53 protein-coding genes (2 of these 53 only partly in view) are annotated in these 57,671 nt (G+C 55.0%); 21 read left to right on the plus strand and 32 right to left on the minus strand.

Annotated features, from left to right (window positions below; genetic code table 11):
* Positions 1–417 carry the 3' portion of a hercynine metabolism protein gene (locus tag DXY29_RS09895; protein WP_115024838.1) on the plus strand. Its footprint begins 63 nt before the window's first position, so only the last 417 of its 480 coding nucleotides appear in the window; its start codon lies off the left edge, out of view; the stop codon is at positions 415–417.
* 1 nt (position 418) lies between these two features.
* Here DXY29_RS09895 and DXY29_RS09900 read toward each other — a convergent pair whose 3' ends face one another.
* The 7 genes from DXY29_RS09900 to DXY29_RS09930 all read right to left on the minus strand — a co-directional run bounded on the left by DXY29_RS09900 (position 419) and on the right by DXY29_RS09930 (position 6,748).
* The gene (locus tag DXY29_RS09900; protein ID WP_006851112.1) at positions 419–682 is read right to left on the minus strand and encodes a hypothetical protein; all 264 of its coding nucleotides are present in this window, start codon (positions 680–682) and stop codon (positions 419–421) included.
* Positions 683–709: 27 nt separating this feature from the next.
* A complete protein-coding gene (gene lysS / locus DXY29_RS09905) occupies positions 710–2,218 on the minus strand; it encodes a lysine--tRNA ligase (protein WP_115024839.1) in 1,509 nt (502 codons plus the stop codon).
* A 44-nt stretch (positions 2,219–2,262) separates the two neighbouring features.
* Complete coding sequence (gene rpaB / locus DXY29_RS09910) at positions 2,263–3,024, minus strand: response regulator transcription factor RpaB (RefSeq protein WP_115024840.1); 762 nt, start codon at positions 3,022–3,024, stop codon at positions 2,263–2,265.
* 92 nt (positions 3,025–3,116) lie between these two features.
* On the minus strand, positions 3,117–4,424 hold the full coding sequence (locus DXY29_RS09915; RefSeq protein ID WP_115024841.1) for a sugar ABC transporter substrate-binding protein: 1,308 nt from the start codon (positions 4,422–4,424) through the stop codon (positions 3,117–3,119).
* On the minus strand, positions 4,421–4,930 hold the full coding sequence (locus DXY29_RS09920) for a rod shape-determining protein MreD (protein ID WP_115024842.1): 510 nt from the start codon (positions 4,928–4,930) through the stop codon (positions 4,421–4,423). Before DXY29_RS09920 ends, DXY29_RS09915 begins: the two co-directional genes overlap by 4 nt.
* A 14-nt stretch (positions 4,931–4,944) precedes the next feature.
* A complete protein-coding gene (mreC, locus tag DXY29_RS09925; RefSeq protein ID WP_115024843.1) occupies positions 4,945–5,691 on the minus strand; it encodes a rod shape-determining protein MreC in 747 nt (248 codons plus the stop codon).
* Between the two features lie 4 nt (positions 5,692–5,695).
* On the minus strand, positions 5,696–6,748 hold the full coding sequence (locus DXY29_RS09930; RefSeq protein ID WP_115024844.1) for a rod shape-determining protein: 1,053 nt from the start codon (positions 6,746–6,748) through the stop codon (positions 5,696–5,698).
* 142 nt (positions 6,749–6,890) lie between these two features.
* Here DXY29_RS09930 and DXY29_RS09935 point away from each other — a divergent pair, with 142 nt between their 5' ends.
* Entirely contained in the window at positions 6,891–7,268 is a 378-nt protein-coding gene (locus DXY29_RS09935) for a single-stranded DNA-binding protein (protein ID WP_115024845.1), read from the plus strand.
* A 30-nt stretch (positions 7,269–7,298) separates the two neighbouring features.
* Here the strand turns inward: DXY29_RS09935 and DXY29_RS09940 are convergent, their stop codons facing one another.
* Together DXY29_RS09940 and ahcY are read right to left on the minus strand one after the other, a co-directional pair.
* Positions 7,299–7,958: a DedA family protein gene (locus DXY29_RS09940; protein WP_115024846.1), complete on the minus strand. Its 660-nt coding sequence runs from the start codon at positions 7,956–7,958 to the stop codon at positions 7,299–7,301.
* 60 nt (positions 7,959–8,018) lie between these two features.
* Positions 8,019–9,449 (minus strand): adenosylhomocysteinase, encoded by a 1,431-nt coding sequence (ahcY, locus tag DXY29_RS09945; protein WP_115024847.1) that lies wholly within the window; start codon positions 9,447–9,449, stop codon positions 8,019–8,021.
* A 7-nt stretch (positions 9,450–9,456) separates the two neighbouring features.
* Between ahcY and tsaE the strand changes: the two genes are divergently transcribed.
* Positions 9,457–9,972, plus strand: coding sequence for a tRNA (adenosine(37)-N6)-threonylcarbamoyltransferase complex ATPase subunit type 1 TsaE (gene tsaE, locus DXY29_RS09950; protein WP_115025045.1), 516 nt, complete (start codon positions 9,457–9,459; stop codon positions 9,970–9,972).
* Here the strand turns inward: tsaE and DXY29_RS09955 are convergent.
* Genes DXY29_RS09955 through mutT form a run of 3 tightly spaced genes read right to left on the minus strand, consistent with a single transcriptional unit; the run spans position 9,939 to position 12,893 of the window.
* Complete coding sequence (locus DXY29_RS09955; protein ID WP_170952183.1) at positions 9,939–10,898, minus strand: carbohydrate kinase; 960 nt, start codon at positions 10,896–10,898, stop codon at positions 9,939–9,941. The two genes, tsaE and DXY29_RS09955, sit on opposite strands and share 34 nt — an antisense overlap.
* A gap of 7 nt (positions 10,899–10,905) precedes the next feature.
* Positions 10,906–11,772 carry a hypothetical protein gene (locus tag DXY29_RS13080; RefSeq protein WP_136987750.1) on the minus strand — a complete coding sequence of 289 codons (867 nt, stop codon included), beginning with the start codon at positions 11,770–11,772 and terminating at the stop codon, positions 10,906–10,908.
* Entirely contained in the window at positions 11,772–12,893 is a 1,122-nt protein-coding gene (gene mutT / locus DXY29_RS09960; RefSeq protein ID WP_115025047.1) for an 8-oxo-dGTP diphosphatase MutT, read from the minus strand. The genes DXY29_RS13080 and mutT overlap by 1 nt, the downstream gene beginning before the upstream one ends.
* A gap of 88 nt (positions 12,894–12,981) precedes the next feature.
* Here mutT and DXY29_RS09965 point away from each other — a divergent pair, with 88 nt between their 5' ends.
* The 3 genes from DXY29_RS09965 to DXY29_RS09975 are packed head-to-tail and all read left to right on the plus strand — an operon-like array spanning position 12,982 to position 18,291.
* Positions 12,982–14,115 carry an efflux RND transporter periplasmic adaptor subunit gene (locus DXY29_RS09965; protein ID WP_115025048.1) on the plus strand — a complete coding sequence of 378 codons (1,134 nt, stop codon included), beginning with the start codon at positions 12,982–12,984 and terminating at the stop codon, positions 14,113–14,115.
* 4 nt (positions 14,116–14,119) lie between these two features.
* A complete protein-coding gene (locus tag DXY29_RS09970; protein ID WP_115024848.1) occupies positions 14,120–17,398 on the plus strand; it encodes an efflux RND transporter permease subunit in 3,279 nt (1,092 codons plus the stop codon).
* Positions 17,399–17,451: 53 nt separating this feature from the next.
* On the plus strand, positions 17,452–18,291 hold the full coding sequence (locus tag DXY29_RS09975; protein WP_115025049.1) for an alpha/beta fold hydrolase: 840 nt from the start codon (positions 17,452–17,454) through the stop codon (positions 18,289–18,291).
* A gap of 126 nt (positions 18,292–18,417) precedes the next feature.
* On the opposite strand, the gene DXY29_RS09980 is transcribed toward DXY29_RS09975, so the two are convergent.
* The 3 genes from DXY29_RS09980 to mgtE form a co-directional block, all read right to left on the minus strand.
* Complete coding sequence (locus DXY29_RS09980; RefSeq protein WP_170952184.1) at positions 18,418–20,169, minus strand: methyltransferase domain-containing protein; 1,752 nt, start codon at positions 20,167–20,169, stop codon at positions 18,418–18,420.
* A 405-nt stretch (positions 20,170–20,574) separates the two neighbouring features.
* Positions 20,575–21,573, minus strand: a complete 999-nt coding sequence (locus DXY29_RS09985; RefSeq protein WP_115024850.1) for an RpoD/SigA family RNA polymerase sigma factor — start codon at positions 21,571–21,573, stop codon at positions 20,575–20,577.
* Positions 21,574–21,625: 52 nt separating this feature from the next.
* Positions 21,626–23,083, minus strand: coding sequence for a magnesium transporter (mgtE, locus tag DXY29_RS09990; protein WP_115024851.1), 1,458 nt, complete (start codon positions 23,081–23,083; stop codon positions 21,626–21,628).
* 72 nt (positions 23,084–23,155) lie between these two features.
* Here mgtE and DXY29_RS09995 point away from each other — a divergent pair, with 72 nt between their 5' ends.
* Complete coding sequence (locus DXY29_RS09995) at positions 23,156–23,629, plus strand: glutathione peroxidase (RefSeq protein ID WP_115024852.1); 474 nt, start codon at positions 23,156–23,158, stop codon at positions 23,627–23,629.
* Here DXY29_RS09995 and DXY29_RS10000 read toward each other — a convergent pair.
* The 5 genes from DXY29_RS10000 to gyrB form a co-directional block, all read right to left on the minus strand.
* Entirely contained in the window at positions 23,595–24,413 is an 819-nt protein-coding gene (locus DXY29_RS10000) for a glycosyltransferase (protein ID WP_170952185.1), read from the minus strand. The genes DXY29_RS09995 and DXY29_RS10000 overlap by 35 nt on opposite strands.
* Before the next feature lie 62 nt (positions 24,414–24,475).
* Positions 24,476–24,850: a CrcB family protein gene (locus tag DXY29_RS10005; protein WP_115024854.1), complete on the minus strand. Its 375-nt coding sequence runs from the start codon at positions 24,848–24,850 to the stop codon at positions 24,476–24,478.
* Positions 24,843–25,223 carry a CrcB family protein gene (locus DXY29_RS10010; protein WP_115024855.1) on the minus strand — a complete coding sequence of 127 codons (381 nt, stop codon included), beginning with the start codon at positions 25,221–25,223 and terminating at the stop codon, positions 24,843–24,845. The genes DXY29_RS10005 and DXY29_RS10010 overlap by 8 nt, the downstream gene beginning before the upstream one ends.
* On the minus strand, positions 25,204–25,509 hold the full coding sequence (locus tag DXY29_RS10015) for an SH3 domain-containing protein (protein ID WP_115025050.1): 306 nt from the start codon (positions 25,507–25,509) through the stop codon (positions 25,204–25,206). Before DXY29_RS10015 ends, DXY29_RS10010 begins: the two co-directional genes overlap by 20 nt.
* 14 nt (positions 25,510–25,523) lie before the next feature.
* Complete coding sequence (gene gyrB / locus DXY29_RS10020) at positions 25,524–27,491, minus strand: DNA topoisomerase (ATP-hydrolyzing) subunit B (RefSeq protein ID WP_115024856.1); 1,968 nt, start codon at positions 27,489–27,491, stop codon at positions 25,524–25,526.
* Between the two features lie 152 nt (positions 27,492–27,643).
* Between gyrB and miaA the strand changes: the two genes are divergently transcribed.
* Both miaA and infC read left to right on the plus strand, forming a co-directional pair.
* The gene (miaA, locus tag DXY29_RS10025; RefSeq protein WP_115024857.1) at positions 27,644–28,543 is read left to right on the plus strand and encodes a tRNA (adenosine(37)-N6)-dimethylallyltransferase MiaA; all 900 of its coding nucleotides are present in this window, start codon (positions 27,644–27,646) and stop codon (positions 28,541–28,543) included.
* A gap of 57 nt (positions 28,544–28,600) precedes the next feature.
* The gene (infC, locus tag DXY29_RS10030) at positions 28,601–29,254 is read left to right on the plus strand and encodes a translation initiation factor IF-3 (RefSeq protein WP_011363124.1); all 654 of its coding nucleotides are present in this window, start codon (positions 28,601–28,603) and stop codon (positions 29,252–29,254) included.
* On the opposite strand, the gene DXY29_RS10035 is transcribed toward infC, so the two are convergent.
* On the minus strand, positions 29,251–29,880 hold the full coding sequence (locus DXY29_RS10035) for a dienelactone hydrolase family protein (protein ID WP_371411080.1): 630 nt from the start codon (positions 29,878–29,880) through the stop codon (positions 29,251–29,253). The genes infC and DXY29_RS10035 overlap by 4 nt on opposite strands.
* A gap of 217 nt (positions 29,881–30,097) precedes the next feature.
* Between DXY29_RS10035 and DXY29_RS10040 the strand changes: the two genes are divergently transcribed.
* The 4 genes from DXY29_RS10040 to DXY29_RS10055 are packed head-to-tail and all read left to right on the plus strand — an operon-like array spanning position 30,098 to position 34,237.
* Positions 30,098–31,099, plus strand: a complete 1,002-nt coding sequence (locus DXY29_RS10040) for a GntR family transcriptional regulator (protein WP_115024859.1) — start codon at positions 30,098–30,100, stop codon at positions 31,097–31,099.
* 9 nt (positions 31,100–31,108) lie between these two features.
* Positions 31,109–31,861 (plus strand): serine O-acetyltransferase, encoded by a 753-nt coding sequence (gene cysE, locus DXY29_RS10045; protein WP_115024860.1) that lies wholly within the window; start codon positions 31,109–31,111, stop codon positions 31,859–31,861.
* On the plus strand, positions 31,851–32,705 hold the full coding sequence (locus tag DXY29_RS10050; protein ID WP_170952186.1) for a sulfotransferase family 2 domain-containing protein: 855 nt from the start codon (positions 31,851–31,853) through the stop codon (positions 32,703–32,705). Before cysE ends, DXY29_RS10050 begins: the two co-directional genes overlap by 11 nt.
* Positions 32,702–34,237 (plus strand): glycosyltransferase, encoded by a 1,536-nt coding sequence (locus DXY29_RS10055; RefSeq protein WP_115024862.1) that lies wholly within the window; start codon positions 32,702–32,704, stop codon positions 34,235–34,237. Before DXY29_RS10050 ends, DXY29_RS10055 begins: the two co-directional genes overlap by 4 nt.
* Here DXY29_RS10055 and DXY29_RS10060 read toward each other — a convergent pair.
* From DXY29_RS10060 to secA, 4 genes are read right to left on the minus strand one after another with little or no spacing between them, the layout of a single operon-like run.
* Positions 34,219–34,872 (minus strand): glycosyltransferase family 32 protein, encoded by a 654-nt coding sequence (locus DXY29_RS10060; protein WP_115024863.1) that lies wholly within the window; start codon positions 34,870–34,872, stop codon positions 34,219–34,221. The genes DXY29_RS10055 and DXY29_RS10060 overlap by 19 nt on opposite strands.
* Positions 34,869–35,540, minus strand: a complete 672-nt coding sequence (locus tag DXY29_RS10065) for a sulfotransferase family 2 domain-containing protein (RefSeq protein ID WP_115024864.1) — start codon at positions 35,538–35,540, stop codon at positions 34,869–34,871. Before DXY29_RS10065 ends, DXY29_RS10060 begins: the two co-directional genes overlap by 4 nt.
* On the minus strand, positions 35,537–36,295 hold the full coding sequence (locus tag DXY29_RS10070; protein ID WP_170952187.1) for a Stf0 family sulfotransferase: 759 nt from the start codon (positions 36,293–36,295) through the stop codon (positions 35,537–35,539). Before DXY29_RS10070 ends, DXY29_RS10065 begins: the two co-directional genes overlap by 4 nt.
* A gap of 5 nt (positions 36,296–36,300) precedes the next feature.
* Positions 36,301–39,114, minus strand: a complete 2,814-nt coding sequence (gene secA, locus DXY29_RS10075; RefSeq protein WP_115024866.1) for a preprotein translocase subunit SecA — start codon at positions 39,112–39,114, stop codon at positions 36,301–36,303.
* A gap of 56 nt (positions 39,115–39,170) precedes the next feature.
* Here secA and DXY29_RS10080 point away from each other — a divergent pair, with 56 nt between their 5' ends.
* The 3 genes from DXY29_RS10080 to DXY29_RS10090 all read left to right on the plus strand — a co-directional run bounded on the left by DXY29_RS10080 (position 39,171) and on the right by DXY29_RS10090 (position 42,585).
* Complete coding sequence (locus DXY29_RS10080; RefSeq protein WP_170952188.1) at positions 39,171–39,965, plus strand: sulfotransferase; 795 nt, start codon at positions 39,171–39,173, stop codon at positions 39,963–39,965.
* Positions 39,966–40,352: 387 nt separating this feature from the next.
* Positions 40,353–41,348, plus strand: coding sequence for an HlyD family secretion protein (locus DXY29_RS10085; protein ID WP_170952189.1), 996 nt, complete (start codon positions 40,353–40,355; stop codon positions 41,346–41,348).
* Positions 41,349–41,358: 10 nt separating this feature from the next.
* Entirely contained in the window at positions 41,359–42,585 is a 1,227-nt protein-coding gene (locus DXY29_RS10090; RefSeq protein WP_115024869.1) for a glycosyltransferase, read from the plus strand.
* A gap of 2 nt (positions 42,586–42,587) precedes the next feature.
* Here DXY29_RS10090 and DXY29_RS10095 read toward each other — a convergent pair whose 3' ends face one another.
* Genes DXY29_RS10095 through DXY29_RS10105 form a run of 3 tightly spaced genes read right to left on the minus strand, consistent with a single transcriptional unit; the run spans position 42,588 to position 45,977 of the window.
* On the minus strand, positions 42,588–43,235 hold the full coding sequence (locus DXY29_RS10095) for a methyltransferase domain-containing protein (protein ID WP_115024870.1): 648 nt from the start codon (positions 43,233–43,235) through the stop codon (positions 42,588–42,590).
* Positions 43,236–43,271: 36 nt separating this feature from the next.
* On the minus strand, positions 43,272–44,252 hold the full coding sequence (locus DXY29_RS10100; protein ID WP_115024871.1) for a lipopolysaccharide assembly protein LapB: 981 nt from the start codon (positions 44,250–44,252) through the stop codon (positions 43,272–43,274).
* Between the two features lie 18 nt (positions 44,253–44,270).
* The gene (locus tag DXY29_RS10105; RefSeq protein ID WP_115024872.1) at positions 44,271–45,977 is read right to left on the minus strand and encodes a tetratricopeptide repeat protein; all 1,707 of its coding nucleotides are present in this window, start codon (positions 45,975–45,977) and stop codon (positions 44,271–44,273) included.
* Between the two features lie 361 nt (positions 45,978–46,338).
* On the opposite strand from DXY29_RS10105, the gene DXY29_RS10110 reads away from it, so the two are divergent.
* The gene (locus tag DXY29_RS10110) at positions 46,339–46,557 is read left to right on the plus strand and encodes a hypothetical protein (RefSeq protein WP_115024873.1); all 219 of its coding nucleotides are present in this window, start codon (positions 46,339–46,341) and stop codon (positions 46,555–46,557) included.
* Between the two features lie 36 nt (positions 46,558–46,593).
* Here DXY29_RS10110 and DXY29_RS13545 read toward each other — a convergent pair whose 3' ends face one another.
* Positions 46,594–46,770: a hypothetical protein gene (locus DXY29_RS13545; RefSeq protein ID WP_170952190.1), complete on the minus strand. Its 177-nt coding sequence runs from the start codon at positions 46,768–46,770 to the stop codon at positions 46,594–46,596.
* Positions 46,771–47,025: 255 nt separating this feature from the next.
* Between DXY29_RS13545 and DXY29_RS10115 the strand changes: the two genes are divergently transcribed.
* Genes DXY29_RS10115 through DXY29_RS13085 form a run of 3 tightly spaced genes read left to right on the plus strand, consistent with a single transcriptional unit; the run spans position 47,026 to position 53,212 of the window.
* Entirely contained in the window at positions 47,026–48,879 is a 1,854-nt protein-coding gene (locus DXY29_RS10115; protein ID WP_136987751.1) for a hypothetical protein, read from the plus strand.
* A gap of 47 nt (positions 48,880–48,926) precedes the next feature.
* Positions 48,927–52,043, plus strand: coding sequence for an ABC transporter transmembrane domain-containing protein (locus tag DXY29_RS10120; RefSeq protein ID WP_115024875.1), 3,117 nt, complete (start codon positions 48,927–48,929; stop codon positions 52,041–52,043).
* 29 nt (positions 52,044–52,072) lie between these two features.
* The gene (locus tag DXY29_RS13085) at positions 52,073–53,212 is read left to right on the plus strand and encodes a hypothetical protein (RefSeq protein WP_136987752.1); all 1,140 of its coding nucleotides are present in this window, start codon (positions 52,073–52,075) and stop codon (positions 53,210–53,212) included.
* Here DXY29_RS13085 and DXY29_RS10125 read toward each other — a convergent pair.
* Both DXY29_RS10125 and DXY29_RS10130 read right to left on the minus strand, forming a co-directional pair.
* Positions 53,209–53,904 carry a hypothetical protein gene (locus DXY29_RS10125; RefSeq protein ID WP_115024876.1) on the minus strand — a complete coding sequence of 232 codons (696 nt, stop codon included), beginning with the start codon at positions 53,902–53,904 and terminating at the stop codon, positions 53,209–53,211. The genes DXY29_RS13085 and DXY29_RS10125 overlap by 4 nt on opposite strands.
* Positions 53,901–54,746: a hypothetical protein gene (locus DXY29_RS10130; RefSeq protein WP_115024877.1), complete on the minus strand. Its 846-nt coding sequence runs from the start codon at positions 54,744–54,746 to the stop codon at positions 53,901–53,903. Before DXY29_RS10130 ends, DXY29_RS10125 begins: the two co-directional genes overlap by 4 nt.
* 193 nt (positions 54,747–54,939) lie before the next feature.
* Here DXY29_RS10130 and DXY29_RS10135 point away from each other — a divergent pair, with 193 nt between their 5' ends.
* Complete coding sequence (locus DXY29_RS10135) at positions 54,940–56,298, plus strand: glycosyltransferase family 39 protein (RefSeq protein ID WP_244279369.1); 1,359 nt, start codon at positions 54,940–54,942, stop codon at positions 56,296–56,298.
* On the opposite strand, the gene selD is transcribed toward DXY29_RS10135, so the two are convergent.
* A protein-coding gene (gene selD, locus DXY29_RS10140) for a selenide, water dikinase SelD (RefSeq protein ID WP_115024879.1) crosses the window boundary here: on the minus strand, positions 56,243–57,671 show its 3' portion. The gene runs 599 nt beyond the window's last position; the window shows 1,429 of its 2,028 coding nt (coding positions 600–2,028); the start codon falls outside the window, past its right edge; the stop codon is at positions 56,243–56,245. The genes DXY29_RS10135 and selD overlap by 56 nt on opposite strands.

The following is a 57,671-nucleotide window of genomic DNA, read 5'->3' on the forward strand; positions in this document are numbered from 1 at the left end:
AACAACCCCGTCCAAGACAACCTGTTCAGCGAACAGCACCTGAGGGATCGAGCCGGAGCCCTTCAACGGCAACGTCAGCAACTGCAAAGCGAAGCGAAGCAGCAACGCCAGCAGCTGCTCCGGCTTGCCGACGACGTGCGGGGTTGGCGCAGCCGGGTTGACCGCGCCAGGGCAGCTGGAGCAGACGATCTAGCCAAGCGGGCCGAACAGCACCTCAGCAGCCTGATGAACCAGGGACGAGCCCTCTGGGCCGACCTGGAAGACCTGGGACGCCGCTTCAATGAGGTTGAACGGCAGCTGGATGAGCTTGTCCAGCAACGGCAAACGCCCAGCCCCTCAACATTGGAGAAGGACTGGGCGTTGTTTGAAGCGGAGCAGGAATTGGAACAGCTGCGCCGCGACGCTGGACTGACTTAACTCAGGCCTTGGGGGCGGGAGGCTCAAGGCTGACACCCTCGGGCGGAGGTGTGGGGTCGGGATCGGCGATCAACATGTGCTGCAGCACGATCTCCGGGCGCTCACTGTCGCGCCAGCGGATGCGATAGGCGGGCATCTTGGTGCCGCGGCTGGTGGTCTGCTCGACCGGCTCCATCACCCATCCCCTGCGGGAACGGCCCTGGGGATTCCGCTTGACCACTGCATCAGCGTGCTTGAAGCGAAACCCGACGCGTTCTCCACTCATGAGGATTGGACTATGCCACTCCCTTCATTATTCCACTGAGGGTGTGTCCTGCTTGCGAACCTCCGGTTTCAAAAGTGGGAACGCGATCACATCGCGGATCGATGGACTGTCTGTAAGGAGCATCACCAGTCGGTCAATACCGATGCCCAAACCTCCCGTGGGGGGCATGCCCACCTCCAGGGCCGTAACGAAATCCTCGTCCAGGCCCTGGGCTTCAAGGTCGCCAGCCGCCTTGCGCTCCTGCTGGGCCTCCAGTCGCTGACGTTGATCCACAGGATCCGTGAGTTCACTAAAGGCATTGGCGTGCTCGCGCCCGACGATGAACAACTCGAAGCGTTCCACCAGTCCGGGCTTGCTGCGATGTGGCCGGGCCAGGGGCGAAATCTCCACTGGGTAATCGGTCACGAAGGTCGGCTGAATCAGGGTCGTCTCCACCGCTTGCTCGAAGGCCTCGTTGAGCAGACGGCCCACCGAATCGGCCAGTTCAGGCGCATGCAAGCCCTGAGCAGTCATCGCCGCGGCCGCCTCCTCCCGACTGCTGAAACTCGTGAAATCAAGCCCCGTCGCCTCCTGCACGAGGTCGTGCATCGTGGCTCTGCGCCACGGAGGCGCGAGATCGATCTCGGTGCCCTGATACGTGATGGTGGTTGTCCCGCAGACCTCCTGACACACCGCGCTGACCATCTGCTCGGTGAGCTCCATCATCCCGATGTAATCGCTGTAGGCCTGATAGACCTCCACCGAGGTGAACTCGGGGTTGTGGCGGGTGCTGACCCCCTCATTGCGGAAGATCCGACCCAGCTCGTACACCCGCTCAAAGCCGCCCACCACCAAGCGCTTCAGGTGCAACTCCGTCGCAATCCTCAGGGTGAGGGGGAGGTCGAGGGCGTTGTGATGGGTCTCGAACGGCCGTGCGTCGGCACCACCGGGCTCGCTCTGCAAGACGGGGGTCTCGATCTCAAGAAAATCCCGCTGATCGAGCCAACGACGGATGCCACTCACCAGACGGGCCCTGCGCCGGAAGGTCTCACGGCTGTCAGGGGAGACGACCAGGTCGAGGTAGCGCTGGCGATAGCGCTTTTCCACATCGGCCAGACCATGCCACTTATCCGGCAGCGGTTGCAGCGCCTTCGTGAGCATGCGCCAGTCGCTCACCTTCACCGACAGTTCTCCGCGGTCGGTACGACGGAGGGTGCCAGTCACCCCCAGCCAGTCACCACTGTCCACCAGAGAGGTGATCTGTTTGAACCAACCCTCCTGCTGTGCCTCAAGACCCGCCTTCTCCAAAAACAACTGGATGGATCCCGTCTCATCGGCAAGGGTGAAAAAGGCCAGTTTTCCCATTACCCGGCGCGTCATCACCCGTCCTGCCACGGAAACACTGACGTCCCGTTCTTCGCCCTTAGGCAGATCGGCATGGGTCTCCTGCAGCTCAGCCATGCGGTGGCTGGGGTTGAAGGTCAGGGCATAGGGCCCTTGCCCCAGCTCCTTTAATGCCCTCGCCTTTTCCAGACGGGTATCGCGCAGCTCAGACACAACAGCAGATCAGTCGGGCGCCATCCTGCCCGGCCGCGGGTTGGTCAAACCGCTGCGGAGGCCTCGCCCATCCGCTGGGAGGAATAACCGATGCCGCGGACCGTGAGAATCAGCTCCGGATTACGGGGGTCAGGCTCAAGCTTTCCTCGCAGGCGAGCGACGTAAACATCGACCACCCGAAGGTCAGCAGCGCGACGTGGGGGATAGCCCCAAAGTTGTTCGAGGATCTCCGCCCGAGGAACCACATGGCCTGGATCACGGAACAACAACTCAAGCAGGCTGAACTCTGTGTATGTGAGGTTGATGCGCTCCGAACCACGGGTGACTTGACGTCGATTGGTGTCGACGACCAGATCGCCGAGACGGAGCACACCTTGACCTGTGGGTAATTCGCGGCTTTCAACGACAGCGTTGCCCCGGCCCACCCGGCGCAAAATTGTAGAAATACGCGCTTCTAATTCCTTTGGGCTGAAGGGTTTGGGCAAATAATCATCGGCGCCTAAATCAAGACCAGCGACCCTCTCTGAGATCGCCTCAACAGCCGAAAGGAAGATGATCGGCACACACGATTCAGCCCGAAGGCGACGACACACTGCAAAGCCATCCAGCTTGGGAAGCATCACATCGAGCACCACCAAGTCAGGAGACTCGTTGTGGAACATTTCCAGAGCCTGCTCACCGTCCTCGGCGCAGATGACGCGGTACCCAGACAACTGAAGGCGCATGACCAAAACGCGCCGAACAGCCGCCTCGTCATCGACGACGAGAATGGTCGCTTTCGGTTGTGAGGGCAGGTTGCCCGTCATCCGAATCAAACCCTTAACGAGCCGCAACCATACCTGTCAGGAGATGGAGATCGACGCAAACGCCCTGTCGCACAGGTGGTTTACTGATTCTCTTAAGAATTGAGGCCAGTCTCTGGCCAGCGTGAACGGGCGTAACTGTTCCATTCCGACGCGGCATCTGTTAGCGCCTGATCAGGGCTGACCTGGGCCAACATCGCTCGCTGCATCTGGGTGTAGATGATCTTCTGCAGGCGCTTGATGCCCGGCAACGCCGGCACTAACACACGGGCTCGATCCAGGGTGCTTGCAGATAACAGGCGGGCTTGTCGAATCTGACGTTCCAAAGCTGAAGCCGGCACCTCCTGCTCCAACTCCGCACGCACCAGGGCCAAAGCCTCAAGCGACGACGGCAACACCCGGGCCTCGGCCGCAAAGCGCGCCTGTTGATCTGCATTGGTCAGAAACAACGCCAAGTCCACGGCGTCCTGAGCACGCTGGCTCTGACGCGGGACAGCCAACGTCATCAAGGCCACATTGGCGGTGCCATCAACACCGGTCACCGGGGGATGGGGTTCCGTCACCGCCGCCACCCGTGGGGCGTTGGTCTGGATGCTGCGCAAAAACTCCGCCCCCGTGGCCGCAAGCGCCAGATCGCCGCTCTGGAACAACTCGATCGCCCGACGCTGGCCTTGACTCACCACCTCCCGCGGCAACAGCCCCTCCTTATACAGATCACTCCAGAAGCGGAAGGCCCGGCGACCCGCTGGGCTGTCAAAGGCGGCCCGGCGTTTGGAATCGAGCAGGGTCACCCCCATCTGCACAAGGGTTTCCAGGAGCTCCGCCGAGTCATCCGGAACGGTGGTGAGGAACAGGCCGTAACGGCCCGTGCGCTGCCGGATGCGACGCGCAAAAGCCGGCACCTGATCCCAGCGGGTCGGCGGTGCAGCGATCCCGGCTTGATCCAACAACGCACGGTTCACCAGACTCAACCGAACGGTCAGGTACCAAGGCACCGCGATCTGCCCGGCATCGGGATCGCGGCAGGCCTCCCATACCGCCGGCACATAACGGCCAGCAGCGTCAGCCGGCAGAAGGGGGGTCAAGTCCGCCAGCCCCCCCTTGCTGGCCAGATTGGCCGCGAACGGCGGATTGAGGTTCACCACATCCGGGGCCGTTCGTGCAAACACCGCCGCCAGCAACTTGCGTTCCACCGACCCCCACGGCAGATCGGTCCAACGCACAGGGGCGTCGGGATGAAGACGGGTCCATGCCCCGAGAACATCCGCAAAGTAGGGATTGAACTTCGGTGCCAACTGCAGGGTCCACAACTCCAAGTCCCTTGCCTGCGGCTTGCGTCGCCCACAGGCCGAGAGCCCTAGGGCCGCCGCCCCCAGCAGTAAATCCCGACGCGTCAGCCTCATGAGGGAACCCTCCTGCGCCAGAGCAGCAACTGCAACGACACCAACACTGGCGCCAGCAAACCCGTCACCAAGGCCTGACACCACAAGGTCTGCAGACCCCAGCTCTGGGTGAGGGGATCCAAGACTCCGCCCTGACGCAGCCAGAGCTGCAGGATCAACGACAGACCGAGACCCACCGAACCGAGCCAGGCCAACAACCCCAGATTCAGGCTGCGTTGAATCGGTGCCGCACGCCGCCCCAGACGTCCCCACCACCAGCCCAACAGCAGCAGAGCCGGCACCTGACTCAAACCGCCGAGGTTGAGACCATCCAGCACCAGCCCCAGAGCCACACCAGCCAACGCCCCCGATACAGGACCGTCCACGAGAGCCCAAGGCAACAGCCAAAGCACAGCCCAGGCGGGACCAACACCATCGATGGCCAACCAGGCCGGCGATGCCAAGGCCAGCAACGGCACCAGCAGAGCCGAAGCCACACAGATCGGTTGGCGGTGCAGACGACTCATCTCAACAGCTCATCTCAACGGGTCTGCACCTGCACCCAGTCGATTGCCTCCGGTGCTGCGATCAACTGAACAACCGCTGTGGGTGCGGGAACAGCCTGCTCATCCACCGACTGAATCACCCCCACAGGCACATTGGGGGGCAACAGGGTGCTGGCTGGCGAGGTAGCCACCAGATCCCCAGGCCGCACATCCGGGTCCTTGTCGATGAAGCGCAGCGACAGGCGGCTGCTGCCGCGGCCCACCAGCAGCCCATGGCGACGGCTGCGGGGCAGCCAGACACCGATCTCGTGGCCTGGCGCGGTGAGCAACTTCACCCGCGCCGTGGCAGGGGTGACGCTGGCGATGCGTCCCACCAAGCCGCCAGGCCCCAGAACAGCGTCGCCCTGGCCCAGGCCCTGGAGCGAACCTTTACCCAGCTCCAGTTGCTGCCACCATCCCCGCGGCGAACGGGAGATGACGGCGGCAGGCACCTCTCCCTCTGCCGCTCCCTGTTGCTGAAGCTCCAGCAGACCCCGCAAGCGACGGTTGTCGTCTTCTAAAAGCTGCAGGCGGGAGCGGTCCTCCAGATCCGCAGCAGCCGTGACCCATTCCCGCTGGGCAGACCCAGGCCAAAAGGGACGGCTAACCAAGGCATAGGCGTCGCTGAAACCAGCGCCCTTGCTCAGACGCACCAGCAACAAGGCCACCACCAGGAGAAACCAGGGGGTGAGTTGCCCCAATCCACGCCAGCGGCTCTTGCCGGGACGGAGCGTTGGGGCCATAGCTTCAGGCGCCTGCGGCGGAGCGGACGAATTCCGGGGTATCGACCACCCGCTGAAGGCGCTTCCAGTCCTCCAGCACCTGGCCGCAACCGTTCACCACACAGAGCAGCGGGTCTTCGGCGATGTGGACAAAGATGCCGGTCTCGTGGCTGATCAGATCGCTGATGCCCCGCACTAACGCGCCGCCTCCGGCAAGCATGATGCCGCGGTCGACGATGTCGGCCGCGAGCTCGGGAGGGGTGCGCTCCAGCGTGCGCTTCACCGCTTCAACGATCACGTTGAGAGGTTCTGCAATCGCTTCACGCAGATCACCAGCCTTGAGATTGATCGTGCGGGGCAGCCCAGAGAGCAAGTGCAGGCCCCTCACATCCATGGACTGCTGATCGAATTCATCGTCGGGGAAAGCAGAGCCGATGCGGATCTTGATGTCCTCGGCCGTGCGTTCACCCACCACCATGTTGTGCACCTTTTTGAGATAGACGCCGATCGCGTCGCTGATCTCATCGCCCGCGACGCGCACGGATTCACTCAACACTGTTCCGCCAAGGCTCAACACCGCCACCTCGGTGGTGCCGCCCCCGATGTCGACGATCATCGTGCCGACAGGCTCGGTGACCGGAAGGCCCGCGCCAATCGCCGCCGCCACTGGCTCGTCAATCAAGTGCACCTCGCGGGCACCAGCCATACCGGCTTCCCGCACGGCACGACGCTCAACGCCTGTCACTCCACTGGGAATGCCCACCACCAGACGGGGGGCCAAGATGCCGCGCCCCTCGTTGCCTTTGGTGATGAAGGTTTTGAGCATCTGCTCAGCGGCATCGAAATCCGCAATCACCCCGTCGCGCAGCGGACGGACTGCCCGGATGTTTCCGGGGGTACGGCCAAGCATCAATTTGGCTTCATCGCCCACCGCCAGGGTGGCGCCACGCTCCAGGTCTAGAGCCACCACGGAAGGCTCCTGCAGCACAATGCCGCGACCAGAGACATAGATAAGAGTGTTGGCAGTGCCGAGGTCGATGCCGATGTCACGCGACAGCTGGAAACGACGAAAGAACACAGACACCGCAGTCAAGACCGCCGGATCATAGGGGCGATCTTCACAGTTGCCTGTTACACCCGGCGGCCTTGGTGGAACTCCTTAAAAGCAGTCACCCAACCGGTGCCGCATCATGAATCCAAATTCAGGAGATTATTTGTCTATGGGCGTCAATTCCGTCACTCTCGTCGGCCGTGCCGGCCGCGATCCCGAAGTGCGCTACTTCGAATCCGGAAGCATGGTGGCCAACCTCACCATGGCGGTGAACCGTCGCAGCCGCGACGACGAACCCGACTGGTTCAACCTTGAGATCTGGGGCAAGCAGGCCCAGGTCGCCGCGGATTACGTGAAGAAGGGATCCCTACTCGGCATCATCGGCAGCTTCAAACTGGATCGCTGGACCGACCGTGCCAGCGGGGAAGAGCGCAGCAAGCCCGTGGTCCGTGTGGATCGGCTGGAACTGCTGGGCTCCAAACGCGACAACCAGGAAGCAAGCGGCAGCTTTGCTGGCCAGGCCTCCGATGAGGACATTCCCTTCTGAGCCTTCTGAGGAAGGGCCCAGCGCCGGTGCTCAGTCAGGCGACTGACGCCGGCGCCAGATGCGCAGTCCCAACCAGATCGAGCCCGCCAAAACAGCCACCACCAGCAGCACCTTCACCGCCTTTGAGACCGGGTCAATCCACAGCTCGACGTTGCTGTAGCCCTCTCCCAACACCATTCCGGCCACGGTGAGCAGAGCCGTCCAGATCAAGCTGCCGGCCGTGGTCCAGAGCAGGAACGGCGCCATCGGCATCATTTCAATGCCCGCTGGCACCGAGATCAGTGTGCGAATCCCCGGCACAAGACGTCCCCAGAACACCAGGGCTGTGCCGTAACGGCTGAACCAGCGGCGGCTGCGGGCCAGCTCATCAGCACTAATACCAATCCAACGTCCGTGGCGCTGCAACCAAGCTTCGATGCGTTCCTCGTTGATCAAGCGTCCGATCCCATACCAGGGCAGGGCACCGAGAACCGTGCCCAACAAACCAGCCAGCACCACCGGCACCAGATCCAGCTGACCCTGCTGCACATAAAAGCCCCCGAGGGGCATGATCAGTTCGGACGGAATCGGCGGGAAAAGATTCTCGAGAAACATCGCCGTGAAAATCGCGATGTAACCCAGCCACTGGTTCGCCTCCACCGCCTGGCCGATCAACTCCGGCAGTTGTGTGATCAGATCAGAAAGCCCCATGGAGACTGCGCTCGATAGCGCAAGTCTTCCATGGGGCCAAGACGATCAGCGTGATGGTGATCAGTAGCGGTAGTGGTCGGGCTTGTAAGGACCTTCCACCGGCACGTTGATGTAGTCGGCCTGATCCTTGCTGAGCTCGGTGAGCTTGGCGCCGATGCGGCCGAGGTGAAGACGGGCCACCATCTCATCGAGGTGCTTGGGCAGCACATACACCTCTTTGCCGTACTCGTTGCCCTTGGTGAACAGTTCGATCTGAGCCAGCACCTGGTTGGTGAACGAGTTGCTCATCACGAAGCTGGGGTGACCAGTGGCGCAACCCAGGTTCACCAAGCGTCCTTCTGCCAAGAGGATGATCTTGTTACCGCTGGGCAAGGTGATGTGGTCGACCTGCGGCTTGATGTTCTCCCACTCATACGCTTTGAGGGAAGCGACATCGATCTCATTGTCGAAGTGGCCGATGTTGCAGACGATGGCCTCGTCCTTCATCTTCACCAGGTGCTCGTTGCGGATCACTTGGTAGTTGCCGGTGGCGGTGACGAAGATATCCATCTCCTCGACAACGTCTTCCAGACGGACAACGCGGTAGCCCTCCATGGCGGCCTGCAGGGCACAGATCGGATCCACTTCCGCAATGCAGACGGTGGCACCAAGGCCACGCAAGGACTGGGCCGAACCCTTGCCCACATCTCCGTAGCCAACCACCAGGGCCTGCTTGCCCGCCACCATCACGTCGGTGGCACGCTTGATGCTGTCCACCAGTGACTCGCGGCAGCCGTAGAGGTTGTCGAACTTGCTCTTGGTGACCGAGTCGTTGACGTTGATTGCGGGGAAAGGAAGTTCACCGCTTTTCTGCATCTTGTAGAGACGCGCCACGCCTGTGGTGGTCTCCTCGGTCACACCCTGGATTTGGGCCTTGGTGCGGGAATAGAAGCTGGAATCCTGCGCCAGCTTCTTTTTGATGGAGGCGAACAGGAAGGTCTCCTCTTCGTTGCCGGGATTGTCCAGAACAGTGATGTCCTGCTCTGCCTTGCTGCCCAACATCACCAGACCGGTGGCATCGCCGCCGTCGTCCAAGATCATGTTGGGAGAACCGCCGTCACCCCACTCGAGGATGCGGTGGGTGTAGTCCCAGTACTCCTCAAGGGTCTCGCCCTTAACGGCGAAGACAGGAATTCCGCTAGCAGCAATGGCCGCAGCAGCGTGATCCTGAGTGGAGAAAATATTGCAGGAGGCCCAGCGAACCTCAGCCCCGAGCTCCACCAGGGTTTCGATCAGAACGGCGGTCTGAATCGTCATGTGCAGGGAGCCGGCGATGCGGGCACCCTTGAGAGGCTTCTCGCTGCCGTACTTCTTCCGCAACGCCATCAGACCAGGCATCTCGGTCTCGGCGATGTCGAGTTCTTTGCGGCCAAAATTGGCCTGATTGATGTCGGCGATGACGCAATCGACGCCGAGCTTCAGCTCAGCCGGGGACGTGGGCGCTGCCACCATGGTTTTAATGCTCCCTAAAACAAACGTGGAGTTGAATCTCTGCAGAGACGCCGAGGCTTCGGGCTCGCTTGGGCCGGACTCTACAGGGCATGTCTGGCCCCTTGAGACCCTTGAGATAACAAGAGCCCTTGGCCGAATGCTGGCGAAGCAGCTTCCAAACGGAGCGATTCTTCTGCTGAGCGGCCCCCTGGGAGCCGGCAAAACATCTTTTGTTCAAGGTCTCGCGGAGGGCCTTGGGATCACCGAACCGATCACCAGCCCCACCTTTGCCCTGGCACAGCACTACCCCCAGGGAACACCGCAGCTGGTGCACCTCGATCTTTATCGCCTGGAGCAACCGGCTTCTGCCGATGAACTGTTTCTGCAAGAGGAAGAGGAAGCCCGCGCGGCAGGGGCATTAATGGCGGTGGAGTGGCCGGAACGGCTTGGCCTCGACCTACCGGAAGCCTGGTGGCTCAACCTGAGTCACCAGAACGAGGGCCGACTGGCTCAGCTCATCCCACCAAGAAACGTCTCTACCTGAGCCTGCGTGGGCTGCGGATCTATCCCACCGGCACCACCACAGACCAACGCACCACAGGCGGCCGCAAAACGGATGCGCTCATGGGGCGCTGCATCCCACCGGTGCAACAGACCGGCTGTAAAAGCATCGCCTGCACCGGTGGTGTCCACGACGGTGGGGGGCTGAAAGGCGGACTGCCGGCCTGAGTCGTCCCCCAATTGCCAACGAACCGGGGCCGCGCCATCAGTGACCACCACATCCGGCCGCTGGGGCAGGGCCTGCTGAATCGCGCCGGGATCATCAGTGTTGAAAAACCAAAGAGCTTCCTCCCGCGCCAGCTTGATCAGAGCCGCTTGATCCAGGAGGGATTGAATCTCCGCCTTCGCCGCTGCGGACGGCCCCGCCCCGGGATCGGCATTGGGATCCCAAAACGTGGGACGCCAGTTCACATCTAGAGCAATCTCCGTGCCCTGGCTCCTGGCCTGACGAACGGCCGACAACAAAGCCGCGGCCGACGTTGATGCCGCCAATGACAGCGTGCCGATCAACAACCATCTGGCCTTGGGCAAAGCCGCGGGTTTTATAGCCTCATCGGCGAACCCTAGCCCTTGGTCCCCGGCAAAGCCTTGAAACTGCCGTTCACCATCCCGAGAACGGCGCACCAGCACAATGCGAGTTGGGCGCTCTGCATCTTGCTGCAACAGCGCGGTTTCTACACCCCGCTCTGCAAACAAGCTGATAAACGCCTCACCGATGGCGTCCTGTCCAAGGCGACCGGCAAAAGCCACGGGTGTGCCCAAACGTGCCAAGCCACAGGCCACATTTGCTGGAGCACCGCCCAGCCGATCGTCCACCGGTCGATCGACCGCCGGATCACCGCCGAGCGGACCCAGCCGATCGATCAAGGCTTCGCCAAAACAGAGCACGGTTCCGGGTTGAGAATTCACGGCGGTACTAATGCTGCTGTTCTTTCAAAATGCCAAACCTGTGGCTTTTCAGAAATGGCTCGTTTGTTGTGCGGTCCACAGCATTGCAACGTTCAACCTGGCGCCGGTTGAGAGAAGGACGATTACGCAATGTCTGATTCAGTAGATCGCTTGTGTTTAGAAGGATTATTAGCAATATTTCGCGTAGGTGATCACTAAGAAGATTTAATCGGTTTAAGTAGTTGATTGCCCTGGCTATTCCGGCCAGCTCCATTCTTAATGATCGTCGTGGCGATAATCCTTCTGGTTTTCTAGTCTTTGTTCCCACAAGGTAATCCAATGGAATGCCGATTATTTTCTCTAAAGACGTGCTAAAGGCAAGAAGAAGATTTTTGCGACTATACTTAATCCAATGGGTTCTGCATCCAGCTGCTGAAAGTCTTGCGTCTAAGGCTGGAAAATTCATGAGCTGTCCGCCAAGCTTTTTTTCTGGTGCTAAATCCGATATGATCTGACGGTCCAAGAAGTATTTAAATGATGTAATCCTGCGCGAGCTTCCCTTTAGGTTCTGGAGATAAAGGCTGGGATAAATTTCGCTAAGCGGCCGCGATACTAGTATTGCGTGGCAATTCCCTTTAAAAGGCTGAAGGATTTGCTGTAGCGATTTTGGATTTGTCTGACAAAAAAATTCACTTGATAAAAGTATAATTTTGTTTTTGCTATTTTTTTCCCGGGAGATGGCTTTTTCCAGGTCATGTAATAATGTTTTGGCGCGTATGTGGTAATAACTTATGCCTGAATTGAGTAGTTTTTTCTTGTTGATTTCAAGGGTGTCTTGGATGGCGGTTGAGCCAGTCTTCATGGGGCCACAGTGAAGAATCAATGTGCGAGTCATCATTCCGCCTCAGTCAATTTGCTTAAAAGAGATTCAATGATCTTCGCGTTGGCGGCAGGGAAGGCGTATTTCTCCAGGTCATCCGGTAACACCCAACGCACCTGCTGACTGGCGAGGGGCTGCGGCTTCCCTGACACCCAGGTGCAGAGATGCACCACGAAGCGAAGCTTCTTGTGGCTGTAGGCGTGATCAACGGTGATCAGTTCATCACCGACCGTCACAGCGATGCCGAGTTCCTCCTTCAGCTCGCGTGCGATGCAGGTTTCGATTGTTTCACCAACCTCTTGCTTTCCGCCGGGAAACTCCCACATGCCCCCCAGCAGACCTTCCTCCAGCCGCTGGTCGATCAACACCTCCCCCGCCGCGTTAACCACGACACCCACACCGATCACCTGGAAGGGCAGGGGCTTGGGGACGTCGGTCACGGGCCAGCGACGAGGATCGCCGGCAGCGTAGGCAGCACAGTGCACCTGCCAGGGGCATCGATTACAAGATGGAGAGCGCGGCGTGCAAACCGTGGCCCCCAGATCCATCAACGCCTGGTTGACATCCCGTGGCCGCACCGAATCGAGCAAGGCCTCGCTCCAGTACCAGAACAGGGGATCGTCGCGGGCCGGCGGCTGCGGATGGGCCGTCAACCGCGCCATCACCCGTTTGACGTTGCCATCCAAGATCGGCAGCGGAGCATTAAAGGCACTGGAGAGGATGCTGCCGGCAGTGGTGCGACCGATGCCCGGCAACGCCATCCAGCCCTCCAAGGTGCGGGGCCAAGGCCCGCCCACCAGCAACTGCGCCGCCTCATGCAGCCGGCGGGCCCGCGAGTAGTAGCCGAGGCCTTGCCACTGCAGCCGCACCTCATCCAGCGACGCCGCGGCCAGGGCTTCCACTGTGGGGAACGCCGCCATCCATCGCGTCCAGTAGGGGAGCGCCACCGCCAACTGGGTCTGCTGCAGCATCACCTCGGCGATCCAGATGCCATAGGGATCGAGGTGCTGCTCCGGCGCAGGGCGGCAACCACCGGGCAAGAGCTTCCAAGGGATCCCGCTGCGACCATGACTCTCCCACCAAATCAGCAAGGCTGTCGACAGGTCCGCAGCATCGGCCTCAATCAGCGCGCTCATGAGTTCGCGATTCGCGTCAAAACGCCGACATTCATCGCCGACATTCCTACGTTCAGCAGGCTCCAGCTGTCCACTGCCCACCATGGCCATGCGATCACCCACGAAGGCAGCGCTGCTCGTCGCCAGCGGTGTGGTGCTGAGCCTCAGCGGATGCGGGACAAAGCCAACCAAGCAGTTCCTCTCAATCCAAACCACCCGGATCGGCACGGCGACCTTCTCTCCCGGGATCGAAGCGATCAGCCCGCTGGAATCCACCAGCAATGTGGAGGTAAAGCCTCAAATTGATGGCACCGTGGTGCAGATCCTTGCCACCGCTGGCCAACCCGTCAAAGCGGGCCAGGTGATCCTGGTGCTCGACAACGTTCAGCAGAGTGCCGCGCTGGATGCGGCCCGCAGCGAAGCCCGCAAGGACAACCTCAATGCTGAACGCTACGAGTATCTCTACAAGCAAGGTGCCGTTTCAGTGAAGGAGCGGGATCGCTATGCCAACGAAGCGGTGAAGGCTGAGGACGAAGCCCGCTCGGATGCTGCGGAACTGGGCTACAAGTTCGTCCGCGCGCCAATCGACGGTGTGATCGGCGATCTGGATTCGGTGAAGCTCGGCGATTACGTCAAAACCGGGGAGACGATTACCGGCATCGTCGACAACTCCACCCTGTGGACGCTGATGGAGATTCCCGCCTCCGAGGCTTCAGCAGTGCAGGTGGGCCAAACGGTAAAGCTGGTCTCCCAGACCACACCAGCGGTGAGCGGTGAAGGCAAGGTCACCTTTGTATCGCCTTACTACGGCATCAGCGGCAGCAACAACGCCCCGAACACCCTGATGGTGAAAGCGGAGTTCCCCAACCTCACCGGACAGCTCAAAACCGGCCAGTTCGTGGCCTCCGAAATCATCACTGGAAACCAATCCAGCCTGGCGGTGCCGGTGCAGGCCGTGATGATGCAGGCCCAGCAACCCTTCGTCTACAAGGTTGTTCCCCTGAACAAGGCACTGCCCAAGATCAAAGCTTCAGCCAATGCCTCGGAGCAAGTGGTGAAAAAGCTGGAACGGCTGCCGGCCGACACTCCGATCGTGTTGCAGACCAAGGTGCAGCTCGGCGATTTGCAGGACAACGCCTACCCCGTGAAGGCCGGCCTGAACGCTGGTGATCAGGTGGCCATCAGCAACACCAGCCGCCTGCGCAGTGGCATGCCGGTGCAGGTGAAGAGCGGAGCCAACTGAAGCGATGTCTTTCTCCGACAACTTCATCAAGAAGCCGGTTCTCACCACGGTCTGCAGCATCCTGATCGTGCTGGTGGGGCTGATTGCGATCCCCACGCTGCCGATCGCCAACCTGCCCAACATCGCCGATCCGCTAATCCAGGTGAGCGCGACGTATGCCGGTGCTAACGCCGAAGTCACCGAGCAAGCGGTGACCAACCCGATCGAGCAACAGATCAATGGGGTGCCCGGGGTGGCTTACATCGCCTCCACCAGCGACATGACGGGCTCCAGCTCGATCAACGTCTACTTCGATCAGACGACCGATATCGATATCGACCAGGTGAACGTGCAGAACCGGGTCTCCCTGGCGTCGCCGCAACTGCCGGAGCAGGTCTCGGCCACCGGGGTCTCGGTGAAGCAGAGCAACCCCTCGATTCTGCTGGCCTACGAGATCAGTTCATCGGAGGGCCAGTACGACGCGGCCTACCTCAACGGCCTGGTCTACGAACAGCTCTATTACCCCCTATCGCGCGTTGAAGGCGTAGCCACGGTGAGCGTGATTGGTGGAGCCAACCCCGCCTTCTGGCTGTTCGTCGATCCCGACAAACTCGCCGCCAACCAGCTCACCGCAGAGGAGGTTCTCAATGCTGTGGGATCCCAGAACAGCTTGGCGGTGGGGGGGCTGGTGGGAGGGCCTCCGGCATCCGGGGATCAGGCGTACACCTACCCGATCGTGGTGGAGAACAACGGCAACCTCACCTCCCTAGAAGACTTCAACAACCTGATTGTCAACCGCTCCCCCTCGGGCAACCTGCTCAAACTCGAGGACGTGGGCGAGGTGCGCTACGGCACCAACAGTTTCGCCGTACAGGGCATCGACAAGAACGGCCATGAGGCGCTGACCCTGGCGATCTATCAAACCCCGGCCAGCAACGCCCTGGATGTGTCCAATGCGGTGATGGCACAACTCGATCAGTTCCGCAGCCTCGTTCCCCCCGGGGTGACGGTGAATCAGATCTATGACATCGGCCAGTTCATCGAGGCTTCGGTGGATGGGGTGATTGATGCCCTGGGTCTCGCCATCGTGCTGGTGCTGGTGATCCTGTTTCTGTTCCTGCAGAACTGGCGCGCCACGGTGGTGCCCAGCCTGGCCATCCCGATCTCGCTGATCGGCACCTTTGCCTTCCTGAAGGTGTTCGGCTTCTCGATCAACCAACTCACACTGCTGGGGTTGGTGTTGGCGACGGGTCTGGTGGTGGACGACGCCATCGTGGTGATCGAGGCCGTGTCTACCAACATCGAGCAGGGGATGAAGCCCCGCGAGGCAGCCCTAGCCTGCATGGGCGAGTTGTTCGGTGCCCTGTTGGCGACCGCACTTGTGCTGATGGCGGTGTTTGTTCCCGTGGCCTTTTACCCCGGAGGTATCGGCATCATCTACAAGCAGTTCGCCCTGACGATCGCCTTCTCGATCGCCATTTCGGCCTTCAACGCCCTCAGCTTCTCGCCGATGCTCTCGGGTTTGATCCTGCCCCGGGAGAAACCCCCCGAACCGCGAGGTCGCGCCTGGATTGTTGTGGGTGTGATCGTGGGTCTGGCCTTCGGGCGGTTCAGTGCCGCGGCCTTCGGCAGCTGGACCTATCTGGCCGGCGTGGGCATCGGTGCGCTCGCCGGAGCCAACCTGCCGCGCATTTTCACGGCATTCAATGCCGGCTTTGACCGGCTACAGCGGGCCTACGCCGCCCTGCTCACCCGGGTGATCGCCCTACGCCAGCTGATCCTCGGCGGCTTGGCCGTAGGCATCGTGCTGACCGGCTTCGCCTTCACAGCCCTGCCCACCGCCTTCATCCCCGATGAAGACCAGGGCTACGGCCTGGGCATCTTCCAACTCCAGAACGGCGCCTCTCTGGTGGAAACCAAAAAGCTCGGCATGCAAATCGCCAAGGTGCTCAGCGAGGAAGACGACGTGGCCAATGCCGGAATCATCAGCGGCTCCGGCTTCAACGGCTCCAGCCCTGATCAAGGCTTCTTCTTCTTCGGGTTGAGGCCCCTGGAGGAGCGCAAAGGAGCCAGCCACAGCTCCGACGCGATCATCAAGCGCTTGAACACCAAGTTGATTCAGCTAAGCGAAGGGCTGGCGGCGGCATCAGGGCCGCCAGCGGTGCCGGGTTTCTCATCTCAAGGCGGTTTTTACTTCCAGTTCAACGACCTCAGCAACGGCCAGTACAGCCTCAATGAACTGTCGGATCTGGCTGATCAACTGATCAAGGAGGGAAATGCCAGCGGTGATTTCTCCACGCTCTACACCCAGTTCAACCCCAGCTCTCCGGCCGTCGGCCTGTCGGTGAACCGCGATGTGATAGGGGCTTTGAACGTCGACTATCAGGAGGCGATGGACAGCATCGCCGCTCTCACTGGCGGCAACTACTCCGGGCTCACCTATGAGAGTGGTCAGGTGCGCAGCATCTACGTGCAGGGCACACCGGATCAACGCCAGACCATCGAAGACGTGCTGAGTTACTACGTGCGTGATCGCGATGGCGGGCTGGTGCAGGTGTCGCAGTTCGCCTCGGCTGAACTGAGCAGTGCGCCGCCGGTGATCAGCCACTACAACCTCAACCGCACCGTGCTGATCCAAGGAGCAGAAGCGATCGGCAAGAGCAGTGGTCAGGCCCTGGCCAAGATTCAGGCGCTGTTCAATGCTGCCGACTTCACCAACATCGGCTCCGCCTTCACCGGACTGGCAGAGCTGCAACTTTCCGCCGGTAACGCCAGCGTTTTGGTGTTCGGCCTGGGCGTGCTGATTGTGTACCTGGTGCTCTCCGCCCAGTACGAGAGCTACATCACGCCCGTAATCATCCTGGCCACGGTGCCCCTGGCCATGCTCGGTGCCCTGGCCTTCCTGGCCATCCGTTCGATCGACCTGAACATTTATGCCCAGGTGGGCCTGGTGACCCTGATCGGCCTCGCGGCCAAGAACGGAATCCTGATCGTGGAGGTGGCAGAGCAGAAGCTGGAGCAGGGCATGAGCATCACCGAGGCGGCGGTGCAGTCGGCCGAATCACGGCTGCGACCGATCCTGATGACGGCCATTGCCGCCCTGGCGGGCTTCCTCCCCCTGGTGGTGGCCAATGGCGCCGGCGCCCACAGCCAGCAATCCCTGGGCACCGTGATCTTCGGTGGTCTGGTGGTGGCCACCGTGCTGTCGCTTGGAGTTGTGCCGCCGGTGTATGTGCTGGTGAAAAACCTCGAAGAGCGGCTGTTCACTCGCCAAGATGCACCGGCGCAGCAAGCCAAGGCGTGAGCCCGAGCAACAACCTCTGGAGTTGGAACAGCCACAGCATCGGCTGGTCGCTGATGGGTGATCCCAACGCGGACGAGGCGGTGCTCCTGATCCATGGCTTCGGTGCCAACACCAACCACTGGCGCTTCAACCAACCGGTGCTGGCCCTACAGGCGCCCACCTATGCCATCGACCTGCTCGGGTTCGGCGCCAGCGACCAACCCCGGGCCCGCTTGAAGGATGAACCCGTCAGAGCGGATGCGGTTCATTACGGATTTGATCTATGGGGTGAGCAAGTCGCCGACTTCTGCCGTGAGGTAATCGAGCGACCGGTTCGACTGGTGGGTAATTCGATCGGGGGGGTAGTGGCCCTGCGGGCGGCGCAACTGCTTGGGGACCGATGCCGTGGCGTGGTGTTGATCGACTGCGCCCAACGCTTGATGGATGACAAGCAACTGGCCACGCAACCGGCTTGGATGGCTTGGTTCCGACCCCTCCTGAAAACCATGGTGCGGCAGCGCTGGCTGAGTACAGCGCTGTTCCGCAATGCCGCCCGCCCCGGCGTGATCTGCAGCGTGCTGAAGCAGGCTTATCCCAGTGGCGGCAACATCGACGACGCACTGATCCAACTTCTGTTTCAGCCCACCCAGCGTGAAGGTGCCGCCGAAGCCTTCCGCGGCTTCATCAACCTGTTCGACGACTATCTGGCCCCTCAACTGATGGAAGAGCTGAACCTTCCCGTGGATCTGATCTGGGGTGAGCACGATCCTTGGGAGCCTTTACCGGAGGCACAACAGTGGAGCGAGACCATCGCCTGCGTGCGCTCGCTCACGGTGATTTCTGGAGCCGGGCACTGTCCCCATGACGAAATGCCTGAGCTCACTAATAAAAATCTCTTGAAACTGTTGGCTTGATTGCCGACACCTCAGCTGGCTTCAATCTTGAACTAGCAATCTTTGTCAGTATTTCTTTTTCACTAGCCAGGCCTGTGACTGACGAGTGAATCCTGTCCCGATTCCCGGAAGGAGCTGGGTGAGATGTCAGCTGACGGGCCGCAGTAGCGGCTCTCTCTCATGAATACGACTTGTCAATTCATTTTTACGGGTCCATAAATCTCTGTACCAAGTCTCTTGTTTATGTACTAGGTCTGCTTGCATCCTGTTCTGAGCAACCCATTGCTGTCCTTTTTTGCCGAGCAAGCGGGCCTTATCTGGATCCTGTTGCCAAGCATGCATGATCTCAAGTAAATCACTTTCGTTATTGAAAAGTTCTGCCGGTAGTCCCTGAGCAACCGTCTCTGCATAAACCGTGGGACTAGCCAAAATTGCAACTCCAAGGCCAGCTGCTTCGATAGCCGAGAGGTCAGATTTGAATCGATTGAAAGATGTGTCAGCTAATGGCAGAAAAATAATGTCAGCTTTGTTGAGAACGTGTCGATATCTGGTGAGATTACATGTTGGAGTAAAGGTTTTCTGGTTACTTGGGAGATTGATTTTTTCATGAAAATGTTTGTCGTGAATTGTCAAGACCTCCCATGAATTGGGTGACTCTGTGAATACTTTGTTGAGAGCTGGTATCCATGGAGCCCAGTCGACTTGGCGATTTAAGGACCCAAAGAATAGCCGGAGACGCTCTCCATAGGCTTTTTTAGGCTTATTCATTCCAAGCGATTCAAGGTTGTTGGGTACTATGAAAATCTCGGGATTGTGGTTCTGGATTTCAGCTGCAATCTGGTGAGTTGAGGTCTGTATGGCATGCACGCTCCGGAAGGCAAAATAGTCTTGTTTGGACCACTCTTTGAGATTGGGGTCGTCATCAATATCTGCGATCACAACGTAACCCTGATTGACCAAGATTTTTAGATTTTCAATATGAAATTCTTCATCTCTCTTTGGCGTTGGACGCTGCCACAAAATAATGCGTGGTGTTGTATTTTTTATTGGCAACAAGTCAATCTTGGGGCCTGATATCACTTTAATTTTGGGCACAGATGTAAGATTTTTTGAAGGGTTAATTAGTCGAACATCTGCGTGGCTGGGGAAGTTCTTTAGTGTTGTCAAGATATTGATTCTTAAGGGCTCTCTTGGATATTTTCCTGCGCGGATAACGTATTGCATGGGCGATGAGCCTTGGAGGAAATCAGCTGGTTTGATGCCGAATGAGTCCAATGCAGGCTTGAGTCGGTTGGTGAACTCTTTGGCCTTATCGGCTTGAAAGATGCGTGGGTGCCAGTCGTGAAGGTGTAGTCCTGCGTCTTGGATCATGGCTTCGATTCCCTTGCGCGTGAACCAGCGCAGGTGGGTGCGATCGAATAAGCCTTCATCCCGCAATGGCCAGTCTCCGTTCAAAAGCTCCAGCAGGACGCTCCAGTGTTGAACATTGGGAATGCAGGCCAGCAGCACGCCGTCGTCACTTAGTAATTGGCTTTGTCGCTTGAGGCATGTCCATGGATCTCGCAGATGCTCAAGAACATCGCCGTAAATCAGGCAATCCAGAGGCGCGCAGGCTGGGACATTCAGTGAAGGATCCTCAACATCACCTTGTACCACATGGTCAAGCACCTTCCTGGCTTCTGCTGCAGGTTGGACCATGGCTTCAATTCCGAGGTAGCACACCTTGGGTTGCCGCTTTTTGAATGCTGCTCCAAGCGCTCCACTGCCGCAGCCCACTTCAAGGACTGTTTTTGATGTCAAAGGGATACGGTCCAAAAGGTCCCGATTGACCCTCTGAAAATAGTTGAGCTTTTCCAAAATGAATTGAGAGAGGGCCTGACGGCTTTGCAAGGTTGCCACAAGATTCAGAGATCCGGCTCATGAATGCATCAAGTGATCGATCGATACTGTTCCAGTGGCCCTCTATGAAGTAGCTGTCTCCTCAGAGAATTCTTCGATTATCTTTATAAATCTTTTGGATTGTACTAAGATTTATTGGGGTTAAGAAGAGCAAGTAATGGCTGATCGATTCCCCCTTTACTCTTGCTTGGCTGATTTTAATCACTGTGATTCTCTCTCTCTTGAAAGTGAGTAGATTTGCCAGATTCTTTCGATTAAGGTTTTGAATTCTAAAGTTAATGTCAATAGTTTAGTTGTTTCAGGCATTTATGGTCAGTCTGATCGCGCGACTGAGAGGCAGTTAGATAGTCAACACTTAGAAGGCGTATAAAATATTGCCATGCCATACTTGATCTCAATAATCTTTCAGGAGGCGACGTAGGCCTCCACCTGATCGCTGACCCGGCGCAGACCCGCTAAACCATCACGCTCGAGATTGCGAACACGGTCACGACTCATGCCAAGAATCCGGCCAATGCCGGTAAGGCTCATCGGGTCTTCCCCATCCATGCCGTAACGCATCCGCAGCACCTGCTCTTGAAGGTGGGGCAGCTGGCCCAGCAGGCTGCGCAGATCACCTTTCAAGCAATCCTCTTCCACCTGATCGCTGGGCAGATCACCATCGCCGGAGAGCAGTTCAAGCAGTTCGGTGTCGTCACCGTCGCCGACTTTCATCTCCAAGCTCACGGGCTGACGGGCGCGACACATCAGATCCTTGACGTCGTCTTCCGGCAGCTCGACGTACTCAGCCAGCTCGATGACGGTGGGGGTGCGACCCAGCTCTTGGCTCAGCTCCCGCTGCCCCTTCTTGAGCTTGTTCAGCATCTCAGTGATGTGAATCGGTAGCCGAATCGTGCGGCTCTTTTCGGCGATGGCCCGCGTAATGCCCTGACGGATCCACCAGTAGGCATAGGTGGAGAACTTGTAGCCCCTGGTGGGATCAAACTTTTCAACCCCACGCACCAGGCCGATGGTTCCTTCCTGAATTAGATCCAGGAGCTCCATATTCCGCTTGGTGTATTTCTTAGCGACGCTCACCACCAGCCTTAGGTTGGCGGCCACCATGCGCTCTTTAGCGCGGCGGCCGTGCTGAAGCTTGCGCTTGAGCTGCACTGAGGAAAGCCCCGAGGCCTTCGCCAGCTGATCTCGACTGGGCTTCTCACCTTCCTTGCTCTCCAGCTCAGACTCGATGGTCTCGATGTCCATTAACTCCTGGACTTGACGCCCGAGAGTGATCTCCTGCTCATGGGTGAGAAGGGGGACCCGGCCGATGTCTCGCAAATAAGAGCGAACCAGGTCGACGTCTGCCGTGACGGTTTTCGCAGCAGTTTTTGGCCTGGGATTAGCGGTCGCTGCCGGAGACATGTCGCTTCTTTGAGTTATGTAAAGAGTACTCCTAAGAAACGTAAACACACTCTCAGAAAACGCCCATAGCAAAGAATTGGGTAGAAATACCTGTGGCCTGAACCAGCTGCGGCAGGTGGACCAACAGCCACCCCGCCGTCTTCAAGTAGATCAGCGTGCCTGCCACATCAGTACAGGTGGTGATGAAGGGCGTGGACATCAAGGCCGGATCCAGACCCATGCGATCGAACAGCAGTGGAAACGCCGCTCCGGCGGTAGCCGCCAAGGTGGTGATCGCCAGCAGGCTCATCCCCACCGACAGACCCACCAAAGCGCTTTCACCTCTCCACCAAGCAAAAGGAACCACCAACAACATCATCAAGACACCCAGCAACGCCCCCGCCATGGCTTCGCGGGTAATCGCCCGCAAGGGTCCGAGGCTGGTGATGCTCTGGGTGCTCAAGCCACGGATCACCACCGTGGAGCTCTGGGCCCCCACATTGCCGCCGGTGCCACCGAGCAAGGGGATGAACGCCGCCAGCAAAACCACCTTCTGCAGCACGTCTTCATTAGCGGCAATCACTTCCGAGGTGAAGAAGCTGGCGAGCACCAGCACCGCTAACCACACCACCCGGCGCCGAGCGACGGTGAACAGGTTGCTGCTGAAGTAGTCGTCGTCATCACCGGCCTGAACCGCCCCGGCGGCGTACAGATCGCGGGTGGCCTCCTGCTCGATCACATCGATCACGTCATCCACCGTGACGATGCCCACCAGACGCTGCTCCAGATCCACCACAGGAACGGCGAGGAAGTCGTAACGCTGGATCGTGCGAGCCACCTTCTCCTGATCGGTGTCGGTGCTGACGCTGAGCACTTCCTCCGTCATCACATCGCCGATGCGAGCCTTGGGGTCTGCCGTCACCAGATCCCTGAGCGACAGGATGCCGGTGAGGCGGCGTTCCGCATCCGTTACATACAGGGAATAAATCGTTTCGGTGTCGCGGGCGCGGCGGCGCACCATTTCCAACGCCACAGCCGCCGTCTGGTTTTCCTTCAGGGCGATGTACTCGGTCGTCATCAAGCGACCGGCCGTCTCAGAGCGGTAACCCAGCAATTCAGCGGTCACCTTGCGCTCATCCGGGCTGAGTTCGCTGAGCAGCTGGCGCACCACCTTGGCCGGCAGTTCCTCAAACAAGCGGGCGCGATCATCCGGCGACATTTCCTCCACCACCTCCCGCATCTCACCGGAGCGCAGCAGGCTCAACAGGCTCTGCTGGGTGGCGGTGTCGAGGTACTCATAAACACTGATGGCTTCGTCTTTGCTGAGCAGCCGAAAGGCAATGGCCTGCAGGTTGGCTGGCAGCGCGCCGATCGCTTCAGCGATATCGACCGGCTGAAGCGGTTCCAGCAGCAGTTTCACCGCGTCGTAGTTCCCCGCCTGAAGCATGGCGGTGAGTTCATGGGTGACTGCTTCGGCCAGCATCTCGTGCTCCACCGTCACGCCGCCGCTCAACCCCGATGCCTCCGTCATGCCCCTCCGGCCGGGAGCCCAGTCTATGGCCGTTACATCCGGTTAACGTCAGCTCTCCATCAGTGTTCAACCATGGCGATCAGCGTCAGCTCTGTCTCCGTCACCACCCCCGACGGCAGCAGCAAATCCCTGGGCGACTACGCCGGCAAGGTGCTGCTGATCGTGAACGTGGCCAGCCGCTGTGGCTTCACCAAGCAGTACGCCGGCCTTCAGGCCCTGAACGAGGCCTACGCCGCAAAGGGTCTAGCCGTTCTGGGTTTCCCCTGCAACGACTTCGGCGCCCAGGAGCCCGGCAGCCTCGACGAGATCAAGAGCTTCTGCTCCACCACCTACGGCGCCGACTTCGAGCTGTTTGAGAAGGTGCACGCCAAGGGCAGCACCACAGAGCCCTACACCACCCTCAATCAGATGGATCCCGCCGGTGATGTGGAGTGGAACTTCGAGAAGTTCCTGGTGGGCAAAGACGGCACAGTGATCGCCCGCTTCAAGAGCGGCGTCACCCCCGAAGACCTCAAGTCGGCGATTGAGGCGGCTCTGGCGGCTTGAGTCTCTGTTGATTCGCACACTCCCGCCAGGGGGTGTGCAGCAGCGATGACCAGAAGCTGAAACTGAGTGACGACTGATTCAGCCAGCCCTTGAGATCCAGGATCATCGGCTCATGGCTCAGGAGCATTTTGTTGATCCATTCCCTGCGCTTCGGGTCCTGATCAAGACGGTTGGCTGGAACCAAAGGAAATGGCAGGGGTTTGTAGCTCTGAGAAAAAAAGCGGTTGAACAGTGACTGCTCTAAGAGATTTGCTTGCGGCATTGTTTTTCTTTTCCTCTCTGCCTCCTTGAGAAATGAATGTCGCCCCTGAACGAAAGCATCATGGCGTCGTATCCGGTCCAGATTCATCAGGCACACACCCATTCGGAAATAACGTTCTCGTGAGGTTCTGAGCCAGTCGTAATAGGCCTGGGGATGAGGTTTTCCCCCCTGGAAGGCACTGAGGCAGCTTCGCCCGAGATCAAGTTTCCAAATCCGTCGGATGTCGAGGAGGACCTGCAGATCGCAGTCGAGCAAGATGCAGCGCCTGAGCTTGGGCAGGTAGTCAGGAATCCATGCTCGCCAAACAATTGCAGGAGAAAAATGACCGTCCAGTTGCATGGCCAGCTGATGGGCTTCAGGGACAGCTTCAGCCGGATGAAACCGAAGTCGGTCGCCGGTCTGCATTGAGCGACGCAAGTGACGGCGAGTTTTGCGTGTGACCGACTCATCGGCGATGACATGAACGGTGATGCCAGCAGAGGTGCGCTGCCGTATTGAGCTGTACGTCGCAGCTAGTGCCATCGGATATGGGGATTGATCATCCCTTTGGAATAGGCAAAAGACCAGATGAATCCTCTCCAAGGTCATCGAGGCAAGCGTTGTCCGAGATAAAAGCCCGCTGCTGCGGCGCCAAGCCCCAGCCCAAGGGTCAGCCCGATCAAACCCAATGCGGCGGGCCAATCTCCGGAGCTCAGGTGCTTCATGGCCGCCAACATCCAACTGCTGAAGGTGGTGAGCGAGCCGCAGAAGCCAATGCCCAGCAGCAACTGCCGACGAGGGGCTGCGGGAAGCCCGGCCAGCATGCCCAACAACGCGGCCCCCAGGACGTTGACCAGCAGGTTCTGATCCCCCAGATGCAAGGCCAGCTGCCAGCGCAGCAAAGCTCCGGGCACAGCACCCACACCCACGAGCAGAAGCTCCTGCAGTTCCAGTTGCAGGCTGGGGCTGTTCTCAGGCATGGGTCCCCAGTCCGTAACCAACGGCCGAGGCCAGCAAACCCGCACCGATCGAAGCCAGCGCAAGCACCAACGCCGTTAGAGCCTGCCCCGCCCGCAGCTCATTCAGCAGCTCCACGGCAAAGGTGGAAAAAGTGCTGAGGCTGCCGAAAAAACCGACACCGATCAGCAGCGCGATGCCGGTGCTGGCGTTGCAGGTTTCATTGAGGGCCAGCACCAACCCCAGGGCGAAACAGGCCACCACATTCACAAGAAAGGTGCCCCAGTGCTTCTTCGGCACCATGGGCTGAAAGTGGTTCACCACCTTTAAGCGCAGCCAGGCCCCGGGGATCGCCCCGAGACCAACCAACAGAGCCTCAGGCGCGGAGCCAGCCACGGCGTTGCTCTCCGGAGACGGTTTGCACGTGCAGCCAATCCTGGCCATCGGCGGCAGACCAACGCCGCAGAAGACGCAGGGAGGATCCCGCCTTGAGGGTGCTCAACCGTGGAGCAACCTCCAGCGGGCTGAGGTGCAGGGGCTGGTCGGTCGACGTGTGTAAGGGCCCAGACGCCTCGCGGCGACGGGGCTGCGGTTGACGCCGATCAGCACCACCGGCCGGCAAGGCCGCCGGGGCCATCAGCGCCACCCCCAGCAACCAACTCCAACGGAGAAGACCTCCCATCCGAACAGCCACCATCAAATGTCGAGGGCTGCCATGTCCAGCTCGGCGCTGTGGGTTTCGATGAATTCCCGGCGAGGAGCCACCTTGTCACCCATCAGGATCGTGAAGATGCGATCGGCCTCGAGGGCGTCTTCGATTTCGATGCGCTTCATCATCCGGGTGCTGGGATCCATGGTGGTTTCCCATAACTGCTTGGGCATCATTTCTCCGAGACCCTTGAAACGCTGAATGGTGTAGTTGGCTTTTTCACCAAACCCTTTCAATGTTTTTTGCAGATCTGATTCGTTATAACAATAGGTATGATTTTTACCGCGCTCCACTTTGTAGAGCGGTGGACAGGCAATGTAGATATAACCACCTTCAACCAATTCTTTTTGGTAGCGATAGAAAAATGTGAGGATCAAGGTGCGGATATGGGCGCCATCCACATCAGCATCGGTCATGATCACAATGCGGTGATAGCGCAGGTTCTTCACGTCGAAGTCTTCGCCCTTGATCCCCAAGCCCAAAGCGGTGATCAGCGCCTGGATCTCGGTGTTCTTATAAATCTTGGCGTCGTCGGTTTTCTCAATGTTGAGAATCTTGCCCCGCAGCGGCAGGATCGCCTGAAAGCGACGGTCCCGGCCCTGCTTGGCGGAGCCTCCAGCGGAGTCGCCCTCCACGATGTAGATCTCGGATTCGCCGGGGTCGCGGGAGCTGCAGTCGGCCAGTTTTCCGGGCAGGGTTGAGCTCTCCAGAACGCTCTTGCGGCGCACCAGTTCCCGAGCCCGGCGGGCGGCTTCAGCCGCATTAAACGCCTGGATCGCCTTCTCCAGGATCAGACCGATCACGGAAGGATTGAACTCGAGGAACTGTCCCAGCGACTCGCCCACCAGGTTGTCGACGATGCCCCGCACTTCGGTATTGCCGAGCTTGGTTTTGGTCTGACCTTCAAATTCCGGTTCCGGCACCTTCACCGAGAGAACCGCAGTGAGGCCTTCACGGATGTTCTCCCCCGCCAGGTTGGAATCCGCTTCCTTGCGTTTACCCAGCTTCTTGGCGAAGGCATTGAGGGTGCGGGTGAGCACCGTCTTGAGGCCTTCAATGTGGGTGCCCCCATCCACGGTGCGGATGTTGTTGGCAAAGCCAAGGATGCTGTCGGAGTAGGCATCGGAGCACCACTGCAGGGCCGCCTCCACCTGAACGCCATCCTTCTCCGAATTCACGTAGATGATTTCGGGGTGAAGGGCATCCTTCTCCTTGTTCATGTAGGCGACGTATTCCTTGATGCCGCCTTCATAGAAATAGATCTCCTCATGGGGCTGACCCTCCTCATCCCTGGCCGACTCCCGCTCATCACGGAAGACAATCCGAACACCGCCGTTGAGATAGGCGAGTTCCCGCAATCGGGCCGAGAGGGTGGCGTAATCGAAGACGATGCCGCCGGTGAAGATTTCAAGGTCGGGCTTGAAGCAGACGGTGGTGCCGGTCTCGCCGGACTCCGCCGATGGCTGCGACTCCGAGGCAAGCGCCCCAATGGCAGTGCCCCGCTCAAAGCGCTGGCGATGAATCTGGCCCTGGCGGCGCACCGTCACCTGCACCCATTCACTCAGGGCATTCACCACCGAGATGCCGACGCCGTGCAAACCGCCAGACACCTTGTAACCGCCGGCTCCGAATTTGCCGCCGGCATGCAACACCGTGAGCACCGTCTCCAGGGCACTCTTGCCAGTGCGGGGATGCACATCGGTGGGAATGCCACGGCCGTTGTCGCTCACCGAGGCAGAGCCGTCTTCACCCAAGACGACAACAATTTGGTCGCAATGACCGGCCAGAGCCTCATCGACCGAGTTATCCACCACCTCGTACACCAGGTGGTGCAAGCCCCGCGGCCCCGTGGTGCCGATGTACATGCCCGGGCGCTTGCGAACGGGCTCAAGCCCCTCCAGCACCTGAATTTGCTCAGCGCCGTAGGCGTTCTGGACCTTGGAAGCGTCGCTCATTCAGTAAGTCTCAAGCCAGGAAACCGGGTCATGGGCGGGCGCAACGGCTCTAAACCTCGACCTGACAATGCCAATCTACCACCGGCTGTCTATAGAGGCTTGCAGAGGCCTCTCAGCGGTCGTTCCAAGCCGGGCTGCACCCCCTAACGCTTTTGAATAGCTCCAATCCCTTGGTGATCGCCCTGCTCGGGCCCACTGCCAGCGGCAAGACCGCCCTGGCTTTGGACATCGCCGAACGGCTGGATCTGCCGGTGATCAACGTGGATTCCCGCCAGCTCTACCGGGAGATGAATGTTGGCACTGCCAAGCCGACGGCGGAGCAGCAAAAACGAGTACAGCACCATTTATTGGACCTGCGCGCACCGGACCAGCCGATCACCCTGCAGGAGTTTCAATCAGAAGCCAATCCCTGCATCAACCATGAGCTGGAGCAGCGTGGCGTGGCCCTCCTCGTGGGAGGCAGCGGCCTGTATCTCAAAGCCCTCACCTCCGGACTGCAACCTCCGGCCGTCGCCCCACAGCAGAAGCTGCGCCAACAACTGACGGCATTGGGCCAGGGCATCTGCCACCCCCTGCTGCAAGCCGCCGACCCAGACGCCGCCGCCAAAATCGCTCCAGCCGATGCCGTGCGCACCCAGCGCGCCCTGGAAGTGCTCTACGCATCCGGGCAACCGATGAGCCGACAAGCCACCGCCACACCGCCCCCCTGGAACGTTCTGGAACTGGGCCTCAATCCCGCCAATCTGCGCCAGCGGATCCAGCAACGCACCGAGCAGCTGTACCAGGACGGGCTGGTGGAGGAGACCCGGCGCCTGAGCGAGCGCTACGGCGCAGATCTGCCGCTGCTGCAGACCATCGGCTACGGCGAGGCGCTGCAGGTGATCAGCGGCAGGCTGACCAATGGAGACGCGGTGCGGATCACCAGCCAACGCACCCGCCAGTTCGCCAAACGACAACGCACCTGGTTCCGGCGTCAGCACAACCCCCACTGGCTGCCCGACCAGACAACGTTGACGGATGCGATGACGTTGATCCAGCAGCAACTAATGTGAAGGATGCAGACGTTATATCCCTCGAAATTGTCTGCACCTGTCCCCGTCACCGCCTGAATGCCCCCACGTCCCCGTTTTGACCGTCGTGCCCCGGTTCGGGAGCTGCCCAACATCAACGATCGGATCAACTACCCCCAATTGCGGGTGGTCGACTCAGACGGCGCTCAGCTGGGCGTGATCAGCCGGGAAGAAGCCCTCGACGTGGCCCGTGACCGGGAACTGGATCTGGTGCTGGTGAGCGAGAAGGCCGACCCGCCGGTCTGCCGAATCATGGACTACGGCAAGTTCAAGTTCGAACAAGAAAAGAAAGCCAAAGAGGCCAAGAAAAAGTCGCACCAGACCGAAGTTAAAGAGGTCAAGATGCGCTACAAGATCGACCAGCACGATTACGACGTGCGAATCGGTCAGGCCCAGCGCTTCCTCAAGGCTGGCGACAAGGTGAAGTGCACGGTGATCTTCCGCGGCCGGGAGATTCAGCACACGGCCCTGGCGGAAACCCTCCTGCGGCGGATGGCCAAGGATCTGGAGGAGAAGGCCGAGATCCAGCAGGCGCCCAAACGGGAGGGCCGCAACATGATCATGTTCCTCACCCCGCGCAAAACACCGCTGGTGAAGAAGGAGGAAAAGGAGCAAGCCGCCAACAAGGCCGTGCGCACGATTCCGGCACCCCCACGCCCCACCGCCGCGAAGGTGGCGAGCCCTCAGGGCTAGAGGAGAGAGTCATCGTCCAGCAGCAAGCGCCATCCCTGGGCTGAGGCCTGGGGATCAAAACTGCTGCGGGCTTCGCACATGAAGCCGTGATCGGCGCCGTCATAGCTCAGACAACGCAAACGCTCGCCAGCGGGATCGGCCTTGCGCAGGGCCGACGCAATCGTCTCGCGATCCTCCGCAGGAATCAGCGGATCGGCCGTGCCGAACACACAGGTGAGCCGTGCCTGGATCTGCGGCAGCAGGGCCAGGGAGGGTTCACCACCGCCAGGCCGCATCCGGCTGACGCCGGCGCCATAGAAATCAAAGGCCGCCGCCACGCCAGGCAGGCTGGCCGCCAAAAACGCGGCATGTCCCCCGAAGCAGAAGCCCACCAGATGAACCTCTGCCTGCGGGTGTTGATCCTGCAGCCAGGCCAGGGCCGCAGCAACATCAGCGAGGATCTGATCGCTGGTGGTGGCGTCCTTGTGGCGACGACCTTGGGCCAGATCGGACGTTTCATAGGCCAACTCCAGATTGGGGGCCGTTCGCGCAAACAAGGGCACCGCCAGGGCCGGATGGCCATGGGCGGCCAGCCGATCGGCCACGCTGCGCACCCAGGCATTCACACCGAACACCTCAGGCAGCACGATATAGACACGATGTATAGACGATTCTGTATCGATATCGTTTGCGGCAGTTTGCGGCTGTGCCCACCAGCAACGCAGTGACACATCCCCATTGGCGATCTGAAGCCAGCGGGATGACAGCGAGTTTGAAATTGTCACAGGTCCACAGGACACAGAAGCAATTGTCACCAAGGGAATCGCTCCGTATGGTGGCCGCATTCCGACCTGTCCCACCGGCGTGCGATTCCATATCCAACAGGAAAGCGACATTCCGGCATCGACGCAGCTCTACAACCAGATCTGTTTCGCCATCGCAGCGCGGCATTACCCACCGGGGCATCGACTGCCGAGTACCCGACAACTGGCAATGCAGACCGGATTGCATCGCAACACGATCAGCAAGGTTTACCGACAGCTGGAAACCGATGGCGTCGTGGAAGCCATGGCCGGCTCTGGCATCTACGTGCGCGACCAGCAGAAACCACGGGAAATCAAAACGCCACCGCACATCCGCAATCGGGGCGTCACCGATCTCGACCGTGAAGTGCGCAAGTGTGTGGATGGCCTGCTGAATGCGGGCTGCACCCTGCAGCAGACCCGGGAACTGCTGACCCGGGAGATCGACTGGCGCCTGCGCTGCGGCGCGCGCGTGCTGGTCAGCACGCCGCGGGAAGACATCGGCGCCTCGATGCTGATCGCCGAGGAACTGGAACCTTGCCTGGATGTGCCGGTGGAAGTGGTACCGCTGGAGGAACTGGAAAGCGTTCTGGAAAATTCCAGCAATGGCACAGTGGTGACTAGCCGTTATTTCCTCCAACCGGTGGAGGAGCTGGCGAAGAAACAAAGTGTTCGGGCCGTGGCCGTTGACCTCAACGACTTCCGCCAGGAGCTGGCCATGCTCAAAGAGTTGCGCCCCGGCAGCTGTGTGGGCCTGGTGAGCATCAGCCCTGGCATCCTGCGGGCAGCGGAGGTGATTCTCCACTCAATGCGGGGCAACGAATTGCTGCTGATGACCGCCACCCCAGACGTGGGCAGCCGCCTGCTGGCCCTACTGCGGGCCTCCAGTCACGTGCTCTGCGATCGCCCCAGCCTGCCTCTGGTGGAGCAGAGCCTTCGTCAGAACCGCTCCCAACTGATGCGCATGCCCCAGGTGCATTGCGCCGAGAGCTACCTCAGCACCGATACGATCGATCTACTCCGTAAGGAGATTGGCCTGCAGACCCCGGCGGCCGCCAGCTAAAACCCTGCGATGTTTGATCACATCCGTGCCGACCTCGCGATCATCCGCGAGCGTGATCCGGCTGCCCGTGGCTGGCTGGAAATTGTGTGCTGCTACCCCGGCTTCCAGGCGATCAGCCTGCATCGGATCAGCCATCGCCTCTGGAGCTGCCGTCTGCCCCTGAAGCTCGCCGCCCGCTGCCTCAGCCAGATCGGCCGTTCCCTCACCGGCATCGAAATCCACCCGGGTGCACGCATCGGCCACAGCGTGTTCATCGACCACGGCATGGGGGTGGTGATCGGCGAAACCGCTGAAATCGGCCCCCGCTGCCTGCTGTACCAGGGGGTGACCCTGGGGGGCACAGGCAAGGAGCACGGCAAACGCCATCCCACCCTGGAGGAGAACGTTGTGGTCGGAGCTGGAGCCAAGGTGCTGGGTGCCATCACCATCGGCACCAACACCCGCATCGGCGCCGGATCGGTGGTGGTGCGCGATGTGGAAAGCGACTGCACCGTTGTGGGCATTCCAGGCCGCGTGATCCACCAGAGCGGCGTACGGATCAACCCCCTGGCCCACTCCGCCCTACCGGATGCCGAAGCAAGCGTGATCCGCAACCTCATGGAGCGGATCGATGAACTGGAAAGCACCGTGGGCAACCTTCAGCGATGCTTGAGGGAAGTAGCGGAAGGCCGCGCATTGCGCGAAACATGTCGAGGTGAATCGCAAAACCTCAAAGACCGCGAGATCCTGGAATTCCTCGGAGACACCTCCGGTGATCGTTGATCACGATCTACAGCTGGTAGTTCTGCACGTCCCCAAGTGTGCGGGCACTGCACTGCGAAGAGCCTTTCTCGAGGACGGCGCTGACCGCCGAATGGAGAGCTGGTTCGACTTCAGCTATGACCCTGTACTAAAACGCCAAGTGGACCTGGCCCATCGCCCCTTGATGGATCTGCGCCACACCCGACTGTGGCGCTGGCTGCGCCGCTACCAGGTGATTGCCTGCATCCGTCATCCCTACGACCGCCTGGCCTCCGCCTGTAGGGAAAACCTGCGCCAGAAAAGCCGCGCAACCGAGGTGCAAGTGCGCAGCCAGCCGCCCACCGAAGAACAACTTCTGCATTACCTGCGACGGCTACCAGCTGCCATGGACGCCCATGACCTGCGCTGGGTGCATGGCTTTCCGATCCACTGGTTCACTCACCTCGGCAAACGCCCGATGGTGGATCAGCTGATCCGCTGCGAGCAGTTCAGCAGCGATCTCGAAGCGCTGGGGGAGTCACTCTCTCTGCCCAAGAGCCTGCGGAAGCGACTGCGCGCCGTCGGAGAAGGCGCAGGACGCCGGGAGGCAGCAAATCTCACGGCGATCCGCAACCATCCCGATCTTCAGGCGTTGGCCAATCAGCTGCACCACGAAGACTTCCCCTGTTTTCAGTACAAGCAGCAGAAGGCGGAGTACAGGGACACGGAGCTAAAACAACTGATCAATGCCTGCCTCACCATTGGCCCCTCCCATGACCTGCCGCTGACCAACCTCACGCCGGAGATGCACTGGTATTACGGACGCGTCAGCCAACGCCCAGAGCTTCGACTCAAGCCCAAACGCACGGGGAGGACCAGACGATGATGCTGGTGCTCACACTGCTCTGCCGGGATGAAGCCGACATCCTCGAGAGCATGTTGCGTTTCCATCTGGCCCAGGGGGTTGATCGGATCATCGCCACTGACAACGGCTCAATGGACGGCAGCCTGGAGATCCTGCAACGGTTCCAACGACGCGGCCAGTTGACGCTGCTGCAGGAAGCGGAACAGACCCACGATCAAGCCGTGTGGGTGACCCGGATGGCGCGGATGGCAGCAGAGATGGGGGCGGACTGGGTGATCAACAGCGATGCGGATGAGTTCTGGTGGCCGCAACAGGGCGACCTCAACTCCACCCTGGCCCAGCTCCCCGAAAGCGTTGAAGGCCTGCTGGTGGAACGCACCAACTTTCTGCCACCACCACGTAACGGCCAAGACCATCGACCCTTCTATCAGCGCCAGACCCTGCGCGAACGGATCTCCCGCAACAGCCTTGGCGTGCCCCTACCCCCCAAGCTGATTCACCGCGCCTTTCCAAGCGTCGAGATCAAGGACGGGAACCATGGCGCGAAGCTGAATGGCAGATCCATTGCGGGAATCAAGAGCACCGCGATAGAGGTCCTGCATGTGCCCATTCGCAGCTACCCACAACTCGAACGCAAAATCCGACAGGGAACGGAGGCTCTACAGCGCAACAAACGCGTTAGTGCGGGCATCGGCGACAGCTGGCGAAAGATCTACGCCAATCACCTGAGTCAGGGAACCCTGCCGGCCTATTACGACAGCCTCCGGCTCAACCCTGCCGCGATCGCAGCCCAACTGGTTCGCGGTGAGCTGATCGACGATCGGCGGCTGCTGAAAGCCCTTGGCAATCCCTTGCCCCGAGTGGCCGTAATCACGCCCTATTACAAGGAGCCACTGGCCCAGCTGCGCCAGTGCCACGACAGCGTGCTGGCCCAGAGCGAGCCCTGCCTGCATGTTCTGGTGGCCGATGGATACCCTCGCCGACGGATCAACCACTGGCGTGCCGAACACGTGCGGCTACCGCGCAGCCATCGCGACATCGGATCGACACCGCGCTTGATCGGCAGCTATCACGCCATCGGCCTGGGGGTGGATGCCGTGGCCTTCCTCGATGCCGACAACTGGTATGGCCCCGACCATATCTCCAGCCTGCTGAAAGCGATGGACGACCACCAGGCTGATTTCATTTCATCCAGCCGCACCCTCTGCCGCCTGGACGGATCGGTGATGGGACCCTGCCCCCTCACCGACCCGGATCGCTTCATCGACACCAACGCAATGCTCTTGGGCCGAGGCGCTTTCCCCCTATTGCACCAATGGGTGCTGATGCCGCCCTATGGCCACCTGATCGGCGATCGAATCATGCTGCATCACATCAAGCAGTCCGGCTTGCAGCGCCAGCACCTCGACCAGGGCTCGGTCTTTTACCGCTGCGCCAAGGGAGGGCTCTACAGACAGCTCAGGGAAGAGATTCCTGCAGGGGTGCAGGAGAGACCGGATTACGAAGCTTCGTTCCGTCAGTGGGAAGCCGATGGCTATTCGCCACTGAAGTAAAGAGATTCGCATTGTTGCCGCTGAGACCAGTGCTGCTCCGCAGGCAGCACCTTGGAACTGGAGCCAAAGCAGAGGTGGTCGCTGAGCTCCGTGACCGGTCGCACGGTAAGGGTGAGATCCCAGGCACCGCTGGCCAGCAAATCCCTCAACAGTCCTGGGCCGAAGGAGCGATAGACCTTGGTGCCGGTGCGCGCCAGAAGGGAGGCCGCAATCGATTGCCAAGCAGCTGCCAGAAGTGGGTGATTCGGTGCTGCGGCATGGATCAGACCGGTGCAGACCTTGGGGTGTTCCTGATGGGGCTTGCGCAGCAGAAGCAACGGCGCCTGGAGGTCGATCCAGTCCTCGACAGGAGTGAGGCAGGTGGTGGCGGCGTCAATCCAGAGGCCTCCCTGGGCTAGCAGCAGGGCAATGCGGAGCACATCGGCCTGCATTGCTGGCAGACGGATGTCAAGAAAGGCCTGCGCGAGGGCTGGGCCGTGGTGTTCAGCGAGAAACGCGGCGGCGCTCTCGCGAGCGAAGCGCTGGTAGCGCCAAGACGGATGCTGCTGGCGCCAGCCCTGCATCCGCTCGGCGATGGCCTCAGGGGGATCCGGCTGATCCCAGTACTGAATAAGCGACCGTCCGGCGGCCGTCATCTCTGCGCAGCCTCGGGCGCAAGGGGGTAATTGAAGCGGCGGAAGTCGTCCTCATAAAACGCCTGAATCTGGGCCAAGGCCTCGGCACTCAGCCCAGCCCCCTGGGGTGCTGACGGCTGGACTGGGCCGCTGCTGTTTCTGCGCTGCAGGAGAGCCGGATCCAGGGGCACGCCGAGCTGCTCGAACAACAGCTGCAGATCAGCATCGAAGCGTTCCTGCCGTCCGGTGATCACCCGTTCCGCCAGCGGGTTGGGCAGGGCATCCAGCCAGTGCACCATCGGCTGGAAATGGGGCAACTCGGCCGCGATCTCCGGCAGCTTGAAGCAGCACTGCTCCAGGCTGGGGGCCAACTGCTGCAACAGCTGCTGGGCCGCCCGGTCGGCGGGGAACTGCTGCTCACCGGCCTGGGCGTTGAGGCCGCCGGCACTGAAATAGCGATAGCAACTGATCAACCGGTCCACTGGATGGCGCACCATTAAAAACGCGAGCGCATATGGAGCGAGCTCCTTTGGAGCAAAGCGGCGGCGCTCCACGCGCTGTCCGTCCTGAAAACGCAGAAGGGTGTGGTGGTGGATGCAAGCGAAGCTGTTGGCTGCGGAGGCCTTGAGGATGCGGCGCACGCTGGTGCCGCCGGTCTTGGCCAGATGCACAAACAGCAGCCCGTTCATGCCGCCAACATCCAGGCAAAACGGGTGGGGGCCAGCAGGACTTCAATCTCAGCCCAGTTGCTGATCAACTGCGCCAGCGGCTCGGGGTTGATGCGCTGGAGCCGCACCTGAACAGGCTCAGGCTCCAAACCAAGGGCAGCACAGACCTGGCCATAGCCCAGCTGCGGGGAGGGCTCGATCGCGTCTTCGTAGATCAGCTCTAGCGGTGGAGGTTGCTGCTGGTCCTGGCACCACTGCTGCAACTCATCACGCAGCTGCTGGTGGGTGTGGTCGTAGCGCTCCAACCAACCCAGCAGGGAGTGGGTCTCAACCCCCTCATGGATCGCATTAGGATCAATAGTGAGTCTTCGGTTGGCGAGCTCAAGGGGTTGGGCGTCCTGCTTCTGCACGTAGACCCCACTCCGCTGGGCCATCAGGTGCGACACGAGTCGGCGCAGGCCATTGCGCCGATGAATCAACAGATGCCGCTCAAAGCCATGGCCCGCCGTCGCTGTCAGCCAGTCCTGAAACGAAGCCTGCGGGTACAGGGCGAAGTTTTGGGCCGAAAGGCATTTGATCTCGATGTTAAGCACCGGCTTCTGGGCGTTCCGCACCGCGGAAGCCAGCACCTCCTGCATCGGCGGGACCGGCCTGTCGCCCCAGCGCCGGGGCATGTAGCGAGAAAAGATCTCGTTCTGCGCCTGGATCCGACTGTGCTGGGTGAGCAACGAGCCAAGGACGCTGCTCCCGCAGCGCCCTTGGTGCCAGGTGGCCAATCCGATCATGCCTGGGCTTTGGGCTGTGTCGGCTGGAACATGAACATCGAATAGATCACGTTGCGGCGCATGTTCGTCATCATCTCAAGGAACATGTCGTAGCCCTCGTTCTTGTATTCGATCAGCGGGTCCTTCTGACCGTACCCCCGTAGGCCGACTGATTCGCGCAGGGCGTCCATGGCCTGCAGATGCTCACGCCAGAGCGTATCGATCTGCTGAAGGATGAAGAAGCGTTCTGCCTCCCGCATCAGCCCCGGACGCTGTTGCTCGATCTGCCCCTCCTTGAGGTCGTAGGCATTGCGCAGCTGCTCCTGGAGAAATGCCTTGAGCTCCTCCGTGGCCAGACCTTTCACCTGATCAGGGGTGAGATCTTCCAGCAGGTAAATGAATTCCTTCACTTTGCCCACCAATTGGTCAAGATCCCATTCCTCCGGAGGTAAATCGGGATTGACATAAGCCTCCACGATTTCGTCCATGGTGCGCTCGCCATAGCCGATTACCTGCTTTTTGAGTGCTCGCCCGTCTAGTACCCGACGTCGCTCCGAATACACCGCCCGACGCTGGTTGTTCATCACTTCGTCGTACTCAAACACTTGCTTGCGAATGTCGTAGTAGTAAGTCTCCACTTTTTTCTGTGCTCCCTCCAGGGAACGGGTGAGCATGCCGGATTCGATTGGCATGTCTTCCTCCACGCGGAAGGCATTCATCAGTCCTGCGACACGATCGCCACCGAAGATGCGCAGCAGGTTGTCGCCGAGAGACAGGAAGAAGCGGGTGGAGCCCGGGTCTCCCTGGCGGCCGGCACGGCCCCGAAGCTGGTTGTCCACCCGACGGGATTCATGCCGTTCCGTGCCGATCACGTGCAAGCCTCCGGCTTCGCGCACGTGACTTTCCTCCTGTTTGACCACCCCGTCGTATTCCCCCTTCACCAGGGTTATTGAAGAGCGCAACGCCTGGATCTGGGGATCCTCGGTGGGAGCCTTTTCTGCTGCGGTAGCGATGCGTTCCTCAAGGTCGATAACGGTGAGGGTCCTGTCGCCCCATGCCTTCACCAGATCCCGGGCCAATTGGCCTAGTGCTTGATCCGCAGTGTCTGACAACGGGCAGGGATAGAGGCTGTCGCTGCTGCGGGCCGGGGCGCTGGCCTTGGCCTCCGCAAAACCTGCGGCGGCCGTATTGCGTTGCAGCGGAACCGGCGGCCTGTGCTCCTCCTCGGGCTTCACCAGCCGGGGCATTAATACTTCCCGCAACTTGAGGCGAGCCATGTAATCACTGTTACCGCCTAGAATGATGTCGGTGCCACGCCCAGCCATGTTGGTTGCGATCGTGACGGCACCCGCACGGCCGGCCTGGGCCACGATTTCAGATTCGCGCTCAACGTTCTCTGGCTTGGCGTTGAGCAGGTTGTGCGGGATGTTTTGTTCCGCCAGTAGGGAGCTGAGTAGTTCGCTTTTCTCAACGGACGTTGTTCCCACCAACACCGGCCGACCTTGTTTGTGTATTTCGGCAGTTTCATTGGCAACGGCCCGCCACTTAGCGACCTCGGTTTTGTATACCTGGTCCGCCCAGTCCTGACGAGCACGAACTCGGTTTGTAGGAACGATTGTTGTTTCGAGTTTGTAGGTTTTTTCGAATTCCACCTCTTCCGTCTTCGCTGTACCGGTCATACCCGCCAAGCGCGGATAGAGGAGAAAGAAGTTTTGGTAAGTGATCGAGGCTAGGGTCTGGGTCTCGGCCTGAATCTGAAGCGATTCCTTGGATTCGATCGCCTGGTGTTGTCCGTCACTCCAACGGCGCCCTGGCATTACGCGGCCAGTGAATTCATCCACGATCACTGCTTCGCCATCGCGCACGATGTAGTTGACGTCTTTGACGAACAGCTCTTTGGCCTTTAGAGCATTAGTAATGTAGTGAGCCCATGGGTCCTGGGGATCGAACAGGTCCTGCACCCCAAGCATCTGTTCCGCTTTGGCAAAGCCTTCATCAGTGAGGGTGCAGCTGCGCTGCTTTTCATCCACTTCATAGTCGCCATCTGGATCAATGCCGTCCTTGCCCAGTTCAGCAGCACGCTCCAAAGCTTCAGCCACTTGCCTTGCCTGCTGGTACTTCTCCTGAGGCCGCTCAACCTGCCCCGAGATGATCAGTGGTGTGCGGGCCTCGTCGATCAGTATCGAATCCACCTCGTCGATGACGCAGTACTGGAACTCGCGTTGAACGACTTCACTAATGTCAGCGGCCATGTTGTCCCGCAGGTAATCGAAGCCCAGCTCTGAATTGGTGGCGTAGGTGATGTCACAGCCATAGTTGCGCCGTCGTTCCTCAGGCCGCATGTCCTGCTGGATCAGACCTACCGACAGGCCGAGGAAACGGTGCACCTGGCCCATCCACTCCGCATCTCGTCGGGCGAGGTAATCGTTCACAGTGACCACGTGAACACCACGGCCGGTGAGAGCGTTGAGGTAACTGGGAAGGGTGGCTACCAAAGTCTTGCCTTCACCGGTCTTCATCTCGGCAATCTGGCCCTCATGTAGCACCATGCCGCCGATAAGCTGGACATCGAAGTGGCGCATGCCCAGAACTCGCTTGCTGGCTTCGCGCACCACTGCAAAGGCCTCTGGGAGTATTTCATTAAGGATGGGTTGCTGGTTCTTAAGCTCGCCGGCGTTACTCAATCGTTCTTTGAATGCAGCAGTGCGACAACGTAGGGATTCGTCGCTGAGATGACCAATATCTTGTTCTAGCAAATTGATATCGGATAAAATAGGCTGATACCGCTTTAGCTTGCGGGCATTGGGGTCACCCAGCAGGAGCTTGAGCATGGTTGCGACGGCTATCCGAGTTGCGCATATATCCTACTTAACCAATGGAGCCAATCATGGAATCAATTCATCAGAAAATGCTTTTACCAACATTCCTTTGTGTTGGAGCTCAGAAAGCTGGTACCACAACGTTGCACCAGCTTTTGTCGAGACATCCACAAATATTTCTTCCTGACAAAAAAGAACTGCACTACTTTAGTTTAAATTTCGATAAAAATCTGAAGTGGTATGAAAAGTGGTTCTATGGATCGGAGCAGTGTATTCAGGTTGGAGAAATAACGCCTTACTATATTTTTCATCCATATGCGGCGAAAAGAATAATAGAATCTTTGGGTAGAATCAAAATAATAATATTGCTCAGAGATCCAATTAAAAGATCCATCTCACACTATTTGCATTCGTTTAAATTGGGCCATGAGACATTATCGATAGAGGGCGCTTTTGCTGCTGAGAAAGAGAGACTTGCAGAAGCTGAAATCGAGCTGAAGTCCATTTGTGGGCGTCATGTCTTCCACCAAGAATGCAGTTATATTAGTAGAAGTTTGTATAAATCTCAGGTAGAGAGATATTTGGATTTCTTTGGCGCAAGCAATGTTTTAATTATTCCAAGTGAATTCTTTTTTTCACAACCTGAAATTTATCTGGCTAAGATATTAAGCTTTCTGGGTGTTGAGCAAATTCCTATTTTAGAAAAGAGTTTATTGCATGTACATGCTAATGCCGCAAAAATTGATTTAAATGGCGAGCTGAGTAGCAAGTTTATGCGCAAGATGCGTCAGGCATTAGACGAAAGCTATTCATATGCTCAAAATAGCCTCAATTTCAAAAATGAATTGAACTGGAATTGGTGACTTAAATGCTAAAGTATTAAACATCTATTGCTTCTAAGGCTTTTTCTGCCAATTAATCGGAGAAATAAAAGACTTTCATTAACTAAAGCTTGAATTTCTTGGAATGATTTAGCTAATTGCGTAATTGGCATTCAAGATTGTTTATTTGTATTTAATCTTATGCATTGATAAGTCTAGAGAATCCGAAAATATTTGCGGCTTAAATTAATTTTCAACTCTTTCAATAGTTTAACCAGTGCTATTGGCCTAGGACCCACAAGATGTTATATTAAGCTTAATTGGCTTTAATTCATGCGAAGGCAACTTGCCGACGTTACATCCGAGTTTGTTGGCAAAAGGCACTCTCTTACATTACGCCAAACTCCTAAGTGGGCTCAGAGTCTCGTTTTGATTCTTTTGGCTTTTGGTGGATCTGCTTTAGTTGCCAGCTTTATCATCAAGATCGATGAGGTGATAACTGTTGCTGGCTCATTACGCCCGTTGGAAGGGACTACAGATGTTTTAGCACCTGTTACTGCTACTGTCGAGGAGTTAAAAGTCAAGGAAGGAGATTCTGTTGAAAAGGGTGATATAATACTTTTGTATGATGTTGAAGATGCAAAAATTAAAAAACGTGATTTAATTGAAAATATTACATCTACTCAAATGTATCTACAGAAAAACTTAGAATTAAGAAAGATCAAGCTGGATGCGTTAAAGCGAAGTTATTTGTTTTCGAGTGAAATTGCTCAACGTTACGAATATCTTTCTGAGCAGGGGGCTGCCTCAGAACTCTCTCAATTATCCCAAGAACAAAAATTAGAGGATATTAAATCTCAGATATTGCAAATTGAACAAGAGACAGAACAATTAAAACTTCAATTTAATCAGAAGATTAGATCAATGCGTTCAGATTTAGAAAGATCTCAACTGCTAATCGACAATAGTATTATCAAATCGACTCTTTCGGGAGTTGTCTTTGATTTAAATACCTCTGCTAAACAAGTTACCCCGCTTGGAAAGCCACTTATGCAATTAATCCCAAATGATGTAGCAAAGGCTGAAGTTTTTGTTAGTAATAGAGATATTGGATTTGTAGCTCTTGGTCAACCCTCTGAAGTAAAAGTGGATGCCTATCCTTTTACGAAATTTGGAGGCCTTGATGGTAATGTTACCCATATTGGAGCTGATGCACTGGAACCTGATAATACCAACCCAAGCTATAGATTCCCTGTAACTATTACTTTAGACTCATCTGTATTAATTTCCCAAGGTCGCGAGCTGCCCCTAAAGCCTGGCATGTCTGTACAAGCAAACTTGATGCTCAGACAAAAGAAATTGATTAGTCTTATAACAGATATGTTTACTAAAAATGTTGAAGGACTTAAGAGCTTGAGGGATTAAAAGAATTCTGATGAATAGCAATCAAGTACTTTTTCTCCACACCAATTATCCTGCACAATTCAGGTTTATTCTTAAGGAATACTTGGCCTTGAATTGGGATGTATACTTTGCATCTCATACTCAAAAAAATAAACCTCTATCATCCATTAATTATATCAAGCTACATTCTCCCAAAAGGAAAGGATCAAAAATTGATCATCAACAGAATATTTCAATTGCATGCTTTTACAATCTTTTAGCAGAGAAGCGCAAAGGATTAAATCCTCGTAGAATTTACGTTCATACGGGCTGGGGACTTGGTCAATTTCTTAGAGATCTATTCCCAAATTCTAAAATTATCGCCTACAATGAGTGGTGGTTTAATTTGAATTCTCATGATTATCAATTTGACTGTACTAATCAATATATAAATCATACTCTTGAAAATCGTTTACATAGTGTGCTGAGAAATCAGTCTTTCTCATTAGAATTACAACGTGCTGATGCCATTGTTTCCCCAACTTTATGGCAAAAAAAACAGCTTCCACTGTCATTACAAAGTAAATGCCACGTAATATTTGATGGCATTGATTGTAATATGTTTACTAGTGGTAAGCCAATAATTAATGATAAGAGCCTCTTGTCATCTTTGGATAAATCTAAATCCATATTAACTTATGCCACTAGAGGTTTAGAGCCGTATAGAGGTTTTCCTGAATTCGTCAGTGCTTCAGCTCTTTTTCTGAAAAAAAATATTGATTGGCAAGTGGTGATAGCTGGGAAAGATCATGTAAATTATTTTAAAAGTAAAAATGCTCCCACTGAAGGGTTTGGTGCCTTTGCGCTTGAGCAATACAAAGAAGCCAATGTTAGCGACCGTGTCAAACTATTGGGTACATTGCCGTTTATAGAGTACCGTAACTTGCTTCAGTTAAGCGATTTGCACTGTTACTTTACGCGTCCATTTGTTTTGAGTTGGAGTTTATTAGAGTCAGCATTAGTTGGTTGCCCACTATTTGCCTCAAAAACTTCTCCAGTTATTGAATTTCTAAATAATGATAAATATACAAATTTTGTAGATCATACAATGGATTCTGAATTGCTTGCTGAAGAACTAAATGGAGCGGCACTAAAAGTTAAGAGAAGTTATCCGTCAAAAGACACGATTTCTAAGTATAGAATGAATAACCTTTTAAATCGCGTCGAACGTTCTACATGTATATCTAAGCATATGAAGCTAGCTGACTCTATCGATTGAAATTATTTAACAGTTAGATAGCCACCCTTTGTATAGAATGGAAATTTACTGATTTTTGATAGCATAGACCAAACGATTGCAGAATATTTATGATTGTGGCAAGCGACTATTCCGATTTTTTGTAATGCGCCTGATTCATGATAGATAGGATAACTTCCTTGCACAGTAAATATCGAAGAAACTTGACTTACCCACCAATCGTGTGGCGCAAGCATGATATGTGCGTTTCTGCCCGAGGAAAGACGTTTAACAGCAGGTTGTAAGTCAATTTGCAGATAAATTACTTTCGTGGAAAAACTTTTTATCTCTTCCAATACAGATGAAACTGATGGGCGTTCAACATGTTCTAACACATCAAAACAAGTTACTAAATCAAAAGCTTGCTTAGGTTTTTTAGAGAACTTCTCAACTGCAGGATCATAAGCCCCAACCTTTAAGTCTGGCAAAGCTTTTTTAAGATTTTTTGGGAAGGCACCTTTTCCTGTCCCGTAATCAAGAACACTAGTGATCTGCTTCAGTTCCTGATACCTAGATATGATTTGTATAATAGATTTGTTACCAGCCCCGCCCCGGCTTCCGAAATCTGGACGGGTTGCATGTAGTTCTTGGTTGAGACGTTTTTGTTCTTCGGAAATAGTGTTTGAGGGCATGATGAATAGAAATGATGGTTTGTAAAAGTTCTTAGATTAAAAAATAGGTTCAGGCTTGTGATTAGGCTGTGACTCCATTTTATCGACTAATTCAAGATTTCTATAAGAAGCTTGATGCTTTTTATTTATCTGTAAGGCTTTCATTAGAAATATCCTAGCCAAAGGCCCGTTTCTTTTTCTTGCTAGGATAGCTCCTAGGTTTGATAAAGTACTAGTATCCTGATCGCCTAAAATTAGACCGTACAGAAAAAGCTTTTCTGCATCTTCAAAATTGTCTTGAGCAATTAACAATTCTCCCGCTAACTTATATGCTGCAGCCATATCTGGCTGTGCTTCAAGAGCTTTTCGAGCAAAAATCAAAGACTCATTGAAATTCTTTTCTCTTTGTGTAGTTGCTGCTAAATTAAGCCAATCTGCAGCAGCTTGTGGATCAGATTTATTAATTGTACTAATTCTCTCGAAATTTGAATCATCGGGGGTTGATTTACGATGTGAAGAATTTAGTGCGTCTTGCTTTAAGTCTCCAATACTGTTGCTCAGTCTATTCATGTTTTGAATAGCATCTTTGTGACCCGGGCTTAAAGTCAAAGCTTTCTCTAGTGCCGCTCTGGCTTGAGTAAATTGCCCCATATCAATTAATAGATTTGCATAATTACTGAGGAGCGCAGGCTCCTCAGGTTTAATTTCCAGACCTCTTTCATAAACTTCTTTGGCTTTCGACAGATTTCTCTCTCTCCTTAATGCTACTCCAAAGACATTGAGGAATTCAGGATCATCTCCAAAACTTCCTTCAATTTGTTCGAAAATTAATCTGGCTTCCGCATTTTCACCTAAAAGAAGACAGGCATAGGCTTTCAGCCTATATAAATTAGGATATTCTGAGAGATCTTCGCTAGCCCTATTTAACTCGTCGATGGCAGCTTGCAGCTTCCCTGACTGAAGAAGAGATTCCGCTCGGGTTTGAATCTCACTTAGTTGTTCCTGCTTAATTTGAGACACGTCGAACTGCTTTGTCATAGCATCGCTACTTTATCATTACTGCTTTGGCCTAGCTGCCCAGTTTGCTAGCCTTTCGCAGGCGTCGTTTACAGGTTTTACCCAATCACCCATTTCAATCTGCCTAACTATATTTACTGAATTATACCAATAACAAGGTGTATCATCAGCGCCAAGCCATCTCCAATCAGGATTGGTCGCCAAAATTACCGTGGTTGGTATGCCCAAGCACCCTGCACCATGTATGGTCGTGTTTGCTGCGCTGACAACATAATCACAGCATGAAACCAAAGATGACCATCTATCCATATCTTTTAAAGGATCAACATCCAAAGGATTAAGTAACTCAAGTGAGTGTTTTTGATTAAATGCATCAATCTCTTCGCGAACGTCTCCATATTGCAAAGAAATCCATCTGATATTAGGTAATCGAAAAAGGGGAAGAAATTCTTCTAGGCTCAAAGATTTCGTTTTCTTTTGCTTCGCATTCCCTCCTCCTTTCCAGCTAAAACCACAAAGGATCTGGCCATCGCGTTTGATTGATTCGTATCGATTCTGGAATTCGCGCTGTTGATCATGATCGACTTTCAAATATGGTTTAAGGTCTTCGTATTTCTGAAGTGAATCATGTCGAAGCATGGGTAGACTTCCGATGGCGACTTGGTAATCCCAATCGTCTTTGTTAATGTTTCCCTTCTTTATATCCTTGATGTCATATATTTTGCATTTTGGAAAAGATCTCCTGAAGATAGAATTTAAACGATCATAAGTTGTAATTCCAATCGCCTTTGCTTCCTCCAGTAAAGGAGATATAAGCATCCCAAACATCATTACATCTCCTATCCCCTGTTCGCCATTAATAAGTAGTTTTTTACCTTGAAGGGGGGAACCATCCCACTCAGGAATAAATTTTGATGATATTGACTTAAATACTGTTCTTTGCATACCACCCCTGCCATTGGGTACCCTTCTTCCATGCTCGTATAGTTGCCAACCACGTTCAAGCAATCCTTGCCTCAAAAGCATCAGTGCAAAATTCCAGCAGGTGTTATCATATTTTTGCCTGGTGTTTGAATCTAAATCTTGCGGGTTCTTTCGGTGTACTAATGTCGCCTCGTCAAAGATTTCCAGCGCTTTGTTGAATTCACCGAGTGATAAAAGTAGATTTGAGAACATATACGTTTGATTTAGATCCAGCTCTGAGGCATTGCAATCAATTGCACAAAGGTCGCGTGCTTTTTCGATATCACCAATCTGCAGATGTAGATCTGCCATCCCTAAGGTTAAATTGGTGTCATTTGGCTGGGCATTACGTATTGGCTCAAGTATCTTGAGTGCTAATTTATAGTGCCCGACGTCAGATAAGGCTTGTGCTTGTTGTCTTTGTATAGCCTCACGCTTGCCTGGCTTCGCATTTTCAGTTAGTAAATTCTCTGCCTCTATGTATAAACCTAGTGCCTTGGTGTAATGCCCCTCCTCACTGAGAAGATTCCCGTAATTTCGTTTTAATATAATGCTATTTGGGTGAAGGCTTAGACCACGTCTATAGATGGCGGCAGCCTCTTCAGGGCGTTGCTTCTCTCTTAAAACTGCTCCATAATTTCCAAAAATCTCAGCTGGTGGCGCATCGAAGTGTGCTATAATTGCTCTATATTTCTCTAGAGCTAATTTATAATCTTCAGTTGTGTGAGCTTTTATAGCGACCTTATAAGCCGACTTAAAATCCAAATTTTTTGTTTTTGCCATTGACAAGGTCACCTTGCAAGCTTTTCAAATTTCTCAAATCTTACCACTGTTGACGCTCTTTGATGTAAAAAAGTCGCCTCAACCAATCGCTAAAAATTTGATTTTTGGCGATTGGTCCTAAGAAAGAAAAGAGAAACCCGGACCCTTTGCATTAATTTTTTTTATATTACTTGCTTTTATAGCTTTCGCGTGTTAAATTACTTAAGCCCTCTCCTCTCTGCCGGCCGTTGATCAGGCGATGGACAGTGGTGAAACCCAGACAGGATGTCTGAAAAGTCCTTTGACTCTTGGGGTTCAACCTGTATATTGCGATCGCCGCGGACTGGCCGCGGGTTCGTTGAGGAGTTTTCTCTTTCCTTCTATGGCTGACATTCTGATCACTGCGGTCAGTGCTGCTTACACGGGCACTGACGGGCAGGACGACATTCGAAACGCTACGGGTAACCTTCGCGACATTACCGTCGCAGGTCTCTCTGGTGAAGATCTTCTGATCATCGGATCAGCTGTCTCTAACGGCACTGGTGACGGTGGTAAAGGCCTTGGTTTTTCCATTGGCTCCGCAGACCTTAAGATGGGTTAGGGTGATGACACCCTCACCTTCTCTGGTCAAGCTGGTTCAGGTTTTGCGAAATTCGAGGCAACTACCACCAAGCTTGGCGCTGGTGACGACTTTCTTGTAGTCAACGGCCTCGCCTCTGCTTCCGGCTCCACCATCAAAGGTAACGAAGGAGCTGACGAGATCACATTCGCTGCGGTTGCCAACGGCGCCACAGCTGAGAACGTTCTTATCCAAGGCAACGGTGGTGCTGACAGCATCAGTGCCTCTTGGACTGGTTCTGAAGCCAATAACTTCCGAGTTTTTGGCGGTGCCGACAACGACACCATCAACGTCCTCTTTTCGGCTGTTTCTGCAGCTGCTGGTGGTAGGAGCACTCAGTCTGCTGTCAAGGTTGGTGGCAACAAAGGAGATGACGTCATCTCCGCCACGCTCGCTGGCACTTCACAGCAGTTCCGCATCAACGGCAACAGCGGTGCTGACACACTCAGCGTGAGTGTTAACGCCGATTCCACTGCATTCGGAATTGCTGGTGGTAAGGGAGATGACTCCGTTAGCGCTACTTTCGGTGCCAACTCTGCACAGGGTGCGAGTGTTGCTGGTTCGCTAGGAAACGACACAGTCAACGTTGACATCGGTGGCGGTTTCTATTCCGGCTTCCTGATGAATGGTGCTTCCGGCGCCGACGTCATGACATTCAGCTCCGACCGAGCTGTCACTTTTGGTTCAGCTAACAGTATCCTTGGTGGTACTGGTGCTGACACCATCAATTTCAACGTTGTTGGTGGCGCAATTGCCATCACTGGTGCAAGCGGATTGGTCGTTTCCCTGGGTGCTCCAGGAATCGTCAGTGCAGGCACCACCACCTCCGAGGGTGGCGCTATCAATCTGAATGTTGCCTCCGCTGGCGCTCTTGATGGCTCTGCCTTCTTCCGTGGAACGAATACAGGTGATGACATCAACATCAGCCTGACCACCGGCAGCCTTACCGGTACAAACTTCAGCGGCGAATCTGGAGCTGACTCCATCACCCTGACCCTGGACACAGGTGCTGCAGCTTCGGCCATCTCCATCAATGCTGGTGCAGGTGCTGACCTCTTCACCGCCGACGTCAGAGCTTCTGCTGGTTTCGGTACTCAAACCGGTGGTCAGATCGCCTTCGATGGTGGTGCCGACAACGACACTATCCAGTTCAACCTTGCTTCTGGCGGTCAGATCTCTGCTGCTCAGATCGATGGTGGAGACGGAGCTGATGTCGTGGGTATCACGATGTCTAATGCTTCTGACTTCATCCGTACGAACAGTGGAGTCGAGTTCAATGGTGGATCAGGTGCTGACACCATTACCCTTACGGCTCTCACGGGTTCGAACGCTGCTGCTCGAATCCTGGGTGGATCTGGCGCTGACGTAATCTCTGGCTCCTTCATTGAAGGTTCAGCGGTTACCTTCACTGCTCAAGGCGGTGCTGGTGCAGATACCCTCAACTTCGTTGCAACTGGTGATACCGGCTCAACGGTTTCGTTCTCTGCTGGTGTTATCCGAGGCGATGCAGGTGCTGACAGCATCAACCTCGTGATCACTGGTAACAGTGCGCAAGGCATCAACTTCGGTAGTGCTGCTGGTGGTGCTGGAAACGACACCATCCGCTTCAACCTTGCTGCTTCGGCTGGTTCAGCCTCTGCAAATGTCTACGCAGGTGGCGGAGCTGACTCGATTGTCTTTAGCGGGACAACTGCTCTTGGTAACGGAAACCTGAGGGGTCTCGACTTCCACTTCCAGACTGCTGAGTCCACTGCTCAAGGCTTCGATACCATTTCGTTCAACGCAACTGCTGGTGCCAGTGTGTTGAGTGGTGGCACAATGACCTTCAGTGCTATGGGTAATGCAGCCTTTGCGAAGGCTGGAAACGTCAACACTGGTGGTGCAGTCACTGCAGGCTTCACTGCTGGTGAAGGCAGCATGACGGTCAAACTGAACTTGGGTCTGGTTGAGTTCACTATGAACTCCGCCGGTAACAATACTGGTGGTATTGCAAACAAAGCCTTCATCGCTACCGGCGGTGCGACTACTGCAAACATCATCAGTGCTGTTGACCGCGTTGTTGTCGGCCAAAACAACATTGGCGTTTTCAACATCCAGGCAGGTTCTGCTGGCGGTGTTGAAGGCTACCTGTTCGTTCAAGGTGGTCTCAACGAGGATACAGTCGTTCGCATCGACGGAGCTGATCAAACCGGCGCCGTGGTTGCTGCAGACCTTGTCTTCGATATCGCGACTGCTGGTAACTTCCGACTCACCGATGCTGGTGGTGCCGGAACCGGTGGTATCCGCTTCAACGGTGTTCTCTGATCGGGTTTTAACCTGACGAGTCACTCTTTAATTCTTGAGGAGGCATTTTGCCTCCTCTTTTTTTTGGCTTTCCTCCCTCTATCAATGCTTTTTTAGATCTTCGGGATGCTTTTGGTTTAGAGTGGCCTGTGCGCAAATGGATTCAGGTGTCATCAGCTCTCATTCAAAGCGTCTTTAAGAATCCACCATTTAATTTATTATCGCCTGAAGAGCGTAATTCCCTTCTTGATCAGGCTGAACTAGTGCGTTATGAGTTGGGTGCTCGTATTTTGCAGTATTCAACGGCCAGTCCAGGTTTGTTAGTCTTAATGCAAGGTGAGGTGAGAGTTCTATCTCAATTATCTTCTGGCAGAACAATTACCCTTGATCGTCGTGGTTCCGGTCAGTTACTTGGCTGGATATCTCTTTTGTCGAAATCGTCTGTTGAATATATTCAAGCATCTGATCAGTGTGTATGTCTTCTCATACCTTCTATGGGAATTCAGGAGGCTTTGAAATCTAACAATGCTTTTTACGATTACTTTGATTCTAAAGTAAGTCTTTCTGAAAGTCTATTTGTTCTTGATAAAGTCTTTAAGACCCTTTTATGCCCTCCCTCAGACGAAGAAGCTTGGATTCGTCAAATAGTAAAGCGTACTGTTGTTCAATCTATTCACCCTTCTGATTTCGTTTCTAATACGAAAGAATCTTATTTCTTAGCTTCTGACCTCACGCTTGATTCAGGCGAGGTATTGAATGTTGGTTCACATTTAACTAGCCACTTCTTTGATAGTGGTTTCTTTACTGGGTTAGAATCTTCTTTGCGAGTACTGATTTGCCCACATCACTTAATAGCTCCCTATCAATCGCAACTTGATTTTGATAAGAACGACCGAGTCTCTTCTCCTTCGGATTCCAATCTTTATACCATCGCAACAGATTCAGAAGAGGTCTTGGCCCGAATTGCATCAACTGAAGAATTAGGTTTTATTAACTCCGAAGATCTTGAGCCTCGTCAAAAATTTCCTTCGAGATCATCTTCTAATATTAACGGCCAAATTAGGGCGTGTATGCATAATGTAGCTGATTTATTTTCAATACCATTTTCCTCTGAGGTTATTGATAGAATTATCCAGCAACAACTTAAAAAACGTAGTAAGGTCAGTCTGGAGCTACTTGCCATCCTTGGAGAAGTCCTCGGATTGCAAACTCGGCTTGGCAAGGTTAGGCCCGATCAGTTTCATGCTGTCGTTACTCCATTTATTTTATTACAGGATTCAGGCGATTCCAGTTCTTCTAGGCCAATATTAGTTTTAGAGTCACGAAATTCAAATTATACTGTCTCTGATTCTAAGTTAGGAATAATAGAGCTTTCGCTCTCAGATATTTTTGCTAATGGTGTGGACATTAAAAGGGTTCTCCTTTTTAATAAAACAGAGACAACAAAAACTAACCGTTTCGGTTGGCAGTGGTTTGCTCCGTTGCTTAGAAAATACCGCTGGTCGTTGCTTATTGTATTCCTGGCTACTTTTGGAGCACAGATTGCTACATTAGCAATACCATTATTAATGCAGCAGATAATTGATAAAACTCTTTCCCAAGGAAACATAAGCAGTTTGAATGTTTTAGGTGGTGCGCTAATTGCTATTGCGCTTTTTCAAGCATTAATGCAGGGACTCCGCACATTCGTTTTCAAGGATACTGCCGATCGAATGGATTTGCAGCTTGGTGCCACGGTTATTGATCGTCTTCTAAGACTTCCTCTTCCATTCTTTGATCGTCGTCCTGTTGGTGAATTAAGTCAACGTCTGGGAGAAATGAATTCTATTCGTAACTTTCTTACAGGTACGGCAATCACTTCTGTTATGGATATGCTTTTTAGTGTTATTTATATTGTTGTGATGATTCTTTATAGCCCTCTATTGACCGTTGTTGCGCTTTCAACATTTCCTCTTTATGCAATGCTTGTATTTATTGTGGCTCCTCTCTATAAATCATTAATACGCAAGCAGGCGGTCGCACAAGCACGTACACAGAGTCACGTGATTGAAGTTTTGGGAGCTATTCAGACTGTTAAGGCACAAAATATAGAACTTAAAAGTCGCTGGAAATGGCAAGATCGTTATCAAGGTGTCGTTGAACAGGGATTCAAAGCAGTTACTGTTGGTACGATTAGTGGTCAAATTGGTAATTTTCTAAATACTCTCAGTAGTTTACTTCTTCTTTGGGTGGGTATGATTGAAGTTATTGAAGGCAATATTACGCTTGGTCAGCTTATTGCTTTCCGAATTATTGCCGGATATGTAACAGGTCCCTTGCTAAGGCTTTCAAATCTCTATCAAGGTTTCCAGAAAGTTAGTCTTAGTTTTGAACGACTTGGTGATATTATTAATCAGCAGCCTGAAGCAAATGCCAATACAGGTCAAATTGCATTACCACCTTTGTCTGGTGATGTCTCTTTTGACGATCTCTGCTTCCGTTTTGCTAACCAAGGTCCTTTAACTCTAGATCATGTCACCTTAAATGTTGAACATGGTCAGTTTGTTGGCGTTGCAGGTTTAAGTGGAAGTGGAAAGAGTACTTTGATGAAGTTATTAGGTCGACTGTATGAACCTATGTCTGGCCGTATATTAATTGATGCTTATGATATAGCTAAGACTGATCTTGGTTCTTTGCGTCAGCAGGTTGGAATTGTTCCACAAGAAAGCCTTCTCTTTGAAGGTAGTGTCCGAGAAAATCTATCTTTAGGACGTCCCGAGGCGGACACTGATGATATTATTAGAGCCGCAAAAGTAGCTTGTGCTCATGACTTCATTATGGATCTTCCAGATGGTTACAATACAATTTTGTCTGAGAAAGGTAGTAATTTAAGTGGTGGTCAGCGTCAGCGTTTATCTATCGCTCGGACCCTTCTAGCGGAACCTAGAATGTTGATTCTTGATGAGGCAACTAGTGCATTAGACTATCAAACTGAAGCCCAAGTTTGTGAAAATTTAAAATCCGAACTTGATGGCCGAACTGTGTTTTTCATAACACATCGGTTGGGCACTATAAGGAATGCAGATAAAATTATCATGATGCATCAAGGTCAAGTTGTTGAGGAAGGGGTACATTCTGAATTGCTTGAAATGAAAGGTCGATATTTTGCTCTTTACTCGCAACAAGAAGCTGGCGGCAATCAATAGTACTATTCATTTTCTCCTCTGACTTTCTCATGGTTATTCCATTTACTACACCTGCCGATCATTACATCCCTTCTGATCGTTATCAGCAAATCTTTGGTGTCCCGAAGATTTGGCCACACAATCGTTGGGTTCACTTAATTCATAATTGGAGAACTGGAGGTAGCAGTCTTACAGCTCTTCTTAGTGTCAATGTGCATGATAGTTATTTAAAGATCGGCCACCCCTTCACTAGGTGTGGATGGCCTGTACCGTATGACGTGCAGCCTCTTCAAATCACAGAAGCTAAGCAATTAAAATTGTGGATTAAGTCTCAAAAATCGCCTGCGATATTAGCTGGTCATACTTATGCCGGTATGCCATTAGGTTTAGGAATTTCTGACTATGACAAGTGGATTACCATGCGTGAGCCAGCTTCCAGAATGAATTCTGGGTTGTTACGCTTCCACAGAAAAACTTTAAGAAGTGATAGTCAAGATGGTGGATATGTCGGTAAGACTAAAGGTTGCGATTTCTCATCTCCGCAACAAATAATTGATATATCTAATAATCAACTTTCCCACGAACTCAATGGAATGACTCGACGGCTTGCTGGTTATGCTGCCATTAACAGTCATGAGTCATTCTCATCAGATCTCGAATCCTGCGAGTTACTAGATAATAAACCTATTGATCAATCTACTTTTGATCTAGCTATGGACTACCTCTCAGCTACTAACTGGATTTACTTAACAGATCAAGTGTTGCCTTCGATTTTAATATTAGAATCCCTGTATGGGTTAAAACCATTTATACATCCTTGTTCTGACCTTATTCATAATCCTCAATGGAATGCAAGTGGTGTTACACGTATACAGCAATCGCTTTTGTCTGAAAATCGTTCATTGCTTGAATCGCTTAATCAATGGGATGTTAAATTATTCTCTAGAGCTAAATCTTTATTTTGGAGCATGTGGAAGGAATGTGATGTTCCTCCTGCTCGCCTAAAAGCCAGGAGAATACTCCAATGTAAGCCACTGATCTCACCCGTTCAACTTAAGAAAGATTCTGCTAATGCCCGTAAAGTAATAGAATCAAAAATTAATTTCCGTATACAGCATGAGGCCGATCATGAGGTGCAATATTGGATCGAAAAAGACGGTTTAGGCGCTAATTTCTGGAAACATCTTTAGTTCTGGACATCTTGCATTAAATACTTGTCTATAATATCTTTGGTTTTTTTGTCAAGCCAGTTCTCAAAAAGTTCTTCTGCTAGCATTTTACGTGTATCTTTATCAAGTTGTAGCTCTATTCTTTTGGTGATTTCTAGGATTGCGTAGTTTTTTCCCATCCTGAACGGTTCGCTAACTTTATTCAACTCTAGGCCTGTAATTATTGATTTAATTTCTTTTCCTAATTTATTGCTTGGAATATTTTCGTATATTCCACAGAATTTCTTTTCTGGGTCGATGCCCCATTTATTGGATACTGATTCCCACTCTTCTTCCTGGTTCATGATTCTTTGTTGAGCTTCTAGGATTACTCCTTTATTTTGATTTCTCAACAGTTTAAAGCTGTATTTGTCTAGAGTATCTTTTCTGTTTAAGTAATGTCTGTCTGTTTGACTGCTAAACCAATCCCATGATAGGGCATCCTTTGCTCTTTCGAAGAGTGTTTCTGCTGATGTTTCTTCTGTATTATTCTCAATTCCATCTAAATATATATAAATAGCCCTAACTAGGCGAGACTTGATAAGTGTAGTCAATAGGTTTAGCTGATCAAGCTCTTTGCATAGAGTACTTGTTAGTCCATCTTTAAATTCGGCTATTGATGTATCTTTTGTTAGCGTGTCTTCGATTTCCTCAATTCTTATCTTTTTATTCATAGTTTTTTGATGTTAAGTTTGATGTGCTGAAGCTCTCCAAAATTTTGAGTGTCTTTCGGCTTTACGACTCTAACAAGTAAGGCGTCTCTGGGCGAAGTCATAGTTTCAGTTGCATATGTTCGGTGAAATGTAAGTCCATCGAAAATTATCATGTCCCCCCTGTTAAGCCTTGGGCGTTTTATTTGTGAGTTTTTGTCTACTTCTTTTGCTTGTTTCTCGAATATCTCTACCTTCTTTCCATCATAACCATAAATACCCTTAAACGAATTTACTTCTAGATTGTGTATTGATAGCCCTGGTATTTGTTCCCCAAATCCGTCCTGGAGTGATGCCATTAATACAATCATCGCTCTATTGCCGTGTTTGGGGTTGCTGTCTTGATGCCACGTTAAATTGCTTGCATTGTGTCCAAGTTTTCGAGAATGGTCTTCAGACATTGGCCATGTTCTTCGAAGGAGAGTCTTTTGTCTGATAATTGCTATTTCATCTCCGATGTTTGTTTGTAACAAGTTTTTTGCCTTTTTTAGCATTGCAAGTGCACCGCTGAGCTGATGTCTCTTCTCAACTGAATCTCCCAGTGTAATTTCATCGGCGATGTATAAGGGTCTATCGCTTACCTTTTTGAATCTCTGGTCTGCAATTCTTAGAAGTCTTTGTATTTTTATTTCAGGGAGCGATTTTTCGATAGTGATGTATTGACCTGTTTTTAGCTTTCGAAATTGATTTTCTTCGTCCTCTTTTTCGGCGCCTAAGTGAATCGTCATTTTCTCCCTTGGGTAGAGTGCCATGGCCTTTTGGAATTTACTAATGAAGTTCTTGCCTTTGAGATGATTCCACTTCATTTTCCTGAGTCTGTACAAGTATATAGTCTCTGTTTTTATTGTAATGAACTAGCTTTGTATCATCTTGTGGGTCCATGATGCGTTTTTAAAGTTTGATGTGCTGTCTTGCGTTGCTTGCTCTTGATCTCGGTCGATGAAATGTAGCTGGACCATTTTGGTTGCTGCCTTTTGCTTGGCATTCGGCTTGAGGACCTTGCTGTTGATTGATGCTACGACTCTTTGGAGTGACGAGCTCTACACCGTTGGCAAGAGTTTTCAGCCCAGTCTTCGAAGTCTCTTGGTGATGCTCCGGGAAGACACTCACCCCCCCGCCTATTACGTTCTGCTTTGGTTTTGGGGGAATCTTGTTGGACAAAGTCCTATAAGTCTTCGTTTTTTGTCTTGGCTGGCCTATCTGGCCGGTGGATTTGTGATGGTTCTACAGGCGATGGCCCTAGGGGGGGGGCGTCTCAGGGTGGCGGCCATCGCAGCGCTGCTGGCTTTCTGTAGCCCTTATCCGATCCGCTTTGCGATCGAGGGCAAGAGCTATGCCGTGCTTGTACTTTTTGTGGCTCTGGCCTGGTGGTGGCGCCGTTCGGGCCATCCCATCGCTTACGGGGCGGTGGCCGGGCTGGCAGGACTGACCCACTTCTATGGATTGTTTCTGGTGCTGGCGGCCGCGGCTTGGGATGGTTGGCAACGCCGCTGGACATTTGCTGCCGCCGCCTTGATCGGAGTCATCCCGGCCTTGGCCTGGATGGCTTATGCAGCTGACTATTTATTCAGCTCCCGGGCCGCCAGTTGGATCGGTGTGCCGGATTACGCCTTGTTTGAGGAAACCTTGGCCCGCGGCCTTGGACTCTGGCCGCTGCCCAAATTGGCTCTGATCCTGCTGTTGCTGGAGTTGCTGCGGCGTTGGGGAGGGCTGCGTCGGATCCCCTGGCCGGCTTGGAATCTGCTCGATCGAAGCGGTCTGATCCCGTCCCTGCTGATGGTCCTGGGGGTGGTTGTTGTGTCGTTCGTGAAGCCAATGGCCTTCAGCCGTTATTTCGTGGTGCTGTTACCGGCTGTGGTGCCCGTCTTGTCGGTGCAGATTGGTGGTTTGGAGCTCAATCGCTTCGGCCGTGGCTGTGGTCTTGTTGTGCTGGGGCTGATTTTGGCCAGCTGGTGGGGGCCGGGGTTCAGCGAGCTTGATGCCGGGCTTGGTGGTGTACGGGAACAGGACCAGTTCCGTCAGATCAGTCAGCGCACCAGCGGGTTGGAGGAGCGCTACAGCCCCCGCGAGCGTTTGTTCAACCTCAGCGACCGGATGGAGGCGGCGATGGGGAGGATTCCTTCGCCATCAGCGCCGTGGGGGGGAAAGGCGGATCTGAAGCAACGGCTGCAGGGACTGGATCAGCCGCAGCAACTTTGGCTGGCCAGCAGTGGGCCGCCGCTGGCTATGAAGCGCAAGCTCAAACCGCTGCAATCGCAGGTTGAGCTTGCGGGTTTCCGCTGTGAACCGCAAGCTACCGACCTCACCCATGCACGGCTGTTGCGTTGCCGATCTGAATCCATGGGCCTGTCCAAATGAGCTGTTCGGCAGCCTCGCTCGTGCAAGCCAGAAGCAGCGGGCCGCAGGTCTGCGGGTCCACCAGCAGCTCCAGCAGGGCAGCGGAGGGCTGCTGGTGCAGCTGAACAGGCCCCTCCAGCCACCGCCAGGCTGCCCGGTTGGACGGGGCCAGCGTGCTGGAGACGCCGCGTTCGAACAGCTCCAGCGCACCGTGGTAGGTCGGGATAGCAGGGTTGTCCAACTCGACCTTGAGTCCTGGGTCGTTCTGGAGCATCTCGCCCAGATGTCCAAGCAGGCCGAAACCGGTGATGTCGGTGCAGGCGTGAATGTCCTTCCGGACCGGCTCCACCTGCTCAAGAAGCGTGTGCTGGCTGCACGCCATGCCCCGCAGCGCAGCATCCAGATCAGGAGCTTTCGTGGCGCCGCTCATGGCCCCTGCAAACAGCACCCCGGTGCCAAGGGGGCGACTGATCAGCAGGGCATCACCGGGCCGCAGGCCTGATTTCAGCCAGGGCGGTTTGCTGTTGCTGCCGTTCACCGTGAGGGTGACCTGCACCCCGAGGCTTGCCGGCACGGGTGCGGCGCTGCGCGACTCCATCGTGTGTCCACCGATCAGTTCGGCGCCCTGTTCATCCAGAACCGAGCGGATGCCGGCGAGGGTCTGCACCAGCAGCTCCTGCTGATCGTTGGCCGGGATCATCGGCAGCGTGATCGTTGCCATAGCGCTGGAGACCTCAGCACCGCAGGCCCACAGATCAGAGCAGGCATGCAGGGCCGTCAGACGGCCGTTCAGCCAGGGGTCACTCACCAGGGCCGGAAAGCCATCCATGCTTTGCAGCAGCTCTTGATTGCCAGGGAGAAGAGCGGCGTCTTCCGGCTGCCCCCCCAGCCCCACCCGTTCCAGGGCTGCGCCCAGGGGTTGGGCGGGCAACTTGGCTGCGCAACCCCGGCAGGCCATCGGAGCCGCATCGGGCATCGTCGGCGGTCGCTGAAATCCGGCCATGAAGGCGCGGTCGATGCGTTGCTTCAGGCGCCAAATCAGGGGGGATGGCCCCAGCCGCCAGCTGCCCCACCGCGCCCAGGCGGCATCCTCATGGCTGCCGATCAGCTGCAGCGCCTGACGCTGCGGATTCCAGGGGCGCAGGGGTTGGCCCCGGCAGGCTGCTTCCAGATTGCTGGCCAAGGGGCGTCCGGCGCGTACCGCCCACACCCCTGACGCCGGGCGGGGCGCGGCGCTGATCACGGCACAGTCTCCGCTAGCGAACAGGGATGGATGCCCGTCCACCCTCAGACAGCGATCCGTGCGGATCCGGCCATCGGGATCCAGCGGTAGACCGGCCTTCGCAAGCCAAGCGGGACCCTGGCTTCCTGTGCAAAGCAGGCTGGGTCCGCAG

The sequence above is a fragment of the Synechococcus sp. UW69 genome, assembly GCF_900474185.1.
In the GTDB taxonomy this organism is placed as follows: Bacteria; Cyanobacteriota; Cyanobacteriia; order PCC-6307; family Cyanobiaceae; genus Parasynechococcus.

Coding starts and splice junctions, on each gene's coding strand:
- rpaB (WP_115024840.1), bottom strand. CDS start 3,024: ATGACGGGCAACCTGCCCTCACAACCGAAAGCGACCATTCTCGTCGTC.
- DXY29_RS10080 (WP_170952188.1), top strand. CDS start 39,171: ATGGAATCAATTCATCAGAAAATGCTTTTACCAACATTCCTTTGTGTT.
- DXY29_RS10110 (WP_115024873.1), top strand. CDS start 46,339: ATGGCTGACATTCTGATCACTGCGGTCAGTGCTGCTTACACGGGCACT.
- DXY29_RS09975 (WP_115025049.1), top strand. CDS start 17,452: ATGGGTGATCCCAACGCGGACGAGGCGGTGCTCCTGATCCATGGCTTC.
- DXY29_RS09965 (WP_115025048.1), top strand. CDS start 12,982: ATGCGATCACCCACGAAGGCAGCGCTGCTCGTCGCCAGCGGTGTGGTG.
- DXY29_RS10000 (WP_170952185.1), bottom strand. CDS start 24,413: ATGGCACTAGCTGCGACGTACAGCTCAATACGGCAGCGCACCTCTGCT.
- DXY29_RS09970 (WP_115024848.1), top strand. CDS start 14,120: ATGTCTTTCTCCGACAACTTCATCAAGAAGCCGGTTCTCACCACGGTC.
- DXY29_RS10095 (WP_115024870.1), bottom strand. CDS start 43,235: ATGCCCTCAAACACTATTTCCGAAGAACAAAAACGTCTCAACCAAGAA.
- DXY29_RS10090 (WP_115024869.1), top strand. CDS start 41,359: ATGAATAGCAATCAAGTACTTTTTCTCCACACCAATTATCCTGCACAA.
- DXY29_RS13080 (WP_136987750.1), bottom strand. CDS start 11,772: ATGACTCGCACATTGATTCTTCACTGTGGCCCCATGAAGACTGGCTCA.
- DXY29_RS10005 (WP_115024854.1), bottom strand. CDS start 24,850: ATGCCTGAGAACAGCCCCAGCCTGCAACTGGAACTGCAGGAGCTTCTG.
- DXY29_RS09935 (WP_115024845.1), top strand. CDS start 6,891: ATGGGCGTCAATTCCGTCACTCTCGTCGGCCGTGCCGGCCGCGATCCC.
- tsaE (WP_115025045.1), top strand. CDS start 9,457: ATGCTCCCTAAAACAAACGTGGAGTTGAATCTCTGCAGAGACGCCGAG.
- DXY29_RS10015 (WP_115025050.1), bottom strand. CDS start 25,509: ATGGGAGGTCTTCTCCGTTGGAGTTGGTTGCTGGGGGTGGCGCTGATG.
- cysE (WP_115024860.1), top strand. CDS start 31,109: ATGTTTGATCACATCCGTGCCGACCTCGCGATCATCCGCGAGCGTGAT.
- infC (WP_011363124.1), top strand. CDS start 28,601: ATGCCCCCACGTCCCCGTTTTGACCGTCGTGCCCCGGTTCGGGAGCTG.
- DXY29_RS09985 (WP_115024850.1), bottom strand. CDS start 21,573: ATGTCTCCGGCAGCGACCGCTAATCCCAGGCCAAAAACTGCTGCGAAA.
- DXY29_RS13085 (WP_136987752.1), top strand. CDS start 52,073: ATGGTTATTCCATTTACTACACCTGCCGATCATTACATCCCTTCTGAT.
- mreC (WP_115024843.1), bottom strand. CDS start 5,691: ATGGCCCCAACGCTCCGTCCCGGCAAGAGCCGCTGGCGTGGATTGGGG.
- DXY29_RS09915 (WP_115024841.1), bottom strand. CDS start 4,424: ATGAGGCTGACGCGTCGGGATTTACTGCTGGGGGCGGCGGCCCTAGGG.
- ahcY (WP_115024847.1), bottom strand. CDS start 9,449: ATGGTGGCAGCGCCCACGTCCCCGGCTGAGCTGAAGCTCGGCGTCGAT.
- DXY29_RS10100 (WP_115024871.1), bottom strand. CDS start 44,252: ATGACAAAGCAGTTCGACGTGTCTCAAATTAAGCAGGAACAACTAAGT.
- DXY29_RS10060 (WP_115024863.1), bottom strand. CDS start 34,872: ATGACGGCCGCCGGACGGTCGCTTATTCAGTACTGGGATCAGCCGGAT.
- DXY29_RS09900 (WP_006851112.1), bottom strand. CDS start 682: ATGAGTGGAGAACGCGTCGGGTTTCGCTTCAAGCACGCTGATGCAGTG.
- DXY29_RS10055 (WP_115024862.1), top strand. CDS start 32,702: ATGATGCTGGTGCTCACACTGCTCTGCCGGGATGAAGCCGACATCCTC.
- secA (WP_115024866.1), bottom strand. CDS start 39,114: ATGCTCAAGCTCCTGCTGGGTGACCCCAATGCCCGCAAGCTAAAGCGG.
- DXY29_RS09995 (WP_115024852.1), top strand. CDS start 23,156: ATGGCGATCAGCGTCAGCTCTGTCTCCGTCACCACCCCCGACGGCAGC.
- DXY29_RS10130 (WP_115024877.1), bottom strand. CDS start 54,746: ATGAAGTGGAATCATCTCAAAGGCAAGAACTTCATTAGTAAATTCCAA.
- mgtE (WP_115024851.1), bottom strand. CDS start 23,083: ATGACGGAGGCATCGGGGTTGAGCGGCGGCGTGACGGTGGAGCACGAG.
- DXY29_RS10105 (WP_115024872.1), bottom strand. CDS start 45,977: ATGGCAAAAACAAAAAATTTGGATTTTAAGTCGGCTTATAAGGTCGCT.
- DXY29_RS09940 (WP_115024846.1), bottom strand. CDS start 7,958: ATGGGGCTTTCTGATCTGATCACACAACTGCCGGAGTTGATCGGCCAG.
- mutT (WP_115025047.1), bottom strand. CDS start 12,893: ATGAGCGCGCTGATTGAGGCCGATGCTGCGGACCTGTCGACAGCCTTG.
- DXY29_RS09920 (WP_115024842.1), bottom strand. CDS start 4,930: ATGAGTCGTCTGCACCGCCAACCGATCTGTGTGGCTTCGGCTCTGCTG.
- DXY29_RS10125 (WP_115024876.1), bottom strand. CDS start 53,904: ATGAATAAAAAGATAAGAATTGAGGAAATCGAAGACACGCTAACAAAA.
- gyrB (WP_115024856.1), bottom strand. CDS start 27,491: ATGAGCGACGCTTCCAAGGTCCAGAACGCCTACGGCGCTGAGCAAATT.
- DXY29_RS10065 (WP_115024864.1), bottom strand. CDS start 35,540: ATGAACGGGCTGCTGTTTGTGCATCTGGCCAAGACCGGCGGCACCAGC.